Annotated in this window: 50 protein-coding genes, 1 pseudogene and 1 riboswitch; of the genes and pseudogenes, 39 read left to right on the top strand and 12 right to left on the bottom strand. The window is 74.5% G+C overall.

The annotated features are described in order from the left end of the window. The 20 genes and pseudogenes from FB00_RS22425 to FB00_RS16480 form a co-directional block, all read left to right on the top strand. Positions 1-305, top strand: a pseudogene (locus tag FB00_RS22425) (hypothetical protein); the annotation flags it as partial. Next, entirely contained in the window at positions 302-1,750 is a 1,449-nt protein-coding gene (locus tag FB00_RS16570) for a UDP-N-acetylmuramoyl-tripeptide--D-alanyl-D-alanine ligase (RefSeq protein ID WP_047234007.1), read from the top strand. The pseudogene FB00_RS22425 and the gene FB00_RS16570, both read left to right, overlap by 4 nt. Beyond that, a complete protein-coding gene (gene mraY, locus FB00_RS16565) occupies positions 1,747-2,829 on the top strand; it encodes a phospho-N-acetylmuramoyl-pentapeptide-transferase (protein WP_047234006.1) in 1,083 nt (360 codons plus the stop codon). The genes FB00_RS16570 and mraY overlap by 4 nt, the downstream gene beginning before the upstream one ends. Beyond that, positions 2,829-4,277: a UDP-N-acetylmuramoyl-L-alanine--D-glutamate ligase gene (gene murD / locus FB00_RS16560; RefSeq protein WP_047234005.1), complete on the top strand. Its 1,449-nt coding sequence runs from the start codon at positions 2,829-2,831 to the stop codon at positions 4,275-4,277. Before mraY ends, murD begins: the two co-directional genes overlap by 1 nt. Positions 4,278-4,289: 12 nt before the next feature. Continuing rightward, complete coding sequence (gene ftsW / locus FB00_RS16555; protein WP_082141423.1) at positions 4,290-5,645, top strand: putative lipid II flippase FtsW; 1,356 nt, start codon at positions 4,290-4,292, stop codon at positions 5,643-5,645. A 104-nt stretch (positions 5,646-5,749) separates the two neighbouring features. Continuing rightward, complete coding sequence (gene murG, locus FB00_RS16550) at positions 5,750-6,901, top strand: undecaprenyldiphospho-muramoylpentapeptide beta-N-acetylglucosaminyltransferase (protein ID WP_231581906.1); 1,152 nt, start codon at positions 5,750-5,752, stop codon at positions 6,899-6,901. Next, positions 6,898-8,376 (top strand): UDP-N-acetylmuramate--L-alanine ligase, encoded by a 1,479-nt coding sequence (gene murC, locus FB00_RS16545; RefSeq protein ID WP_047234004.1) that lies wholly within the window; start codon positions 6,898-6,900, stop codon positions 8,374-8,376. The genes murG and murC overlap by 4 nt, the downstream gene beginning before the upstream one ends. A 329-nt stretch (positions 8,377-8,705) precedes the next feature. Continuing rightward, a complete protein-coding gene (locus tag FB00_RS16540) occupies positions 8,706-9,431 on the top strand; it encodes a cell division protein FtsQ/DivIB (protein WP_231581905.1) in 726 nt (241 codons plus the stop codon). A 161-nt stretch (positions 9,432-9,592) separates the two neighbouring features. Further along, positions 9,593-10,936: a cell division protein FtsZ gene (gene ftsZ / locus FB00_RS16535; RefSeq protein WP_047234002.1), complete on the top strand. Its 1,344-nt coding sequence runs from the start codon at positions 9,593-9,595 to the stop codon at positions 10,934-10,936. Positions 10,937-10,963: 27 nt separating this feature from the next. Continuing rightward, entirely contained in the window at positions 10,964-11,776 is an 813-nt protein-coding gene (pgeF, locus tag FB00_RS16530; protein WP_047234001.1) for a peptidoglycan editing factor PgeF, read from the top strand. A 140-nt stretch (positions 11,777-11,916) separates the two neighbouring features. Next, positions 11,917-12,402 carry a cell division protein SepF gene (locus tag FB00_RS16525; RefSeq protein ID WP_047234000.1) on the top strand — a complete coding sequence of 162 codons (486 nt, stop codon included), beginning with the start codon at positions 11,917-11,919 and terminating at the stop codon, positions 12,400-12,402. Positions 12,403-12,556: 154 nt separating this feature from the next. After that, positions 12,557-12,847, top strand: coding sequence for a YggT family protein (locus FB00_RS16520; protein WP_231581904.1), 291 nt, complete (start codon positions 12,557-12,559; stop codon positions 12,845-12,847). A 226-nt stretch (positions 12,848-13,073) separates the two neighbouring features. Then, complete coding sequence (locus FB00_RS16515; RefSeq protein ID WP_047233999.1) at positions 13,074-13,742, top strand: DivIVA domain-containing protein; 669 nt, start codon at positions 13,074-13,076, stop codon at positions 13,740-13,742. Positions 13,743-13,876: 134 nt separating this feature from the next. Beyond that, complete coding sequence (locus FB00_RS16510) at positions 13,877-14,338, top strand: TraR/DksA family transcriptional regulator (protein WP_047233998.1); 462 nt, start codon at positions 13,877-13,879, stop codon at positions 14,336-14,338. 69 nt (positions 14,339-14,407) lie between these two features. Further along, positions 14,408-15,082 carry a signal peptidase II gene (locus FB00_RS16505; protein WP_047233997.1) on the top strand — a complete coding sequence of 225 codons (675 nt, stop codon included), beginning with the start codon at positions 14,408-14,410 and terminating at the stop codon, positions 15,080-15,082. Further along, a complete protein-coding gene (locus FB00_RS16500; RefSeq protein ID WP_047233996.1) occupies positions 15,079-16,011 on the top strand; it encodes an RluA family pseudouridine synthase in 933 nt (310 codons plus the stop codon). The genes FB00_RS16505 and FB00_RS16500 overlap by 4 nt, the downstream gene beginning before the upstream one ends. Further along, positions 16,008-16,529, top strand: coding sequence for a GNAT family N-acetyltransferase (locus tag FB00_RS16495; protein ID WP_197088838.1), 522 nt, complete (start codon positions 16,008-16,010; stop codon positions 16,527-16,529). Before FB00_RS16500 ends, FB00_RS16495 begins: the two co-directional genes overlap by 4 nt. A 98-nt stretch (positions 16,530-16,627) precedes the next feature. Next, the gene (dnaE, locus tag FB00_RS16490) at positions 16,628-20,164 is read left to right on the top strand and encodes a DNA polymerase III subunit alpha (RefSeq protein ID WP_047233995.1); all 3,537 of its coding nucleotides are present in this window, start codon (positions 16,628-16,630) and stop codon (positions 20,162-20,164) included. 4 nt (positions 20,165-20,168) lie between these two features. Further along, positions 20,169-20,684, top strand: a complete 516-nt coding sequence (locus tag FB00_RS16485) for an NUDIX domain-containing protein (protein WP_047233994.1) — start codon at positions 20,169-20,171, stop codon at positions 20,682-20,684. An 85-nt stretch (positions 20,685-20,769) separates the two neighbouring features. Beyond that, the gene (locus tag FB00_RS16480) at positions 20,770-21,174 is read left to right on the top strand and encodes a pyridoxamine 5'-phosphate oxidase family protein (RefSeq protein ID WP_172820013.1); all 405 of its coding nucleotides are present in this window, start codon (positions 20,770-20,772) and stop codon (positions 21,172-21,174) included. A gap of 8 nt (positions 21,175-21,182) precedes the next feature. On the opposite strand, the gene FB00_RS16475 is transcribed toward FB00_RS16480, so the two are convergent. Further along, positions 21,183-21,419, bottom strand: a complete 237-nt coding sequence (locus FB00_RS16475; protein WP_047234019.1) for an RNA-binding S4 domain-containing protein — start codon at positions 21,417-21,419, stop codon at positions 21,183-21,185. 119 nt (positions 21,420-21,538) lie between these two features. Here FB00_RS16475 and hisD point away from each other — a divergent pair, with 119 nt between their 5' ends. Beyond that, complete coding sequence (gene hisD / locus FB00_RS16470) at positions 21,539-22,864, top strand: histidinol dehydrogenase (protein ID WP_047233992.1); 1,326 nt, start codon at positions 21,539-21,541, stop codon at positions 22,862-22,864. 26 nt (positions 22,865-22,890) lie between these two features. Further along, entirely contained in the window at positions 22,891-23,340 is a 450-nt protein-coding gene (locus FB00_RS16465) for a GNAT family N-acetyltransferase (protein ID WP_047234018.1), read from the top strand. A gap of 16 nt (positions 23,341-23,356) precedes the next feature. Here the strand turns inward: FB00_RS16465 and FB00_RS16460 are convergent, their stop codons facing one another. The 3 genes from FB00_RS16460 to FB00_RS16450 all read right to left on the bottom strand — a co-directional run bounded on the left by FB00_RS16460 (position 23,357) and on the right by FB00_RS16450 (position 27,530). Next, the gene (locus FB00_RS16460) at positions 23,357-25,606 is read right to left on the bottom strand and encodes a RecQ family ATP-dependent DNA helicase (RefSeq protein WP_047234017.1); all 2,250 of its coding nucleotides are present in this window, start codon (positions 25,604-25,606) and stop codon (positions 23,357-23,359) included. Positions 25,607-25,949: 343 nt separating this feature from the next. Beyond that, on the bottom strand, positions 25,950-26,981 hold the full coding sequence (gene adhP / locus FB00_RS16455; RefSeq protein ID WP_197088836.1) for an alcohol dehydrogenase AdhP: 1,032 nt from the start codon (positions 26,979-26,981) through the stop codon (positions 25,950-25,952). Between the two features lie 117 nt (positions 26,982-27,098). Beyond that, complete coding sequence (locus tag FB00_RS16450; RefSeq protein WP_047233991.1) at positions 27,099-27,530, bottom strand: hypothetical protein; 432 nt, start codon at positions 27,528-27,530, stop codon at positions 27,099-27,101. A 148-nt stretch (positions 27,531-27,678) separates the two neighbouring features. Between FB00_RS16450 and FB00_RS16445 the strand changes: the two genes are divergently transcribed. The 7 genes from FB00_RS16445 (at position 27,679) to FB00_RS16415 (ending at position 32,859) form a co-directional block, all read left to right on the top strand. Beyond that, positions 27,679-28,251, top strand: a complete 573-nt coding sequence (locus FB00_RS16445; protein WP_082141421.1) for a Rieske (2Fe-2S) protein — start codon at positions 27,679-27,681, stop codon at positions 28,249-28,251. Between the two features lie 102 nt (positions 28,252-28,353). Then, positions 28,354-29,517, top strand: coding sequence for a histidinol-phosphate transaminase (locus FB00_RS16440; RefSeq protein WP_047233990.1), 1,164 nt, complete (start codon positions 28,354-28,356; stop codon positions 29,515-29,517). Then, complete coding sequence (gene hisB / locus FB00_RS16435; protein WP_047233989.1) at positions 29,514-30,113, top strand: imidazoleglycerol-phosphate dehydratase HisB; 600 nt, start codon at positions 29,514-29,516, stop codon at positions 30,111-30,113. Before FB00_RS16440 ends, hisB begins: the two co-directional genes overlap by 4 nt. Beyond that, a complete protein-coding gene (locus FB00_RS16430; RefSeq protein ID WP_047233988.1) occupies positions 30,110-30,622 on the top strand; it encodes a hypothetical protein in 513 nt (170 codons plus the stop codon). Before hisB ends, FB00_RS16430 begins: the two co-directional genes overlap by 4 nt. Then, positions 30,619-31,296: an imidazole glycerol phosphate synthase subunit HisH gene (hisH, locus tag FB00_RS16425; RefSeq protein ID WP_047233987.1), complete on the top strand. Its 678-nt coding sequence runs from the start codon at positions 30,619-30,621 to the stop codon at positions 31,294-31,296. Before FB00_RS16430 ends, hisH begins: the two co-directional genes overlap by 4 nt. A gap of 94 nt (positions 31,297-31,390) precedes the next feature. Beyond that, the gene (gene priA / locus FB00_RS16420) at positions 31,391-32,122 is read left to right on the top strand and encodes a bifunctional 1-(5-phosphoribosyl)-5-((5-phosphoribosylamino)methylideneamino)imidazole-4-carboxamide isomerase/phosphoribosylanthranilate isomerase PriA (RefSeq protein ID WP_082141424.1); all 732 of its coding nucleotides are present in this window, start codon (positions 31,391-31,393) and stop codon (positions 32,120-32,122) included. Further along, positions 32,119-32,859, top strand: coding sequence for an SseB family protein (locus FB00_RS16415; protein ID WP_047233985.1), 741 nt, complete (start codon positions 32,119-32,121; stop codon positions 32,857-32,859). Before priA ends, FB00_RS16415 begins: the two co-directional genes overlap by 4 nt. A 25-nt stretch (positions 32,860-32,884) precedes the next feature. Here the strand turns inward: FB00_RS16415 and FB00_RS16410 are convergent, their stop codons facing one another. The 6 genes from FB00_RS16410 to FB00_RS16385 all read right to left on the bottom strand — a co-directional run bounded on the left by FB00_RS16410 (position 32,885) and on the right by FB00_RS16385 (position 37,719). Beyond that, positions 32,885-33,412 (bottom strand): hypothetical protein, encoded by a 528-nt coding sequence (locus FB00_RS16410; protein ID WP_047233984.1) that lies wholly within the window; start codon positions 33,410-33,412, stop codon positions 32,885-32,887. Positions 33,413-33,503: 91 nt separating this feature from the next. After that, positions 33,504-34,292, bottom strand: coding sequence for a S1C family serine protease (locus FB00_RS16405; protein ID WP_082141420.1), 789 nt, complete (start codon positions 34,290-34,292; stop codon positions 33,504-33,506). Then, positions 34,289-34,768 (bottom strand): hypothetical protein, encoded by a 480-nt coding sequence (locus FB00_RS16400; RefSeq protein WP_231581903.1) that lies wholly within the window; start codon positions 34,766-34,768, stop codon positions 34,289-34,291. The genes FB00_RS16405 and FB00_RS16400 overlap by 4 nt, the downstream gene beginning before the upstream one ends. Positions 34,769-35,124: 356 nt before the next feature. Next, entirely contained in the window at positions 35,125-35,487 is a 363-nt protein-coding gene (locus FB00_RS16395; RefSeq protein WP_047234013.1) for a DUF1844 domain-containing protein, read from the bottom strand. A gap of 138 nt (positions 35,488-35,625) precedes the next feature. Further along, entirely contained in the window at positions 35,626-37,140 is a 1,515-nt protein-coding gene (locus tag FB00_RS16390; protein WP_047233982.1) for a catalase, read from the bottom strand. 114 nt (positions 37,141-37,254) lie between these two features. After that, complete coding sequence (locus tag FB00_RS16385) at positions 37,255-37,719, bottom strand: Fur family transcriptional regulator (protein ID WP_082141419.1); 465 nt, start codon at positions 37,717-37,719, stop codon at positions 37,255-37,257. A gap of 377 nt (positions 37,720-38,096) precedes the next feature. On the opposite strand from FB00_RS16385, the gene infC reads away from it, so the two are divergent. The 9 genes from infC (at position 38,097) to FB00_RS16340 (ending at position 47,394) form a co-directional block, all read left to right on the top strand. Continuing rightward, positions 38,097-39,110, top strand: coding sequence for a translation initiation factor IF-3 (gene infC, locus FB00_RS16380; RefSeq protein WP_082141418.1), 1,014 nt, complete (start codon positions 38,097-38,099; stop codon positions 39,108-39,110). Positions 39,111-39,219: 109 nt separating this feature from the next. Then, the gene (gene rpmI / locus FB00_RS16375) at positions 39,220-39,414 is read left to right on the top strand and encodes a 50S ribosomal protein L35 (protein ID WP_047233980.1); all 195 of its coding nucleotides are present in this window, start codon (positions 39,220-39,222) and stop codon (positions 39,412-39,414) included. Positions 39,415-39,481: 67 nt separating this feature from the next. After that, entirely contained in the window at positions 39,482-39,868 is a 387-nt protein-coding gene (rplT, locus tag FB00_RS16370) for a 50S ribosomal protein L20 (protein ID WP_024840664.1), read from the top strand. Positions 39,869-39,924: 56 nt separating this feature from the next. After that, positions 39,925-40,821 (top strand): TrmH family RNA methyltransferase, encoded by an 897-nt coding sequence (locus FB00_RS16365; RefSeq protein WP_047234011.1) that lies wholly within the window; start codon positions 39,925-39,927, stop codon positions 40,819-40,821. Then, a complete protein-coding gene (gene thpR, locus FB00_RS16360; protein WP_047234010.1) occupies positions 40,818-41,480 on the top strand; it encodes an RNA 2',3'-cyclic phosphodiesterase in 663 nt (220 codons plus the stop codon). Before FB00_RS16365 ends, thpR begins: the two co-directional genes overlap by 4 nt. Before the next feature lie 358 nt (positions 41,481-41,838). After that, complete coding sequence (pheS, locus tag FB00_RS16355) at positions 41,839-42,966, top strand: phenylalanine--tRNA ligase subunit alpha (protein WP_047233979.1); 1,128 nt, start codon at positions 41,839-41,841, stop codon at positions 42,964-42,966. Then, complete coding sequence (gene pheT, locus FB00_RS16350) at positions 42,966-45,587, top strand: phenylalanine--tRNA ligase subunit beta (RefSeq protein ID WP_047233978.1); 2,622 nt, start codon at positions 42,966-42,968, stop codon at positions 45,585-45,587. The genes pheS and pheT overlap by 1 nt, the downstream gene beginning before the upstream one ends. Next, entirely contained in the window at positions 45,584-46,462 is an 879-nt protein-coding gene (locus tag FB00_RS16345; protein WP_047233977.1) for an SDR family oxidoreductase, read from the top strand. Before pheT ends, FB00_RS16345 begins: the two co-directional genes overlap by 4 nt. A 257-nt stretch (positions 46,463-46,719) precedes the next feature. Then, on the top strand, positions 46,720-47,394 hold the full coding sequence (locus tag FB00_RS16340; protein WP_047233976.1) for a YceI family protein: 675 nt from the start codon (positions 46,720-46,722) through the stop codon (positions 47,392-47,394). An 11-nt stretch (positions 47,395-47,405) separates the two neighbouring features. On the opposite strand, the gene FB00_RS16335 is transcribed toward FB00_RS16340, so the two are convergent. Then, positions 47,406-47,663 (bottom strand): hypothetical protein, encoded by a 258-nt coding sequence (locus FB00_RS16335; protein WP_156186431.1) that lies wholly within the window; start codon positions 47,661-47,663, stop codon positions 47,406-47,408. A 54-nt stretch (positions 47,664-47,717) separates the two neighbouring features. Beyond that, a riboswitch (TPP riboswitch) is annotated at positions 47,718-47,809 on the top strand. On the opposite strand from FB00_RS16335, the gene thiD reads away from it, so the two are divergent. Beyond that, positions 47,802-48,734, top strand: a complete 933-nt coding sequence (gene thiD / locus FB00_RS16330; protein ID WP_082141417.1) for a bifunctional hydroxymethylpyrimidine kinase/phosphomethylpyrimidine kinase — start codon at positions 47,802-47,804, stop codon at positions 48,732-48,734. Its footprint overlaps the riboswitch before it by 8 nt. Positions 48,735-48,768: 34 nt before the next feature. Here thiD and FB00_RS16325 read toward each other — a convergent pair whose 3' ends face one another. Continuing rightward, on the bottom strand, positions 48,769-49,050 hold the full coding sequence (locus FB00_RS16325) for a hypothetical protein (RefSeq protein WP_047233974.1): 282 nt from the start codon (positions 49,048-49,050) through the stop codon (positions 48,769-48,771). Positions 49,051-49,138: the final 88 nt, after the last annotated feature.

The raw sequence follows: 49,138 nt of genomic DNA, 5'->3' as shown, positions 1-49,138 counted from the left end.
CGATCCGCGCCGAGGTGCTGCCGGGCGCGCACGCCGCGCGCGAGGCGGCGGCGGCCGCGCCCGAGCCGCGCGACGTCGTCGTGCTCGAGGTGGCGCCGCGCGCCCGGGCGATCCGTGAGGCGATCGCCGCCGCCGGCCCCGACGACACGGTGCTCGTCGCAGGCCGTGGCCACGAGGTGTGGCAGGAGATCGCCGGCGTCGACCACCCCCTGGACGACCGCGTCGAGGCACGGGCCGCGCTCGAGGAGCGCCCCGCGACCACGCCGCCTGACGACACCCCCGACCTGAAGGAGCACCACGCATGATCGAGCTCACTGCGGCGCAGGTGGCCGCAGCGACCGGCGGACGGTTGTCCGCCGACCCGGAGGTGCGGGTCGGGGGGCCCGTCGTCGTCGACTCGCGCCGGGTCGCGCCGGGATCGCTCTTCGTCGCGCTGCCCGGCGAGCACGTCGACGGGCACGACTTCGCCGCCGGGGCCGTCGCCGCCGGTGCGACCCTGGTCCTCGCCGCGCGCGAGCTCGACGTGCCGTGCGTCGTCGTCGACGACGTGCAGACCGCGCTCGGCGAGCTCGCCCGGCACGTGCTCGCGACGCTGCGCGAGCGCGGCGACGTGCGCGTGGTCGCCGTGACCGGCTCCGTGGGCAAGACGACGACCAAGGACCTGCTGGGTCAGCTGCTGCGGCCCGAGGGCGAGACGGTCGTGCCGCGCGGTTCGTTCAACAACGAGATCGGGCTCCCGCTCACCGTGCTCGAGGCGGACGAGTCCACGCGGTTCCTGGTGCTCGAGATGGGCGCGAGCGGCGTCGGTCATCTCACCTACCTGACGCGCATCGCGCCCCCCGACGTCTCGGTCGTGCTCGTCGTGGGCAGCGCCCACCTCGGGGAGTTCGGCGGGATCGAGGCCGTGGCGCGCGCCAAGTCCGAGCTCGTCACGGGGCTCGCGCCGGGCGGGGTCGCGGTGCTCAACGCCGACGACCTCCGGGTCGCCGCGATGGCCGAGCTCGCACCGGGCGAGGTCGTCACGTTCGGCACCATCCCCGCCGCCGACGTGCGCGCCGAGGACCTCGGGATCGACCGCACCGGCCGGGCGTCCTTCACGCTGCGCGTGCGTCCGGGAGCTGCCGGGGACGCGCAGCCGGCCGAGGAGACGCACGCGCGCGCGACCCTCGGCCTCGTGGGCGAGCACCACGTGACGAACGCCCTCGCGGCCGCGACGGCGGCGCTGCGCCTCGGCGTCGCGCTGCCCGACGTCGCCGCGCGGCTCTCCGACGCCCGCGCGCTGAGCCCGCACCGGATGCAGGTCACCGAGCGGCCGGACGGCATCACGGTGATCGACGACTCGTACAACGCCAACCCCGACTCCATGCGGGCGGCGCTCAAGGCGCTCGCCGTGATGGCGGGGCGCGACCGGCGCTCGGTCGCCGTGCTCGGCGAGATGCTCGAGCTCGGCGAGGACTCGCGCGTCGCTCACGACGACCTCGGTCGGCTCGTGGTCCGATTGAACGTCAAGCTGCTCGTCGTGGTCGGCGAGGGTGCCGGCGGGATCCACGACGGCGCGACCCAGGAGGGGTCGTGGGGCGACGAGACCCGGTTCGTCCCCGACGTGGAGGCGGCGTCCGCGCTGCTGCGCGACGAGCTGCGGGAAGGGGACGTCGTGCTCGTGAAGGCCTCGAACGGGTCCGGGCTGTGGCGGCTCGGCGACGAGCTGGCCGCGGCCGGTGGCGAATCGTCCGGAGGTGACCGCGCATGATCGCGATCATCGTCGCGGCGGGCGTCTCCCTGCTCGTCGCCCTCTTCGGGACGCCGCTGTTCATCCGGTTCCTCGTCCACCGCAACTACGGGCAGTTCGTCCGCCAGGACGGCCCGACGGCGCACTTCACCAAGCGCGGGACGCCCACCATGGGCGGGGTCGTGATCATCGGGGCGACGCTGCTCGGCTGGGCGATGTCGTACGTCGTCTCGGGGCGGTTCCCGAGCGTGTCCTCCCTGCTCGTGCTGTTCCTCATGACCGGGCTCGGGATCGTCGGGTTCCTCGACGACTTCACGAAGATCCGCAAGCAACGCAGCCTCGGGCTCACGGCGCGCGCCAAGATCATCGGCCAGGGAGCCGTCGGCATCGCGTTCGCGGTGCTCGCGCTCCAGTTCCCCAACGAGCACGGTCGGACGCCCGCGTCCACGCGCATCTCGTTCCTGCGCGACACGAACCTCGACCTCGCGTTCGCGGGTGCGACGGTCGGTCTGATCCTGTTCGTGATCTGGGCGAACTTCCTCATCACGGCGTGGTCGAACGCGGTGAACCTCACCGACGGCCTCGACGGGCTCGCGACGGGCGTCTCGCTCATCGTGTTCGGCTCGTACGTCCTCGTGGGGATCTGGCAGCTCAACCAGACGTGCCAGCGGCTCGCCTCGGCAGGCCCGAGCTGTTACGAGACGCGAGACCCGCAGGACCTCGCGATCGTGGCCGCGGCGATCGTCGGCGCGTGCTTCGGCTTCCTGTGGTGGAACGCGAGCCCGGCGAAGATCTTCATGGGCGACACCGGCTCGCTCGCCCTCGGCGGCGCTCTCGCCGGCCTGTCGATCCTCACGCGCACCGAGTTCCTCGCGCTCATCATCGGCGGCCTGTTCGTCATCATCGTGCTCTCCGACGTCATCCAGATCGGCTTCTTCAAGATGACCGGGCGGCGCGTGTTCAAGATGGCCCCGCTGCACCACCACTTCGAGCTGTCGGGCTGGGGCGAGGTCACGATCGTCATCCGCTTCTGGCTCATCGCCGGGCTGTTCGCCGCGCTCGGCATCGGCATCTTCTACGCCGAGTGGGTGGTCGGCTAGTGGCACGCGACCGTCACGACCTCGCGGTCCCGCTCGACGCGGCGCGCGTGGTCGTCGCCGGACTCGGTGTCTCGGGCCGGGCGGCCGCGGCCGCCCTCGCGCCCCGGGCCGCCGCCGTCGTCACGCTCGACGACCGCGCCGAGGACGCGGACCTGCGCCACGCGGACGACGTCGACCTCGCGGCGACCGACCTCGTCGTCGTCTCGCCCGGCTGGCCGCCGTCCCACCCGCTGCTCGTCGCGGCGGGGGAGCGGGGCGTGCCGGTGTGGAGCGAGGTCGAGCTCGCGTGGCGGCTGCGCGTCGACGGCCCGTCCGGGCGTCCGGCGCCCTGGCTCGCCGTGACCGGGACGAACGGCAAGACCACGACCGTCGAGATGCTCGAGACGATCCTGCGGACCGCGGGCCTGCGCGCCGCGGCGGTCGGGAACGTCGGGACGCCGGTCGTGGAGGCGGCGCTCGACCCGACGCTCGACGTGCTCGCCGTCGAGCTCTCGAGCTTCCAGCTCCACTTCACGCACACGGCGTCGCCCGAGGCGGGTGCGGTGCTCAACGTCGCGCCGGACCACCTCGACTGGCACGGCGGCCTCGACGCGTACGCGGCGGACAAGGGCCGGGTCTTCGAGGACGCGCAGGTCGCGTGCGTCTACAACGCCGCGGACCCGCGCACGGAGGCTCTCGTGCGCGAGGCCGACGTGGTGGAGGGCGCGCGCGCCGTCGGCTTCACGCTCGGCGCCCCCGCCCGTGGCCAGCTCGGCGTCATCGAGGACGTGCTCGTGGACCGCGCGTTCCACGCGCCCGCGGACGCGCCCGACCGGCACACGCACGCCGCCGAGCTCGCGACGCTGGGCGACCTCGCCCACCTGGCCGGTGCCGACGGCGTCGTGCCCGCGCACGTGGTGGCCAACGCCCTCGCCGCGGCCGCCCTGGCGCGTGCGCACGGCGTGCCCGCCATGGCCGTGCGCGACGGGCTGCGCGCCTTCCGGACGGGCTCGCACCGCATCGAGCAGGTCGCGTCGGTCGACGGCGTCGCCTACGTCGACGACTCCAAGGCGACGAACGCGCATGCCGCGTCCGCGTCGCTCGCGTCGTTCGCGCCGGGCACGGTCGTGTGGGTCGCGGGCGGTCTCGCCAAGGGCGCGTCGTTCGACGAGCTCGTCGCCGCGCGCGCCGACCGGCTGCGTGCCGTGGTGCTCATCGGGGTCGACGCGGAGCCGTTCGCGGGCGCGCTCGCCCGACACGCGCCCGATATCCCGGTGGTCCGGGTCGATCCTGGCGACACTGGGACCGTGATGCCCCGCGCCGTCGACTCCGCCCGCCGCCTCGCGCAGGCCGGCGACACGGTGCTGCTCGCCCCGGCCGGTGCGTCGATGGACCAGTTCCGCTCGTACGCCGCGCGCGGCGACGCGTTCGCCGACGCGGCGCGCGCGCTGCGCCCCGACCACGGGTAGGCCGGTCCGGCCATGACACAGACCGCGAACGGACGAGGGGCACCGTCGGCGCGCACGACCCCTCGCACGGGCGCGGGCCGCAGCACGACGCGAGGCCGGACGACGGCGGCGACGGGCCGCGAGGCGCGCGCGCGCACGACCGCCGCCCCCGCCGAGCGGCCCTGGCTCGGACAGTGGAACAGCACCGTGACGAGCTACTACCTCCTCGTCGGGGCGACCGCGCTGCTGACGATCATCGGGCTCGTCATGGTGTTCTCCAGCTCCGCCGTCACGGAGATCGCCGCGGGCAAGTCCCCGTTCAACGCGTTCGCCAAGCAGGCCCAGTTCGTCCTCATCGGGCTGCCCGTACTCCTGATCGCCACGCGGATCCCGGTCGCGTGGTACAGGCGCCTCGCCTGGCCCGCGCTGGTCGCCGCCGTGGCGCTGCAGCTCCTCATCTTCACGCCGCTCGCGAAGAACGTGAACGGCAACACGAACTGGATCGACCTGGGTGCCTTCGACGTGCAGCCGTCGGAGGTCGCCAAGCTCGCGCTCGCGCTGTGGCTCGGCGCGGTGCTCGGGCGCAAGCAGCGGCTGCTCGGACAGTGGCGCCACGTGCTCGTCCCTGCCGTGCCGGTCGCCGTGCTGGTGATCGGGCTCGTCCTGGCGGGACACGACCTGGGCACGGCCCTCGTGCTCATGGCGCTCGTCGCCGGAGCGTTCTTCGTCTCGGGCGCCGACGGCCGACTGCTCGCGCTCGGTGCCGGCATCGCCGCGTTCGTCGTGGGCTACGTCTTCATCCTCAACCAGTCCGGCGGCGACCGGCTGGGGCGCATCATGGCCACCTACCGCGAGTGCACGGACACGCTCGGCGAGTGCTACCAGTCCCTGCACGGGCAGTGGGCGCTGGGCACCGGCGGCCTCACGGGCGTCGGTCTCGGGGCGAGCCGCGAGAAGTGGAGCTACCTGCCCGAGGCGCACAACGACTTCATCTTCGCCGTGATCGGCGAGGAGCTGGGGCTCCTCGGCACGCTCCTCGTCCTCGGCCTGTTCGTGATCGTCGGCGTGGCGACGAGCCGGATCGTCCGGCGGCACCCGGACCCGTTCGTGAAGATCACGACCGCCGCGATCGCGTGCTGGATCGTCGGGCAGGCGTTCATCAACATCGGCGTCGTGATCGGTCTGCTCCCCGTGATCGGCGTCCCGCTACCGCTCGTCTCCGCGGGCGGCTCCGCGCTCATCATGACCATGGCCGCGCTCGGCGTGCTCATCTCCTTCGCTCGTACGGAGCCCGGGGCGGCCGAGGCGCTGGCGGCGCGGGGGAGCGTCGTGCGGCGCTCGCTCGCGGTCGTCGGCCGGGCGGCGCGGCCCCGGCGCCGCGCGCGATGACCCCCGGCTGCGGGGGGACCGGGCGACGCCCGGCCACGCGCGGCCGACAGCTTCAGACCACAGCCAGGACGCGGCACCCGCCGCAGGGAAGGACGACGAGGTACGTGACGACGATCGGTTCGGTGGTGCTCGCAGGCGGCGGGACGGCGGGGCACGTGAACCCGCTCCTGGCGGTGGCGGACGAGCTGCGGGCGCGTGAGCCCGGCGTGGTGGTGACCGCGCTCGGGGTCGCGGGCGGGCTGGAGGACGACCTCGTGCCCGCGCGCGGCTACCCGCTGCGGCACGTGCCGCGCGTCCCGCTCCCTCGGCGTCCGAGCGCCGAGTGGGTGAACCTCCCGGGGCGGCTCAAGTCGGCGGTGGACGCGGCGGGCGCCGTGATCGACGAGACGGACGCACGCGTCGTCGTGGGCTTCGGCGGCTACGTCTCGACCCCCGCCTACCTCGCCGCGCGCCGTCGTGACGTCCCGGTGGTGATCCACGAGCAGAACGCGCGCCCCGGGCTCGCCAACCGGCTCGGTGCCCGGTGGGCCGCGCGCGTCGGCGTGACGTTCGAGGGCACGCCGCTCAAGGGCGGCGTGGTGACCGGCCTGCCGCTGCGCCGCGAGATCCAGGACCTCGTGGCCGCCCGCGCGGCCGACGTGATGGCCGTGCGTGCGGACGCCGCGGCGCGGCTCGGGCTCGACCCGGGCCGGCGCACGCTCGTCGTCACGGGCGGGTCGCTCGGTGCGCAGAGCCTCAACGAGGCGGTCTCCGGGGCGGCCGACGCGCTCCTCGGCACGGGTGCGCAGGTGCTCCACCTGACGGGCAAGGGGAAGGACGCCGCCGTCCGCGACGCGGCCGCGGCCGCCGTCGCGGTCCGACCCGGTGCGCGGTACGACGTGCGCGAGTACCTCGCCGAGATGCAGCTCGCGCTCGCCGTCGCGGACCTGGTCGTGTGCCGTGCGGGCGCCGGGACCGTGGGCGAGCTCGCCGCGCTGGGGATCCCCGCCGTGTACGTCCCGCTGCCGATCGGCAACGGCGAGCAGCGGCTCAACGCGGGCCCGGTGGTCGCCGCGGGCGGCGGCCTGCTCGTCGACGACGCGCAGCTCGACGCGGCCTGGGTCGCGCGCGAGGTCCCGGCGCTGCTCGGCGACCCGGGGCGCCTCGACGCGATGGCGCGCGCGGCGGCGGGTGCGGGGGTGCGCGACGGCGCGGCGCGCGTCGCCGACCTCGTCGCCGAGGCGGTCGCCGCCGGCCGGACCGGGGCACGCTCGTGACGAACCACGGCGCAGCCGTCCCGGTCCCGCTCGAGGAGCTCGGCACCGTCCACCTCGTCGGGGTCGGCGGCGCCGGCATGTCCGTGGTCGCGCGGCTCCTGGTCGCGCACGGCGTCCGGGTGCAGGGCTCGGACGCGCGCGAGAGCGAGACGCTCGCCGCGCTCCGGGCCGACGGCGTGCGGGTCTGGGCGGGCCACGACGCCGCCCACGTCGCGGGCGCCGACACCGTGGTGGTCTCGAGCGCGGTCCGCGAGTCGAACCCGGAGCTCTCCGCCGCGCGTGCCGCGGGGCTGCGCGTGCTGCACCGCTCGCAGGCGCTCGCGTCGCTCATGGTGCGCGGCCGCTCGGTCGCGGTCGCCGGCGCGCACGGCAAGACGACGACGTCCGCGATGATCGCGACGGTCCTGCGCGGTGCGGGCCTCGACCCGTCGTTCGCGATCGGCGGCACGGTGCTCACGGCGGACGGTCCCGTCGCCGGGGGGCACCTCGGGTCGGACGTCCTCGTGGCCGAGGCGGACGAGTCCGACGGCTCGTTCCTCAACTACGCGCCCGACGTCGCCGTCGTGACGAACGTCGAGCCGGACCACCTCGACCACTACGGATCGCGCGCGGCCTTCGAGCAGGCGTTCGTCGACTTCGCGGCGCGGATCGTCCCGGGCGGGACGCTCGTCGCGTGCGCCGACGACCGGGGGGCCCGGGAGCTCGCGGTCGCCCACGCCGAGGGCGGGGGCGCGGTCGTCACCTACGGCACGTCCACCGACGCGGACGTGCGCGTGTCGGACGTGCGCCCGACGACCGACGACGGGCGTGCGGGCGTGCGGGCGTCGCTGAGGGGGGCCGTCGGCACGTCGGCGCTCGACGGGCTGGAGCTCCGGCTGCGCGTGCCCGGCCACCACAACGTGCTCAACGCCACGGCTGCGGTCGCGACGGCGGTCGTGCTCGGCGTGGACGCGTCGGCGGCGGTCGCCGCGGCGCACGGCTTCCTCGGCACCGGCCGCCGGTTCGAGGCGCGCGGGGAGGCCGGCGGGGTGCGCGTCGTCGACGACTACGCGCACCACCCGACGGAGGTCGCGGCGCTGCTGGCCGCCGCGCGACCCGTCGCCGCGGGCGGCCGGGTGCTCGTGCTCTTCCAGCCGCACCTGTACTCGCGCACCGCGACGTTCGCGCGTGAGTTCGCCGAGGCGCTGGGCGCCGCGGACGAGGTCGTGGTCACGGGTGTCTACGCGGCGCGGGAGGACCCCGACCCGGAGGTGGGCGCGCACACGATCACCGACCTGATGGACGCCCGCGACGTCGTGGTGGCGGCCGTGGAGGACCGGGTCGAGGCCGCGCACCGCGTCGCGGACGCCGCGCGGCCGGGCGACCTCGTGCTCACGGTCGGCGCCGGCGACGTGACGGAGCTGGGGACGGTCGTCCTCGCGCGGATCGCCGAGCGGCCCGTGGGCGGCGGGGCCTCCGGAGGGGGCGAGGCCTGATGCGCCCGCCGCCCCGGCCCCGACCCGCCGCACCCCGACCGGACCGGTCGGTCGCGGGGGAGCGCGCCGCGCGGCCGCCGGCCCCGGGCGCGTCGCGGTCCCGGACGTCGACGCCGGCTCCCCGGGCCCCGGCCGAGGAGACGCCCACGCGACCGGTCCGGCGGGTGGCCCCGTCCGGGCGCGAGCTCGTGCCGTCGTCCGCCGAGCGTCCCGGAGCGAGCCGGACGACGGGCCCGCGGAGCGGCGGTGGGCGCGGGAGCGGCGGCGCCCGGACGCCGACCGCGCCGCGCGGGACACCGGCGGCCCCGGTCGGCGTGGTGTCGCACGGGATGACCGAGCGCCTGGCCGAGCGCGACGCGATGCGTCGGCACCGGGTGCGCACCCGCGTGCTGGGGTGGACGACGGGCGTCCTCGTCGTGGCCGCGCTCGTGTGGGTCGCGTTCTTCTCCTCGGTGCTCGGGCTCGACCCGGAGGACGTGACGATCTCGGGCGAGGGCACGGTGATCGACCCGGCGCAGGTCGAGAGCGTCGTCGCGGAGTCCGCCGGCGTGCCGCTGCCGCGGCTCGACACGGTCGCGCTGCGCGAGCGGGTCCTGGCCCTCAACGGCGTCCGCGACGTCGAGATCCGCCGTGCCTGGCCCACCGGGCTGAGCGTCCTGCTCGAGTCGCGCGAGCCCGTGGTCGCCGTCCCGGTGGACGGCGGGTTCGCGCTCCTCGACGCCGACGGCGTCCAGGTCCGGACCGACCCCGCGGTCCCCGAGGGCCTGCCCGAGATCGAGGCCCCGCTCGACGAGCGCGGGGCGAAGGCGCTCGACGCGGCGCTCGTGCTCCTCAACGCGCTGCCGGCGGATCTCCATGCGCAGGTCGCCGAGGTCTCGGCCCCGACGCGCGACGCGGTCCGGATGACGCTCCGGGACGGCGTCGTGGTGGAGTGGGGGAGCTCGGAGGAGGCGGCGCTCAAGGTGCGCGTCCTCCAGACGCTGCGGGCGGTCCCGGAGAACGCGGGCGTGACGCTGTACGACGTCTCGGCGCCGACGATGCCGGTGACGCGGTGAGCAGCACGGAAGCGCCGTGGACGGCGATACCCGACACGCGCGAGGCGGTCGTTGATGATGGGCACGTCGACACCTACGGTCGACCCATGAACGACCTGACATAACTATAACCCTCTAGTTGAGGGTGAAGGTTCAGGGCTGACCGATCGAGAGGCATTGACGTGGCAACTCCGCAGAACTACCTAGCAGTGATCAAGGTGGTCGGCATCGGCGGTGGGGGCGTGAACGCCGTCAACCGGATGATCGAGGTCGGCCTCAAGGGCGTCGAGTTCATCGCCATCAACACGGACGCGCAGGCGCTCCTCATGTCGGACGCCGACGTCAAGCTCGACGTCGGCCGCGAGCTGACGCGTGGGCTGGGCGCCGGCGCGGACCCCGAGGTCGGGAAGAAGGCCGCGGAGGACCACGCCGAGGAGATCGAGGACGTGCTGCGCGGCGCGGACATGGTCTTCGTCACCGCGGGCGAGGGCGGTGGCACCGGCACGGGCGGCGCGCCCGTCGTCGCGCGGATCGCGCGCTCGCTCGGCGCGCTCACCGTCGGTGTCGTGACCCGGCCGTTCACCTTCGAGGGGCGCCGCCGCTCCGTCCAGGCGGACCAGGGCATCGAGAACCTGCGCAACGAGGTCGACACCCTCATCGTCATCCCCAACGACCGCCTCCTGTCGATGTCCGACCGCAACGTCAGCGCGCTCCAGGCGTTCCACCAGGCCGACCAGGTGCTGCTCTCCGGTGTGCAGGGCATCACGGACCTCATCACGACGCCGGGCCTCATCAACCTCGACTTCGCCGACGTGAAGTCGGTGATGCAGGGTGCCGGCAGCGCCCTCATGGGCATCGGCAACGCGCGGGGTGACGACCGCGCCGTCCAGGCGGCCGAGATGGCGATCTCGTCGCCCCTGCTGGAGGCCAGCATCGACGGCGCCCACGGCGTGCTCCTGTCGATCCAGGGCGGCTCCGACCTCGGGCTCTTCGAGATCAACGAGGCGGCGCGCCTGGTCCACGAGGCCGCCCACACGGAGGCGAACATCATCTTCGGCGCCGTGATCGACGACGCCCTCGGCGACGAGGTGCGCGTCACCGTCATCGCCGCGGGCTTCGACGGCGGGGCGCCGCAGGTCCGCGGCGACGCCCGCGCGCTCGGCCAGGTGGCCGGGGCGCAGCGCCCGGCGACGAGCGCGATCCCGGTCGTCCCGGCGGCGCGCCCGGTGCCGCCGGCACCGGCGCCGACGACGGGCGCGCACACGCTGCCCCGCCCGGTGGTGCCGATCCAGCCGGAGGCCGACGACGTGCCCGTCACGCTCGACGGGGGCTCGGGCCCGGTGCCGGTCCAGCCGACGCCCGCCCCGACGTTCACGGTGGTCGGCTCGGGCGACGCGGCGAACCAGAACGCCGACGCGGTGCCGGGCGGCCAGAACGCGGGCGTCGAGGTGCCGCCGCGGATCTTCGACGAGGAGCCCGCGCGCCGCAAGGTCGAGGAGCTCGACGTCCCCGACTTCCTCAAGTGACCCGGTGCTGACCCAGGACCGGTCCCGATGAGCACCCGACCCGCGTCCGACGGGAGGGGTGGTGTCCTCGACGCCGCCCCTCCCGTCGTGCTCGAGGTGGATCTCGGTCCCGGCGTGCGCGCCGGTTTCACGACCCGCACGGGTGGCGTCTCACCGGAACCGTGGGACTCGCTCAACCTCGGCCTCAACGTGACCGACGACGCGACGCGCGTCCGGAGCAACCGTGCGCGCGCGTCCGCGTGGCTCGGGGCTCCGGTCGCCTTCTCCTCCCAGGTGCACGGCACGCACGTCGTGCGGCTCGGCTCCCCGCCCCGGGACGCGGACGGTGCGCCCGTCGACTCGGTGGGCGAGGCCGACGCGATCGTCGCGACCGCACCGGGCGTGGGGCTCGGCGTGCTCGTGGCCGACTGCGTGCCGGTGCTCCTCGCGGACGCCGACGCGGGTGTCGTCGGGGTCGCGCACGCCGGACGGCGCGGGCTCGCGCACGGCGTCGTCCCGGCGGTCCTCGAGGCGCTGCGCGCGGCAGGCGCCCGGACCGGTAACGTCCGGGCCGTCGTCGGGCCGAGCGCGTGCGGCCGGTGCTACGAGGTCCCCGCGACGATGCGCGACGACGTCGCGCTCGCGCGGCCGGCCACGCGGTCCACGACCTCGTGGGGCACCCCCGCGCTCGACCTGCCGGCGGGCGTGGTCGCCGACCTCGTCGCCGCGGGGGTCGAGGACGTCGTGCACGTCGACGTGTGCACGATCGAGGACGACCGCTTCTTCTCGCACCGACGCGCCGCGCGCGGAGGGACGACGACCGGTCGTTTCGCCGGGCTGGTGGCGCTCTCCGCCGCGTGACCGCCCCGGTCTCGACCTCCGGGTGAGGTTGAGGACCCCGGGCGTGTCGTCCCCGGATCGTCCGACGCCCTCGGTTAGCGTGAACGCACCGGTCCGACGGCCGGTGGACCGACGGATCGATCGAGGACGGAGCAAGGCCCATGGCGGGAGCGCTGCGCAAGACCATGCTGTATCTGGGCCTCGCTGATGATCGCGGCGAGGACGAGCAGGACGAGTACGTCGACGAGCTCGACGAGACGGGGGCGGACGTGTCGCACGACTACCAGGCCCAGGTGACGCCGCTGCACCGCGCGCTCGGACCGCGCGAGGTGCCGCAGACGAGCATGTCGGCCGCCGAGCTGCGCAGGATCACGACGGTGCACCCGCGCTCCTACAACGACGCGCGCGTGATCGGGGAGGCGTTCCGCGGTGGCACGCCCGTGATCATGAACCTGTCGGACATGGACGACGCGGACGCGAAGCGCCTGGTCGACTTCTCCGCGGGCCTGATCTTCGGGCTCCACGGCGCCATCGAGCGCGTCACCAACAAGGTGTTCCTGCTCTCGCCCGAGCACGTGGAGATCACCGGCGAGGAGCAGGCCGCCGCGCCGGCTCCGGGGCGCGCCGGGTTCTACAACCAGAGCTGACGACGTGCGGGGCGCGCCGCGCCCGCCGAGCACGCGCCCCGCGCACGGCAGAGAGGGACGGACGTGGCGACACGTCCGTCCCTTTTCTGCTGCGCGCGCGGGAGGTGCGTGTCCCGCGCCCGGACGCGGGACGTACGTCTGGCACAGTTGACCCGTGATCTGGGACCTCATCACAGGGATCGTCGGATTCCTGCTCTGGCTCTACCTGCTGCTGCTCATCGGTCGCCTCGTGTTCGACTGGGTGCAGTTCTTCGCGCGCGACTGGCGGCCACGAGGCGTCATGCTCGTGGTCGCCGAGGTGATCTACTCGGCGACCGACCCGCCCCTGCGTGCGCTGCGCCGTCTCATCCCGCCGCTCTCGCTGGGGCAGGTGCGCCTCGACCTGGCGTTCATCATCCTCTTCTTCGCGGTGACGATCGCCGCGCAGATCGTGTCGTCGCTCTGAGACGCACGTCACGCGCCCCGTGCGCGTGCCCCGCCGGCCGTGGTGCGCTACGTCCGGTTCGCCCCGACCGCGACCGGCCCGACGCCGGACCGTCACGTCATCCACACGGGCGCGCGGCGCGCGAACGCACGGCCGCTCCCGGCCCCCACGGGCAATCTCCGCTACTTTGGACTCTGGTGATCGCGAGGTCGCCCGGACCGACACGCAAACGCTATGAGGTGAACCGATGGCACTGCTCACTGCAGAGGACATCCTGAACAAGAAGTTCTCGGCGACGAAGTTCCGCGAGGGCTACGACGTCGAAGAGGTCGACGACTTCTTGGACGAGGTGGTGAGGACCCTCAACTCCGTGCAGGAGGAGAACGAGGACCTCAAGTCGAAGCTCGCTGCCGCGGAGCGTCGTATCGCCGAGCTCAGCCGGGCCGACGCGTCCAGCGCTGCGGTGCAGCCCGCCGTCGTCGAGGCGCCCAAGGCGCCCGAGCCGGAGCCCGCTCCGGTCGCACCGATCTCGCAGGCCGTCGTCGCGAAGAACGGCGCCGAGCCCGAGTCGGCGACCGGCATGCTCCAGCTCGCCCAGAAGCTGCACGACGACTACGTGCGCTCGGGCCAGGAGGAGGGCGACCGGCTCATCGCGGAGGCGAAGGAGGAGGGCACGCGCATCGTGCGCGAGGCCGAGGAGACCTCCCACCGCACGCTGTCGCAGCTCGAGCAGGAGCGCTCGCTCCTCGAGCGCAAGATCGACGAGCTGCGCATCTTCGAGCGCGACTACCGCACGCGCCTCAAGAGCTACCTCCAGAACCTGCTGGGCGACCTGGACAACCGGGGCAGCGCCCTCCCGCCGCGCAGCAACGTCGGCGGGGCGAGCCGCACGAGCGACCTCGCTCCCGGCATCTAGCACCTGCGTCGACCGTCCGGCAGCGGCCGGTACGCCTCGCACCTGCGTCTTTCCGCCTCGGCGGACCGGCGTGGTGTGTTGTGCGTACCGGCCGCTGCGTCTACTCTCGCGTGACTCGAACTTGGAGGGGCGACATGACCAAGCTCACCACCGCGGCCCGAACGGCCGTGCGCGACCGATTCCCGAACCTCGCGAAGGACGTCAAGTCCTTCCCCGTGCGCGACGGGGAGGAGCCCTGGACCCTGCGGGAGGTCGAGGAGCTCGCCGCCGAGCTCCTCTCCGAGAAGGAGCGCCTGGAGGGTGAGCTCGCGTCCGCGGACGAGGAGCTCTCGAACCTCCTGCGGCACTCCGGCGACGGGGCGGGCGACGACCAGGCCGACTCCGGCTCGAGCGCCCTGGAGCGGGAGCAGGAGCTGACCCTGGTCAACAACGTGCGCGACCTCCTCGCGCAGACGTCGCACGCCCTGGACCGCATCGCGGCGGGCACGTACGCGACCTGCGAGGAGACGGGGCTGCCGATCGGCAAGGCGCGCCTCCAGGCGTTCCCGCGGGCCAACCTCTCCGTCGAGGCGAAGCAGCGCGCCGAGCGCCGCTGAGGTCCGTCCTCCCGTCGGTCGGGCAGGGGGCGCGCCGAGGCGGGGGCCGACGTGGCAGACTTGCCGCCGATGTCCACCTCCGCGCGCCCCGAGCCCACCGAACCCGCTGACGCCGTCGCGGGCACCGAGTCCGGTACCGACACCAGCACAGCACGCCGCGGTCCGCGGCGCGTGCTGGTGGTCTGGACCGTCGTCTTCGCCGCCCTCGTCCTGGTGCTCGACCAGCTCACCAAGTGGTGGGCCGAGTCCAGCCTGACGCTCGGCGACGACACGATCCCCCTCCTGGGCTCTCTCCTGGGACTCCGGCTCATCTACAACCCCGGTGCGGCGCTCTCCATCGCGACGGGGATGACCTGGCTCCTGACGATCGTCGTCGTCGCCGTGGTGGTCGTCATCGTGCGCATGGTGAGCCGGATCGGCTCGCGCGCGTGGGCGGTCGCGCTCGGTCTGCTGCTCGGCGGCGCGCTCGGGAACCTCGTCGACCGGTTCTTCCGTGAGCCCGGCTTCGCCCGCGGGCACGTCGTGGACTTCATCGCCTACGCGAACTGGTTCGTGGGCAACGTCGCGGACATCGCGATCGTCGCCGCCGCGGTGATGATCGCGGTGCTCTCGGTGCTCGGGATCGGGCTCGACGGGAGCCGCCACGGGGACGACGAAGCGGGCGACGAGGTGGGCGACGAGGCCGAGCCGATCACCGAGCCCGGCCCGACGACGGTGCGCGCGGACCGCGAGGAGGAGCGGTGAGCCTCCGCTCGCTGCCGGTGCCGGACGGCCTCGCGGGCGAGCGGGTCGACGCCGGCCTGTCCCGCCTCCTCGGCCTCTCCCGCACGCGCGCGGCGGAGCTCGCCGCGGACGGCGCCGTCCGCCTCGACGGTCGGGAGGTCGGCAAGTCCGACCGGCTCGTCCCGGGGGCGTGGCTCGAGGTCGACCTGCCCGACGCCGCACCGGCGGCGGTCGAGGTCGTCGCCGAGCCCGTGCCGGGCATGGGGATCGTCTACGACGACGACGACGTCGTGGTCGTCGACAAGCCGGTCGGCGTCGCGGCGCATCCCTCGCCGGGCTGGACCGGCCCGACCGTGGTCGGTGCGCTCGCGGCAGCCGGGTACCGGATCTCCACCTCGGGCGCGGCCGAGCGCCAGGGCATCGTGCACCGCCTCGACGTCGGGACCTCGGGCCTCATGGTCGTCGCGAAGAGCGAGGTCGCGTACACGGCGCTCAAGCGCGCCTTCAAGGAGCGCACGGTCGAGAAGGTCTACCACGCTCTGGTCCAGGGGCACCCGGAGCCGACGACGGGGACCATCGACGCGCCCATCGGGCGCCACCCGAGCGCCGACTGGAAGTTCGCGGTGACCGCGGAGGGCAAGCCCTCGGTGACGCACTACGAGGTCCTCGAGATGCTGCCCGCGGCCTCGCTCGTCGAGGTGCACCTCGAGACGGGGCGCACGCACCAGATCCGCGTGCACTTCTCCGCGCTGCGCCATCCGTGCGTGGGCGACCTCACCTACGGCGCCGACCCCGTGCTGGCCTCGCGCGTCGCGCTGACCCGCCAGTGGCTCCATGCCGTGCGCCTCGGGTTCGAGCACCCGACGACGGGGCAGTGGCTCGAGCTGACGAGCGAGTACTCGGAGGATCTCGCGCACGCGCTCGAGGTCCTGCGCGGGGCGTACGCGTGAGCGACGACGTCCCCGGTGCGGGCACGGGCCGGCTCGTCGTCGAGCGCGTCGTCGACGACGGCGGGCTGGCCGCCGCGCACGCGCTGCGGCTCGCCGTGTTCGTCGACGAGCAGGGCGTGCCGGTCGAGGAGGAGATCGACGACCTCGACACCGCGGCGACGACGACGCACGTCCTCGTGCGCGACCGCGAGCGAGACGGTGCGGTCGTCGGCACGGGCCGCTTGCTCACGGACCCGGCGCACCCGGGCGAGGTCCACATCGGACGGGTCGCGGTGTCCGCGTCCGCGCGCGGCACGGGCGCGGGTGCCGCGGTGATGCGCGCCCTGGAGGAGATCGCGCTCGCCGAGCACGCGGTCCCGGGACCGGACGGACGCCGCGCCGTGCGCGTGCTCCTCTCCGCCCAGGTCCAGGCGATCGGCTTCTACGAGCGGCTCGGCTACGCCGTGTCCGGTCCTGTCTACCTCGACGCGGGCATCGACCACCGCGACGCCGTCAAGACCCTGACGACCGACGTCTGACCGTTCTCGGCGGGGCGCCTCGGGCCGTCCGCGTGACGTGCCGCACGACCCGGCGCGACCTCGCCGGAGTGTCGGTGGGGCACGCCTAAGATCGGTGCATGCCGACCGCCACAGAGGACTTCGTCCACCTCCACGTCCACACCGAGTACTCGATGCTCGACGGCGCGGCGCGGATCGGGGACCTGTTCGACGAGGTCGAGCGGCTGGGCCAGAAGGCGATCGCGACGACGGACCACGGGTACGTGTTCGGGGCGTTCGAGTTCTGGTCGCGCGCGCAGGCGAAGGGCATCAAGCCGATCATCGGTGTCGAGGCGTACATCACGCCGGGGACGAGCCGGTTCGACCAGACGCGCGTGCGGTTCGGCCAGCAGGGGCAGGAGTCCGACGACGTCTCGGCGCGCGGTGCGTACACGCACATGACGCTCCTCGCCAAGGACAACGAGGGCTTGCACAACCTGTTCCGGGCGTCCTCGCTGGCGTCGCTGGACGGGCAGATGGGCAAGTGGCCCCGCATGGACCGGGACCTGCTCCAGACCTACGGCAAGGGCCTCATCGCGACGAGCGGCTGCCCGTCGGGGGAGATCCAGACGCGCCTGCGGCTGGGCCAGTGGGACGAGGCGGTCCGGACGGCGGGCGAGCTGCAGGACGTCTTCGGACGTGAGAACTTCTACGTCGAGCTCATGGACCACGGTCTCGACATCGAGACCCGGGTCACGCAGGACCTGCTGCGCCTCGCGGAGACGATCGGCGCGCGGCTCGTCGCGACGAACGACCTGCACTACGTGCGCGAGGAGGACGCGTCGAGCCAGGAGGCGCTGCTCGCGATCAACTCCGGCTCGACGCTCGACGACCCGGACCGGTTCAAGTTCGACGGGACCGGCTACTACGTGAAGTCCGCGGCGGAGATGCGCCGCGTGTTCGCGGAGCTGCCCGAGGCCTGCGACAACACGCTGCTCATCGCCGAGCAGTGCGAGGTGTCGTTCGACACGAAGGCGAACTACATGCCGCGGTTCCCCGTCCCGGAGGGCGAGGACGAGACGAGCTGGTTCGTCAAGGAGATCGAGCGCGGGCTGCACCGCAGGTACCCGAACGGGATCCCGGACGCGTCACGCAAGCAGGCGCAGTACGAGACCGAGGTCATCATCCAGATGGGCTTCCCGGGGTACTTCCTCGTGGTCGCCGACTTCATCAACTGGGCCAAGGAGCAGGGCATCCGCGTCGGGCCGGGTCGTGGCTCGGCGGCCGGGTCGATGGCGTCCTACCTCATGGGGATCACCGAGCTCGACCCGCTCGAGCACGGCCTGATCTTCGAGCGGTTCCTCAACCCCGAGCGCGTGTCGATGCCCGACGTCGACGTCGACTTCGACGAGCGTCGGCGTGGGGAGGTCATCCGGTACGTCACGGAGAAGTACGGGGACGACCGCGTCGCCCAGATCGTCACCTACGGCACGATCAAGGCCAAGCAGGCCCTCAAGGACTCGGCGCGCCTTCTGGGCTTCCCCTTCGCCATGGGGGAGAAGCTCACCAAGGCGATGCCGCCCGCCGTCATGGGCAAGGACATCCCGCTGTCGGGGATCTTCGACCCGAAGCACGAGCGCTACCCCGAGGCCGCGGAGTTCCGCCAGCTCCACGACACCGACCCCGAGGCGCAGCGCGTCGTCGAGCTCGCGCGCGGCATCGAGGGTCTGAAGCGGCAGTGGGGCGTGCACGCCGCCGGCGTCATCATGTCGAGCGACCCGCTCATCGACATCATCCCGATCATGCGCCGCCCGCAGGACGGCGCGGTCATCACGCAGTTCGACTACCCGACGTCCGAGGGCCTCGGGCTCATCAAGATGGACTTCCTCGGGCTGCGCAACCTGACGATCCTCGACGACGCGCTCGAGAACATCGAGATGAACGGCAAGGACCCGATCGAGATCGAGTCGCTCACGCTCGACGACAAGGCGTCCTACGACCTCCTGGCGCGCGGAGACACGCTGGGCGTGTTCCAGCTCGACGGCGGGCCGATGCGCGCGCTGCTGCGCCAGATGAAGCCGGACAAGTTCGACGACCTCTCGGCCGTCATCGCGCTGTACCGCCCGGGCCCCATGGGCATGAACTCGCACACGAACTACGCGCTGCGCAAGAACGGCCTCCAGAAGATCGAGCCGATCCACCCGGAGCTCGAGCAGCCGCTCGCGGAGATCCTCGACGAGACGTACGGGCTCATCGTCTACCAGGAGCAGGTGCAGCGCGCCGCGCAGATCCTCGCCGGGTACTCGCTCGGCCAGGCCGACCTGCTGCGGCGCGCGATGGGCAAGAAGAAGAAGGAGATCCTCGACAAGGAGTTCGTGCCCTTCCAGGCCGGCTGCCGCGAGCGCGGGTACTCCGACGGCGCGATCCAGGCGGTGTGGGACACGCTGGTCCCGTTCGCGGGCTACGCGTTCAACAAGGCGCACTCGGCGGGGTACGGCCTCGTCGCGTACTGGACGGCGTTCCTCAAGGCGAACTACCCGACCGAATACATGGCGGCGCTCCTGCAGAGCGTGCGGGACGACAAGGACAAGCTCGCCCTGTACCTCAACGAGTGCCGCCGTATGCACATCACGGTGCTCCCGCCCGACGTGAACGACTCGGCGGCGAAGTTCACGGCCGTCGGCAACGACATCCGCTTCGGCCTCACGGGCGTGCGGAACGTCGGGACGAACGTCGTCGACGCGATCATCCGGACGCGCGAGGAGAAGGGCGCGTTCACGTCGTTCACCGACTTCCTCGACAAGGTGCCGGCGGTCGTCTGCAACAAGCGCACCATCGAGTCGCTCATCAAGGCGGGCGCGTTCGACTCGCTCGGTCATCCCCGGCGCGCGCTGCTCGTCGTGCACGAGCAGGCCGTCGACTCGGTCATCAGCGTCAAGCGCAAGGAGGCCGAGGGGCAGTTCGACCTGTTCGCCGACTTCGGCGGCGACGCCGAGGACGGCATGTCGTTCTCCGTCGACGTGCCCGACCTCCCGGACTGGGACAAGAAGCAGCGGCTCGCGTTCGAGCGCGAGATGCTCGGCCTGTACGTCTCGGACCACCCGCTCTCGGGGCTCGAGCACGTGCTCACGCGTGCGGCCGACACGGGCATCGCGAACCTGCTCGCGGACGAGGGCCGCCCGGACGGGTCGACGGTCGTGATCGCGGGTCTGGTGACGTCGCTCCAGCGCAAGATGAGCAAGAACGGCAACCCGTGGGCGGCGGTGACCATCGAGGACCTCGAGGGCGCCGTGGAGGTCATGTTCTTCGGCGAGACGTACCTCGCCTACTCCACGATCCTCGCCGAGGACCAGGTGGTCGTGCTGCGCGGACGCGTGCGCCGTCGGGACGACACGATGCAGCTCCAGGCCATGGAGGTGTCGCTGCCCGACATCACCGTGGGCGCGGAGTCGCCGCTCGCCGTGAAGGTGTCGCACACGCGCTGCGTCGAGCCGATCATCCTCCGCCTGCGGGAGGTGCTCGCGACCCACCCCGGGTCGGCGGAGGTCCACGTCCAGGTGCTCGAGCCCGGCAAGACGACCGTCGTCCGCGCGGGCGACGGGCTGCGCGTCGAGAAGTCGCCGGCGCTGTTCGGCGACCTCAAGGCGCTGCTCGGACCGTCCTGCCTGGTCGGCTGACGCGATGACGGAGGAGGCCGTCGACGGCGCCGCCCGCGCGTCGTGGGACGACGGCTCGGCGTCGCACCGGTTCCGGGTCGTGCCCGCGGCGTACGTCCTGCTGCGCCGGGGCGACGAGGTGCTGCTGCAGCTCCGGCAGGGCACCGGCTACCGGGACGGGTACTGGGCGGCCGCCGCAGCCGGGCACGTCGAGCCGGGGGAGTCGGTCGTGGCGGCCGCGGCGCGCGAGGCGCGCGAGGAGCTCGGCCTCGAGATCGCGCCGACGGACCTGCGGCCCCTCACCGTGCTGCACCGCGGTGTGCCCGGAGGACCGGCGCTCGAGCAGCGCGCCGACTTCTTCTTCACGGCCGAGGCCTGGGACGGCGACGCGGTGCTCCAGGAGCGGGACAAGGCGGCCGACCTGCGCTGGTTCACGCTCGACGACCTGCCCGACCCGGTCGTCCCGCACGAGCTGCACGTCCTGCGGGCGCTGCGTGCGGGCGCGGTGCCGCCGATCATGACCTTCGGGTTCGACGCCTGACACCGGCGACCGGCCGCCCACGCACGGGGCGTCCGGCGACCGGGCGCCTGCCGCGCCCGGCGACGGAACCCGTAGGCTCGACGCCGTGATGCGCCTCAACCCCGAACAGCTCGTCTTCGTCACCGAGCGCCACCTGGCGACCCTCACCACGCTGCGCGCCGACGGCACGCCGCACGTCGTCCCCGTGGCCTTCACGTGGGACCAGGACGCGGGCGTGCTGCGCATCACGACGAACCGTGCCTCGGTCAAGGCCCGCAACGCGCGCCTCCCGGGGGCGGACGGCGGGGCACCCCGGGCCGCGGTGTGCCAGGTCGAGGGCGGCCGGTGGATCACTCTCGAGGGCACGATCGAGGTCGTCGAGGACGCGGACGAGGTCGCGGACGCCGTCGCGCGGTACGGCCGCCGCTACCGGGCGCTCTCGCCGAACCCCGAGCGTGTCGTGCTCCGGCTCACGCCGGACAAGGTCATGGCCTCGACCTACATGGCCTGACGGTCCGCTCAGGCGACGGTCGCGCTCTCGGTCCCCTGGGGATGGTCGACCGAGACGATGTCGCCGCGGTGCAGCTGGCGGCCACGGCGCGTGTCGACCTCGCCGTTGACGCGGACCTCGCCCTCCGTGACGAGCTCGCGCGCCTCGGCGCCGGACTCGGCGAGGCCGGCGAGCTTGAGGAACTGCCCGAGGCGGATGACGTCGTCGGAGATCTCGACCGGGCGGGCGTCGTGAGGGGCGTTCATGCCGCCCATTCTCCCCGCCCGCGCGGGGTGGGCGCGACGCGGCGTGCCGCGGCCCGCGCGGCGCGACCGGTGGGCGAAACGCCTCGTCGCGGGGTCGCGCGGGCTCCTAGACTCGACCCATGATCACCCGCATCGATCTTCGAGGACGTTCCCTGTCCGCCCGCGAGCTCGTCGAGACCCTGCCGCGCGCAGAGCTCGGCGTCGAGGACGCGGCGCATCGGGTCGCCCCGATCGTCGAGGCGGTCCGCGCGCGCGGCGCGGACGCGCTGCGCGAGTACGCCGAGCGGTTCGACGGCGTGCGGCCCGAGCACCTGCGCGTCCCCGGCGACGCGCTCGCCGACGCCCTCGCGCGGCTCGACCCGGACGTCCGCGCGGGCTTGGAGGAGGCGATCCGTCGGGTCCGGCTCGTGCACGCCGCCCAGCGCCCGCAGGACTTCACGGTCGAGATCGGGCCCGGTGCGCAGGTCCGCCAGCGCTGGGTGCCGGTGCGCCGCGTGGGGCTCTACGCGCCCGGCGGGCTCGCGGTCTACCCGTCGTCCGTGGTGATGAACGTCGTCGCGGCCCAGGAGGCCGGCGTCCGCAGCCTCGCGGTCGCGTCGCCGCCCCAGAAGGAGAACGGCGGCCTGCCGCACCCGACGATCCTCGCGGCGTGCGCGCTGCTCGGGGTCGACGAGGTCTACGCGGTGGGTGGCGCTCAGGCCGTGGCGATGTTCGCGTACGGCGCGGCGGGCAGCGAGCCGCAGGACGGGGACGTGCTCTGCGAGCCGGTCGACGTCGTGACCGGACCGGGGAACGTCTACGTCGCTGCCGCGAAGCGGCTCGTCCGCGGCGTCGTCGGGATCGACGCCGAGGCCGGGCCGACGGAGATCGCGATCCTCGCGGACGGTACCGCCGACCCGGGTCACGTGGCGGCCGACCTCATCAGCCAGGCCGAGCACGACCCGCTCGCGGCGGCCGTCCTCGTCACGCCGTCCGTCGAGCTCGCCGCCGCGGTCGAGGCCCGCCTCGCGGACCTCGTGACGGCCACGAAGCACGCCGCGCGCGTCGCGCAGTCCCTCGCCGGTCCGCAGTCCGCGATCGTGCTCGTGGACGACCTCGAGCAGGGTCTCCAGGTGGTCGACGCCTACGGCGCGGAGCACCTCGAGATCCAGGCGGACGGCGCCGCGGCGCTCGCCGAGCGCGTCACGAGCGCGGGCGCCATCTTCGTCGGCCCGTGGTCGCCCGTCTCGCTCGGCGACTACATGGCCGGCTCGAACCACGTGCTCCCGACCGGCGGCTGCGCGCACTTCTCGAGCGGTCTCGGGGTGCACAGCTACGTCAAGGCGGTCCAGGTCATCGAGTACGACCGTGACGCCCTGGAGGAGCTGGCGGACCGGATCGTCGCCGTCGCGAACGACGAGGACCTCCCGGCTCACGGCGAGGCGGTGCGGGCGCGGTTCCTGTGACGGGCGCGCGCGGAGACCGTGCGCCGGTGCGGCGTGCGGTCCCGCGCGACGCCGACGACCTCGTCGCCCTGCGCGTCCACCTCATGCGCGCGATGGGGGAGGCGGATGCGGAGGACGGGGTCTGGCAGCACCGGGCCAGGGAGTGGTTCGCCCGGATGCTCGGCTCGGACGACGTCGTGGCCTTCGTCGTCGGCGGACCGGGCCGGGTCGAGGCGTGCGCGCTCGTGGAGCTGCACCGGTCGGTGCCGTCCGCGCGGAACCCGCACGGCACGACGGCGCACCTGTCGAACGTCTGCACGGTGCCCGGCGCGCGGGGGCAGGGCTTCGCGCGCGCGTGCGTCGTCGCGGCCCTCGACTGGGCGCGCGCGAGCGGCGCCGACTCGGTCTCCCTGCACGCCACGGCCGACGGCGAGTCGCTGTACCGCGCGCTGGGCTTCGTCGACACGACCTACACGGAGCTGCGTCTGCGGTGGTGACCCGGCTCCCGCCGCCTCAGCGCACGCCGAGGACGAACGGGTGCACGGCCGCCGCGCCCGCCTGGCGCAGCAGGCGCGCCGCGACCGTGAGCGTCCAGCCCGACTCGGTGTAGTCGTCGACGAGGAGCACGCGCCGTCCGGCCAGCCCGGCCCGGGCGGCGTCCGACAGCTCGAGCTGCAGGCGGCCGGCGACGCCCGCGAGGCGCGTCGCGGAGTTCACGTCGTGCCGGCCTGGCTCCTCGCGTCCCGGGACGGGACCGACGGCGCCGATCAGGGGCTTGCCGAGGTAGCTCGAGAGCCCGTTCGCGAGGTGGAAGGTGAGGCGCGGGCGGGTCGCGGAACGCACCGCGACGACGCCGTCGACGAGCAACCGCCGCTCCGGCGCGCTCGCCGTGCCGTCGTCGCCGGCGTCCGTCGCGGGCTCGCTCTGCGCGCCGGCCTCGTACAGCTCCGGCCACTCGTCGAGCACCCGTGCTGCCGCGCGCCGGAGCGCGACGGGTGTGTCGCCGTCGGGCGTCGCGGGGGCGAAGAGCTCGCGCAGCGGGGCGGACCAGCCGAGCCCGTCGAGCCGCGCGACGGCACGCCCGGTCTCCGCGAGCTCGTCGGCGCCGAGACGACCGCGCAGCTCGAGCCCCAGGCGGTCCATGCCGCTCGGCCACTGGCGGCGCGCGACCACCTCGACCCCGGGCCGGTCCATGTCCGCGCGCGCGGCGGCGACGGCCTCGGCGTCGGGCAGCGCCGGCAGCGTCACCCCGCCGCACGTGTCGCAGCGCCCGCACCGCCACCCGTCCTCGAGCTCCGGGTCGTCGAGCGCGGCACGCAGGAACACCATGCGGCACCCGTCCGTGGCCTCGTAGTCGAGCATCGCCTGCTGCTCGGCCGTGCGCGTCGCGTCGACGCGCTCGTAGCGCTCCGCGTCGTACGTCCACGGCTCGCCGGTGGCCTCCCAGCCGCCCTTGACGCGCCGGACGGCGCCGTCGACGTCGAGCACCTTGAGCATGCCCTCGAGGCGCGACCGCTTGAGGTCGACCTGCGTCTCGAGCTGCGCGACGGACTGCGTGCCGCCCGCACCCAGCGCGTCGAGCGTCGTGCGGACCTGCGCCTGCGGCGGGAACGCGGTCGACGCGAACCACTCCCAGATGCGCCGGTCCTCCTCGCCGGGCAGCAGCACGACGACGGCGGAGTCGACGCCGCGGCCCGCGCGCCCGACCTGCTGGTAGTAGGCGATGGGGGAGCTCGGTGCGCCGAGGTGCACGACGAACGCGAGGTCGGGCTTGTCGAAGCCCATCCCGAGCGCCGAGGTCGCCACCAGCGCCTTGACGCGGTTCTCCTTGAGGTCCTCCTCGAGCCGCTCGCGCTCGGCCGGGTCGGTCTGGCCCGTGTACGACGCGACGGCGAGGCCGGCGGCGCGGAGCTGGCTCGCGACCTGCTCGGCCGCGGAGACGGTGAGGCAGTAGACGATGCCCGAGCCGTCGACGTCCTGGAGCGCCTCGACGAGCCAGGCGACGCGCGTGGGCTGGTCGGGCAGGCGCAGGACGGCGAGGTGGAGCGACTCGCGGTCGAGCCCGCCGCGCAGGACGAGCACGTCCTCGTGGCCGGCGTCGCCGGCGGTGCCGCCGGCGGCGTGCGCCGCGGTCACGCCGAGCTGCTCGGCGACGTCCGCGGTCACGCGCGCGTTCGCCGTCGCGGTCGTCGCGAGCACGGGGATGCCGGGCGGCAGGTCGGCGAGCAGCGTGCGGATGCGCCGGTAGTCGGGACGGAAGTCGTGGCCCCAGTCCGAGATGCAGTGCGCCTCGTCGATGACGACGAGTCCCGCGTCGGCCGCGAGCCGGGGGAGCACCTCGTCGCGGAAGCCCGGGTTGTTCAGGCGCTCTGGCGAGCAGAGCAGCACGTCGACCTCGCCGGCCGCGATCGCCCGGTGGACGTCGTCCCACTCCGTGACGTTGGCCGAGTTGATGGTCACGGCCTTGATGCCCGCCCGGGCCGCGGCCGAGATCTGGTCGCGCATGAGCGCGAGCAGCGGGGAGACGATGACGGTCGGCCCGGCGCCGCGGTCGCGCAGCAGACGCGTGGCCACGAAGTACACCGCGGACTTGCCCCACCCGGTGCGCTGCACGACGAGCGCGCGGCGCCGGAACGCCACGAGCGCCTCGATCGCGCGCCACTGGTCCTCGCGCAGCACCGCGTCGTCGCGCCCGACGAGCGCGCGCAGCGCGGTCTCGGCGTCCTCGCGCAACGACTGCCCGTCGAGCAGGCCGCGCAGCATCGCGAGCTTGGCCCGCTTGGCGGCCTCCCCGCCGTCGGGCGCCGCGGCGAGGGCACCTCCGTCGACCGGGGCCGCTGCGCGCGGCCCGGCGACCGCGGGCTGCTCCGTCTCCGGCGCGGGCCCCGACGGCGCGGCCCCGGCCCACGGGTCGCCGAACGGGTCGGCAGGCTCGTCGAGCGGCGGCGCGTCGGCCGGGTCGAAGGGCAGGTCGGCGTACGGGTCGGTGGGGCTCACCCGCACGATCGTAGGCGCACCCGCCGACCCTCGGGTCGTCGTGCACAGGCCACGGCCCGCGAACCTCGGGGACGGGGTCGCGGGCCGCGAGAGACGAGGGCGCAGGGCGTCAGGAGCGCATGTCCATGACCACACGCCCGTCGATCCGGCCCTCCTCCATCTCGGAGAAGATCGCGTTGATGTCGGCGAGCGGGCGCACCGTGTACGTCGGGCTGATCTTCCCGCGGGCGAAGAAGTCGAGCGCCTCCGCCATGTCCTTGCGCGTCCCGACGATCGACCCGCGCACGGTCAGCCCGAAGAGCACGGTCGTGAAGATGTCGAGCGGGAACTTCTCCGGCGGGAGCCCGACGAGCGAGACCGTGCCACCGCGGCGCAGCGCGCCCACGGCCTGGGGGAACGCGTGCGCGTTGACGGCGGTGACGAGCGCGCCGTGGACTCCGCCGCCCGTCTGCTCCTGGATCTCGGCCGCGGCGTCGGGTGACGTGGCCGCGTTGACCGTGACCTCCGCGCCGTGCTTGCGCGCGAGCGCGAGCTTCTCGTCGTCGACGTCCACCGCGGCGACGCGGCGGCCCATCGCGACCGCGTACTGCACCGCGATGTGCCCGAGGCCGCCGATCCCGGAGACCAGCACCCACTCGCCGGGCTGCGTGTCCGTGACCTTGAGCCCCTTGTAGACGGTGACGCCGGCGCACAGGATCGGTCCGACGGCGGAGAGGTCGACCCCGTCCGGGACGACCGGGCAGTAGCGCGAGTCGACGAGCATGTACTGGCCGAACGAACCGTCGACCGAGTAGCCGCCGTTCTTCTGGTGCGGGCACAGGGTCTCCCAGCCTGTCTCGCAGTACTCGCACTCGCCGCACGCGCTCCACAGCCACGCGTTGCCGACCGTGTCGCCGACCTGGACGCGCGTCACCTGGTCGCCGACCGCGACCACCGTGCCGACGCCCTCGTGGCCGGGCACGAACGGGGGCGCGGGCTTGACCGGCCAGTCGCCGTGGGCGGCGTGCAGGTCCGTGTGGCACACGCCGGTGTAGTCGACCTTGACCAGGGCCTCGTGGGCCCCCGGCGACGGGACCTCGATCTCGTCGACGACCAGGGGCTCGGTGAACGAGCGGACGACGGCGGCACGCATGGTGGGCATGGCGATCACCTCGGTTCTCGGGGAGAGTGGCGGCCGGACCGTGCCGGCGGTCCTGCCTCGTCCTCGACGCTACGCGCGCGGGGGCCGGGCGTCGCGGCGGACGGCGCGACGAACGACTCACGACCGTGCAGCTCGTGACCTTCGCCTCTCCACGACGAGGGCGAGCGTCCCGGCGACCACGACGACGCACTCGCTCACCGCGGCGAGGACCTGCTGCGTCCCGCCGACGGTCTCGTTCACGCCGAAGAAGCCGACGGTCGTCGAGAGGTAGAACGCGGCGAGGGTCAGCGCCCCGAAGCCGACCGCGCCGAGCAGCGGCAGCCAGTGCCGCCACACGAGGACGAGGAGGCCGAGGACGAGCCCCGCGACCGCGTTGAGCGCGAAGAGCGGGCCGACGACGTCGATGTCGCGGTACCCCTCGACGAACAGGACCAGGTGCACGTCGGCGGAGAGCAGGAGGCCCGCGGCGGTCAGCCCGCGCAGGACCCACGCACCGAGTGCTCGACCCTCGCGCACGGGTGGTGCCGGCGGCCCCGCGGTCACGGACATCGGCGTCTCCTCCGCTCGGGTGCGGTCGGGGGGCGTGCCCCCGCACCCCGGTGCTTCAATGGAACCGCCGACGGCGACGTCTCGCGCGCCGGACGGCCAGGGTGGGCCGAGGGCACGCCCGTCCACGCACCGCGCAAGGAGGCCGGACATGGACGCACCGCACCCCGCCGTCCCCCCGGGCGACGCGATCGCCACGCGCGACGACGTCCTCGGCGCCACCGCCGATGCCGCGCGTACCCGGCGGCCCGGCCCGGTCCTGCACGTCCCGCGCGGAGCGACGCCGACGCGACGGGTCGTCCTCGCCGGGTCGGGAGCGGGCGCGGCGCTCGCGCTGCTCGCGGCGTGCGGTGGCGGTGGTCCCTCGGGGACGCAGGACGGCGGGACGAGCGGCGGCGAGGGCTCCGGGGCCGGCGGGCCCGACGTCGGTCCCGGGCAGGCGCTCGCGAGCGTCGACGACGTCCCGGTCGGCGGGGCGCTCGCGGTCACCGTGGACGGCGCCCCGCTGCTGGTCACGCAGCCCGCGGAGGGGACGTTCGCGGCCTTCAGCGCGATCTGCACCCACCAGGGGTGCACGGTCGCGCCCGGGGACGGAGAGCTCCTCTGCCCGTGCCACGCCTCCCGCTACGACCTCGCGACCGGCGCCGTGCTCGGCGGGCCCGCGCCGTCGCCCCTGCCCGAGGTGCCCGTGACGGTCGACGGCGGCGAGGTCACCTCGGCCTGACGCGGCGGCCGGCCCGCACGGTCCGAGTGCGGCGGCAGGAGCCGCTGCCCGCGTGCCGGACGTCACGGACGTCGGTGCGCGTGCGGTTCGTAGACTGTCCGGGTGACCCCACCCTCCGTCGCGGGACGGCCCTTGCTCCCGCTGCGCCCCGAGCTCGCCGGCGTCGAGCCGTACGGCGCGCCGCAGCTCGACGTCCCGGTCCTGCTCAACGTCAACGAGAACCCGCACGCGCCGAGCGAGGCCGTCGTCGCGACGATCACGCAGGCGGTGCACGACGCCGCCGCGGGCCTCAACCGCTACCCCGACCGCGACTTCCTCGGGCTGCGCGCCGACCTCGCGGCGTACCTCGGCACGGAGTCGGGCGTCGCGCTGGAGGCGGACCAGCTCTGGGCCGCCAACGGGTCGAACGAGATCATGCTCCACGTGCTCCAGGCGTTCGGCGGCCCGGGACGCACCGCCGTCTCCTTCGCCCCGACGTACTCGATGTACCCGGAGTACGCGCGCGACACCCACACCGCGTGGGTCGTCGGGCGCCGCGCCGAGGACTTCACGCTCGACCCCGAGCACGCGCGCGAGGTGGTCGCGCACGAGCAGCCCTCCGTCGTCCTGCTCGCGAGCCCCAACAACCCGACCGGCACCGCGCTGCCCGCCGCGACCGTCGAGGCGGTCTGCGAGGCGGCGCTCGCGGTGCGCGTCCCGCTGCCCGACGGGCAGGAGGCGCCGGCCGTCGTCGTCGTCGACGAGGCGTACGGCGAGTTCCGCCGCACCGGGACGCCGTCGGCGCTCGAGCTGCTCGACCGGTACCCGAACCTCGCGGTGACGCGCACGATGTCCAAGGCGTTCGCGCTCGCGGGCGCCCGGGTGGGCTATCTCGCGGCGTCGCGAGAGCTCGTCGACGCGCTGCGCGTCGTCCGGCTCCCGTACCACCTGTCGGCCGTGACCCAGGCGGTCGCGCGCGCGGCCCTCGCGCACTCCGGAGAGCTGCTCGCGCAGGTCTCGGAGCTGCGCGAGCGTCGCGACGAGACCGTCGCGTGGCTGCGCTCGCTCCGGCACCCGGACGGCCGCCCGCTGGACGTCGCCGACTCGGACGCCAACTTCGTCCTGTTCGGCACGTTCGAGGACCGGCACGCGGTCTGGTCGGCGATGTTGGAGCGGGGCGTGCTCATCCGGGAGACTGGTCCCGACGGCTGGCTGCGGGTGTCGATCGGCACCGGCGAGGAGATGCGGGCCTTCCGACAGGCCCTCGTGGAGGTGGCAGGACTGTGAAGCGCACCGCGCGCATCGAGCGCGCGACGTCCGAGTCGAGCGTGCTCGTCGAGCTCGACCTCGACGGCACGGGACGGACGGAGATCTCGACGACCGTCCCGTTCTACGACCACATGCTCACGGCGCTGGGCAAGCACTCGCTCATCGACCTCAAGGTCGTCGCGACGGGCGACACGCACATCGACGCGCACCACACGGTCGAGGACGTCGCGATCACGATCGGCGAGGCGCTGCGCGTCGCGCTCGGCGACAAGGCGGGCATCGGGCGCTTCGGCGACGCGACGGTCCCGCTCGACGAGGCGCTCGCGCTCGCGGTCGTCGACGTGTCCGGGCGCCCCTACCTCGTGCACTCGGGCGAGCCGGAGGGCCAGGAGTACCACCTCATCGGCGGGCACTTCACGGGCTCCCTGACACGCCACGTGCTCGAGTCGATCGCGCACCACGCGGGCATCTGCATCCACGTGCGCGTCCTCGCGGGTCGCGACCCGCACCACATCGTCGAGGCGCAGTTCAAGGCGCTCGCCCGAGCTCTGCGCGCCGCGGTGGCTCCCGACCCGCGCGTCGAGGGCGTCCCGTCCACGAAGGGGGCCCTGTGAGCACGCACGACGACGGCTCGCTCGACGGCGTCGAGATCCCGGACGACCTCTCGTCCCTGACCGGCCCGGCGCGGCCCGACCTCGTCGCGCTCATCACGCAGATCGCCGGGGCCGAGCCGCTCGCCGCCGCGTGCTCGCTCGCGCAGGTCGAGGCGGACGTCGTGCCGACCGACGTGGGCGCCGTCGCGGTCCTGCGCGACACGGCCGGTGACGCCCCCGCGCACGCCGCCGCCGCGCTGACCACCCTGGTCAAGGGCGTCCCGCTCGTGCTCGTCGTGCGCAGCGGCGAGCAGCTCACCATGACGCGCTGGGCCGACGGCGCCGTGGGCGACCAGCTCGCCCCGGGCCTCGTGCTCGGCGGCGCGCCGGAGGCGCTCGAGGACCTGCTCACCGGCACGACGACGGTCGCCGACCAGGACGGCGTCGTCGCGAGCTCGTCGATCTCCCGCTGGAAGGCGATGCGCCTGCTCACGTCGGCGGCGCGGCGCGCACGGAAGGACGGCGCATGACCGAGCCGGCGACCCGCGAGACGTCGGGCGTGCGGCGCCCGTCCGTCGTCGTGCTCGACTACGGGTTCGGCAACGTCCGCTCGGCCGTGCGCGCGCTCGAGCGCGTCGGTGCGGACGTCGAGCTCACCGCCGACCGCGCGCGCGCCCAGGACGCGGACGGCCTCGTCGTCCCGGGCGTCGGCGCGTTCGCGGCGGTCATGGCAGGCCTGCGCGGCGTCCGCGGCGACGAGCTCGTCGGCCGCCGCCTCGCCGGCGGTCGGCCCGTGCTCGGCATCTGCGTGGGCATGCAGGTCATGTTCGAGCAGGGCGACGAGCACGGGACCCTGACCGACGGGCTGGGGGAGTGGGCCGGCCTCGTCGACCGGCTCGAGGCGGACGTCGTGCCGCACATGGGCTGGGACACGGTCGACGCCCCCGAGGGCAGCGTCCTGTTCCGCGGCGTCGAGGACGAGCGCTTCTACTTCGTCCACTCCTACGCGGCCCGGTCGTTCACGACGGGTCAGGACCTGCCCGCGGACTCGCCGATCCGGCGTCCGCTCGTCACGTGGTCCGACCACGGCGGCCGGTTCGTCGCGGCCGTGGAGAACGGGCCGCTCTCCGCCACGCAGTTCCACCCCGAGAAGTCCGGCGACGCGGGCGCGACCCTGCTCGAGAACTGGGTCCGCTCGCTCTGACCTCCCGCGCACCGGGCGCACACCGCCCGGGCGCCCCACCGGGCGCGCAGCGACGCGCCTCCTGCCCCGAGCACCGACACCGATGGAGAACCCCGTGACCGACCGCCTCGTGCTGCTGCCCGCCGTCGACGTCGCCGACGGCCAGGCCGTCCGCCTCGTCCAGGGCGAGGCCGGCTCCGAGACCTCGTACGGCGACCCGCTCGCCGCCGCGCTCGACTGGCAGTCGGGCGGTGCGGAGTGGATCCACCTCGTGGACCTCGACGCCGCGTTCGGACGCGGCTCCAACGCGGAGCTGCTCGCCGACGTCGTCGCGCGTCTCGACGTCCAGGTCGAGCTCTCCGGCGGGATCCGCGACGACGCGTCGCTCGAGCGCGCGCTCGCCACCGGTGCGCGCCGCGTCAACCTCGGCACCGCGGCGCTCGAGAACCCCGAGTGGACGGCGAAGGTCATCGCGGAGCACGGCGACGCGATCGCGGTCGGCCTCGACGTGCGCGGCACCACGCTCGCCGCGCGCGGGTGGACGCAGGAGGGCGGCGACCTGTGGGAGGTCCTCGACCGCCTCGAGGCCGCCGGGTGCGCGCGCTACGTCGTCACGGACGTGACCAAGGACGGCACGCTGCGCGGGCCGAACCTCGACCTCCTGCGCGACGTCGCCGCGCGCACGGACGCACCCGTCGTCGCGTCGGGCGGCATCTCGAGCCTCGCCGACCTCGAGGCGCTGCGCTCGCTCGTCCCGGCGGGCGTCGAGGGCGCGATCGTGGGCAAGGCGCTCTACGCGGGCGCGTTCACGCTGCCCCAGGCGCTCGACGTCGCGGGCCGGCCGTGACGGTGGGTCCGGACTCCCCGGGGAAGGCGCTCCCGCCGTCGTCCGGGTTCGCGGGCGACGACGGGTCGGCCGACCCGGCGCTGGCCGCGCTGCTCGACGCGTACGCCGGGGGATCGGCGTCGCTCGCCGACGTCGTCGCGCGGCTCGCTGACACGCGCGTCCTCGTGCCGATCCTCGCCGAGCTCGAGAGCGCGGGAGAGGGCGAGCACGGGCACACGGTCGACAAGGAGGCCTCGGCCGGGGTCGTCGCGATCGAGGCACCGGACGGGCGTCGCGCGCTCCCGGTGTTCACGTCCGTCGCGGCGATGGCGGCGTGGCGCGCGAGCGCGCGGCCCGTCCCCGTGGACGCCCGGCGGGCGGCGCTGTCCGCCGTCAGCGAGGACTGGTCGCTGCTCGTCGTCGACCCGGGCGGACCGGTGACGGCGCTCGTGCCGCGCCCGGCCGTGTGGGCGCTCGCCCAGGGCAAGGACTGGTCGCCCGCGGTCGTCGACGGGACCGTCGTCCCCGAGGTGGTCACCGCGGTCCAGGGCGCCCTCGCCGGGATCCCGCACGTCGCGCGGGCGTGGGCGGAGCCGGGACGGCGCGCCGAGGTCGCCGTCGTGCTGCGCATCGACGCGGGGCTCGACAGGGCGGGGCTCGACGCCGTGCTCGGTCAGGTCAACGCCGCGCTCGCGACGGACGCCGTCGTGTCGGAGCGGGTCGACGGGCTCGAGCTGCGGGTCGGTCGCGCCGACTGACCAGTCCCGTCGCGTGCCGGGTCGCTCAGCGACGGCGCAGGCGGCTCAAGCCCCACGCGAGCGCGGCCGAGAACGCGACGACCGCGCCGAGGGCCTGCCCGCCGAGGATCACGCGGTTGAGGTCCAGCGCCGGCTGCCAGCGCACGCCCTGGTCGTCGACGACGTAGACGCCCTTGGCGACGACGCGGACGCCGAAGCCGCCACCGCCACCCGAGCCCTCGCCGCCCGCCTCGCCGCCGGCGTTGCCCGACCCGGGGTCGGACGAACCGCTCGCGTCGGGCGTCGTCGACGCCGGTTCGGCCTCCGGAGCGGGGGCGGCGGCCGCCCCGACGCGGCGCCGCCAGTCGGCGGCCCCCTTGCCGGAGAGCTCTCCCGCGCCGGAGCCCCAGCCCGAGCCGGTGCCGCCCCAGACGGTCGCGACGGGGATGACGAGCGTGCCGTCACGCTCGTAGGACTCTCCGAAGACGCGACGCACCGTGAGCGTGTCGCGCGCTGCGTGGGTGATGTGCGCCGGGTCGACGGGGGGCGTGTCCGAGCTCGCGTGTGTGCTCATGGCAGGAAGGGTAGACCCGGGGTCAAGGGTGCGCGCGGGGGCGCCTCGACGGGTCGCGCCGACGACCCACGACCTGCCGCGACAGGACCGGTCAGGCGTCGCACTCCGGGAGGGCGGTGAACGCCGACTCGTCGCCGAGCATCGTCTGGAGCGTGCTCACCGGGACGAGCAGCGACTTGTCGGTCGACGTCTTGGCGTAGACGACGCCGATCACCTCGCCGGCGTCGTTGAGCGCGGCGGAGCCGGAGCTCCCCGGCTCGACCGGCGCGTCGGTGACCAGCACCTCGCCGAGGTTCTCGTGCAGCGGGTCCGTCGTCGTCCCGATGACGGAGCCCTGCGTCACCGTGAGCCGGCCGCCCTCGGGGTAGCCCACGACCGTCACGGGGTCGCCCGGCGCCGGGTCGGCCGCCGCGAGGGTCGGGGCCGACGGGAGGTCCTCCGACGTCCGGACGATCGCGAGGTCCGCGAGGCCGGCGACGCTCGCGGTCTGGGCCGCGATGTCGCGGCCGTCGTAGGTGAGGAGCTGCAACGAGCGCGACGAGTCGACGACGTGCTTGTTGGTGATGAGCGTGCGCGAGTCCACGGCGAACCCCGAGCCGGTCGACAGCCCGTCGCAGCGCACGTTGCGGATGCGCACGGCCATGCGCCGGACGGCGTCGAAGCCGTCGGGCGAGAGGTTCTCGGACCCCGCGGGGTCGTCGGGGGCGACAAGCGACGGCACGACCGAGTCGGGCACGGGCTCCGGGAGCTCCGGCAGGACGCCGCACGCTGCGAGCGGGCCGGCGAGCAGGGTCACGGAGACGAGCGACCCGACGACGCGCCGGCCGACGAGGCGCCCGGAGTCGCCCCTGGTGCCCGGCCAGGGTCGGCGCCGGGTCATCCGGCGAGCTCCTGCTGGAGCTGCGTGTTGGCGTCCGTGGCCTCCTGGCACAGCAGGTCGACCTGGTCGGCGAACCGCTCCAGGTCGGCGGGGTCGTACGCGTCACGGTTGTTGAGGTAGCCGATGAGCTGTGTCTGCGCCGTCGTGCACTGGCCGAGCGCGGCCGCGACCTTGCCCGCCGCCTCGGAGACCCGGCTCTGGTAGTCGAGGTACTGCTGGGACGCCTCGTTCTCGTCGCCGAGCTGCGCCTTCTCGTTGGCGAGGTCGCTGATGCGGTCCTGCGCGGCGGTGAGCTGGGTGCGCGCCGAGTCGAGCTCCGCGTTCGCGCCGTCGAGCTCGGTCTGGAGCCGGGCGACGTCCTCGCCCAGCCCGCGGGCCTCGCCCTCCCAGTCCGCGCTCGACTCCTGCCAGCGCGTCGTGGTGACCCACAGGTAGGCGCCGACCCCCAGGGCCGCCGCGAGGAGGAGGGAGAGCACCGCGATCGCCACCACGGCGCCGCGGCGGCGACGCGGCGGCGCCGTCGTCCTCCCGGCGGCGGACGGTGCCCCGTCCGGTCCGGGTGCGGCGGTGCCCGGTGCGCCCACGCTCCGGGGGGCGGTGGGGCCCGCGCCGACGGTGCCGGGCGACGCGCCCGAGGCTGCGTGCGAGGCCGGCCCCAGGGGCGCCGCGGAGGCCGGGGCGAACGACGGCGGTCCACCGGCCGACGAGGGAGCGCCCGGGACCGCGGGCGGCGTCGTCCCCCGCGGGCCGTTCTCCGGCCTGGTCGGCGACGGCGGCGGACCCGGAGGCGGCTCGGAGGACCCGCCGTGCGGCCGAGGCACCGGGGGAGTGCTCAACTCACGGCGCCCGTGTACTTCTCGCCCGGGCCCTCGCCGGGGGCGTCGGGGTAGACCGACGCCTCGCGGAACGCGAGCTGGAGCGAGCGCAGCCCGTCGCGGAGCGACCGGGCGTGCTGGTTGCCGATGTCGGGAGCGCTCGCCGTGACGAGCGCGGCGAGCGCGTTGATGAGCTTGCGCGCCTCGTCGAGGTCCAGGTGACCCTGCTCCTGCGCGTCCTCGGCCAGGCCGCACTTGACGGCTGCGGCGCTCATGAGGTGGACGGCCGCGGACGTGATGACCTCCACGGCGGCGACGTCGGCGATGTCGCGCACGGCGTCGGCGGAGGGGTCGGGCACGGCAGCGTTCTCGGTACTCATGGCGACCATCTTTCCATCCGGCGGCGGCGGAGCACGCCCCCCGTGCGGGACGTGCCGCGACGACGCCGGCCGCCGCCCCGCAGGGGACGACGGCCGGCGTGACGGCGTGGCGGCTCGGGACCGCCACGGACCCGGGGCTCAGACGCGCACCGGCTCCGCCGCGGTGCCGGGCTGGCCGCCCTCGACAGGCGCGCCCGTGGCGGCGAGCGCGACGCGCAGCGCGCCGCCGAGGCCGGCGTCGACGTTCGTCCAGTACGCGATCGCCCGCTCGCGGATCTCGTCGCTGCGCACGGCGCCGACGTGCCCGGTGATCGTCGCGAGGAAGCGGTCGCGCGCTGCGTCGTCGAAGACCTCGCGGTAGAGGGTGCCCGCCTGGCCGAAGTCGTCGTCCTCCGGGTGCAGCGTCGCGGCGGAGCGCGTCAGCTCGCCGTCGGCCTCCCAGCCGGCAGACTCCGCGGCGCGGGCCGGGTCGGCGTGCGCACCGCCCTGGCTGTTGGGCGCGTAGACCGGCGTGGTCGCCGAGGAGAAGGAGTAGCGCATGGCGCCGTCCTTGGCGTACGAGTGGCCGCCCTCGCTCGCCGCGTGCGGCGCGTTGACCGGGAGCTGCGCGTGGTTGGTGCCCACGCGGTACCGGTGCGCGTCGGCGTAGGAGAAGATGCGCGCGAGCAGCATCTTGTCGGGGCTCGTCGCGATGCCGGGGACGAAGTTGCTCGGCGCGAACGTGGCCTGCTCGATCTGGGCGAAGTAGTTCTCCGGGTTCCGGTTGAGCTCCATCACCCCGACCTCGACCAGCGGGTAGTCGGCGTGCGGCCACACCTTGGTCAGGTCGAACGGGTTGAACCGGTAGGCCTTCGCGTCCTCGTAGGGCATGACCTGGACCGAGAGCGTCCAGCGCGGGAACTCGCCCGCCTCGATGTGCTCGTACAGGTCGCGGATGTGGTGGTCCGAGTCCGACCCCGCGAGCTGCGACGCCTCGTCGGCGGAGAGGTTGTCGATGCCCTGCTGGGTCTTGAAGTGGTACTTGACCCAGAAGCGCTCGCCGGCCGCGTTGATCCACTGGTAGGTGTGCGAGCCGAACCCGTCCATGTGGCGCCAGCTCGACGGCAGGCCGCGGTCGCCCATGAGCCACGTGACCTGGTGCGCCGACTCGGGGGACAGGGTCCAGAAGTCCCACTGCATGTCGTTGTCACGCAGGTTCGAGCCGGGCAGGCGCTTCTGCGAGCGGATGAAGTCGGGGAACTTGATGCCGTCGCGCAGGAAGAACACGGGCGTGTTGTTGCCGACGAGGTCGTAGTTGCCCTCGGTCGTGTAGAACTTCAGCGCGAAGCCGCGCGGGTCGCGCCACGTGTCGGGGGAGCCCTGCTCGCCCGCGACGGAGGAGAATCGCGCGAGCATCTCGGTGGTCGTGCCGGGCTGGAAGAGCGCGGCGCGCGTGAAGGCGCTGACGTCGTTCGTCACGGTGAAGGTCCCGAAGGCTCCGCCGCCCTTGGCGTGGACGACGCGCTCGGGGACGCGCTCGCGGTTGAACTGGGCGAGCTTCTCGACGAGGTAGTGGTCGTGCAGGACGATCGGCCCGTCGGCGCCGACGGTCTGGGCGTGGGCGTCCGAGGCGACGGGTGCGCCGGCGTTCGTGGTGGTGAAGGGGGCGGTCATGGGTCTCCTTCCGTGGGCCGCGGTCGCGGCCCGATGGGCTTTCTCATACCGGGATCTTCGTGAGGAAACGGGCGCGTTCGGGATGCGCGAGGTACGGGAGCGGGGTGGGGGTGATCAGTCCGCGCAGTCGGGGCAGAGGCCCCAGAAGGTCACCTCGGCGGTGTCGATCTGGAACCCCGACGTGCTGGAGGGGGTCAGGCAGGGCGCGTGGCCGACCGTGCAGTCCACGTCGGCGACGGCGCCGCAGCCCCGGCACACCACGTGGTGGTGGTTGTCGCCGAGGCGGCGCTCGTAGCGCGCCGGGTGGCCCGCGGGCTCGATCCGGCGGACCAGCCCCTTGTCGGTGAGCGTGTGCAGGACGTCGTAGACCGCCTGGACCGAGACGGAGCCGAGCGACGCGCGAGCGGCCCGCAGGACGTCGTCGGCGTCGGCGTGCTGCTGGAGCTCGACCGCGTCGAGCACGGCGAGCCGGGCCGCGGTGACGCGCAGGCCGTGGTCGCGCAGCTCGCCCTCGTGGCGGGCGCGTCGTGGCCCGTCGTCGAGGCTCGTCCCCACGCCGGGCGTCGCTCCTGTCGTCATGGCACCACTCTAACCACGTAAACTGGAAGAATTCCAATGATGGAGGCGATCCGGAGTTCGGCTCTCGGCCGGGTACGAGGACCCGCCCTGCACCTGCTATCCTTGATGGCTGACCGACTCGTGCGCGTCTCCTCGTCCGGATTCCGGGCGACGGGAGGGGTGCGAGTGCGCAAGTGGATCTCATCCCACCCGGGTCTCGACCGCCGACGAACGTCGCGACAGAGGCCGGGTCCTGGTCCGGGACGCACCCTTCGGGGACGTCCCGACGTGGTCGTCGCCCGGTGCGACGTCCCGACCTGATGGCCTCCGCCCTGCGCTCAGGGACGGAGGCCTTCTTCGTCCCGGGTGGTCTACCGACGACTTCCTAGGAGCATCACATCAGCGAGCCTCGCATCAACGATCGGATCCGCGTCCCCGAGGTCCGACTCATCGGTCCCGGCGGGGAGCAGGTCGGCGTCGTCCGCACCGAGGTTGCCCTGAGCCTTGCCCAGGACGCGGACCTCGACCTCGTCGAGGTCGCCCCGGACGCCCGACCCCCCGTCGCCAAGCTCATGGACTTCGGCAAGTTCAAGTACGAGTCCGACATGAAGGCGCGTGAGGCGCGGCGCAACCAGGCGAACACGGTCCTCAAGGAGATCCGCTTCCGCCTGAAGATCGACCCGCACGACTACGGCACCAAGAAGGGCCACGTCGAGCGCTTCCTCGCCGCCGGCGACAAGGTCAAGGTCATGATCATGTTCCGCGGCCGCGAGCAGTCCCGCCCCGAGATGGGCGTGCGTCTGCTCCAGCGCCTCGCGGACGACGTCGCGGAGCTCGGCTTCGTGGAGTCGATGCCGAAGCAGGACGGCCGCAACATGACCATGGTGCTCGGCCCGGTGAAGAAGAAGGCCGACGCCAAGAGCGAGCAGCGCAAGCGGGCGCAGGAGGCCGAGCCCCGGCTGACGAAGTCCGCCCAGCGCGCCGCGGCACGCACGGTCGACGGCCCCGAGGACCAGGACGTCGACGCGCCCGAGGCCACCGAGGCCCCGGCCGTCGAGGCCACCCCGGCCCCTGTCGAGGCCGCCGCGCCGGTCGAGGCGCCCGTCGAGGCTCCGGTCGAGGAGGCGCCCGCGCCGAAGGCTGCTCCGGCACCCAAGGCCGCGCCTGCGCCCACGGCTGCCGCCCCGCGCTCGGCGCCCGCGCCGCGTCCGGCCACGGCACCGCGTCCCGCTGCCCGACCGGCTGCGGACTCGAAGCCCGCCGCGCCGCGCCCGGCCACTCCTCGTCCGGCACCGGCGGCTCCGTCCGCGCCGGCGTCCGGCGCCAAGCCGGCGGCCCCCAAGCCTGCCGCGCCCAAGCCGAGCGCCCCGCGCCCGGCGCCCAAGCCGGCACCGCGAGGCAAGGCCGGCTGACGGCCGGCAGCACAGACCGACCCTGCTCGGGGTCCGGGCCCACCGGCCAGGACCCGAACACGTCGGCCGCCGCGAGGCGGCTGACCGGACACAAGGAGAGACGGCAGTCATGCCGAAGAACAAGACGCACTCGGGTGCCAAGAAGCGCTTCCGCATCACGGGTACCGGCAAGGTCATGCGCGAGCAGGCCAACGCTCGACACCTGCTCGAGCACAAGGCCACCAAGCGCAAGCGCCGCCTCGCCCAGGACCAGGTGGTCTCGCCCGCCGACGTCAAGACCATCAAGAAGCTGCTCGGCAAGTGACCCGGCAGGTGGCGGGACTCGCCACCGACCGGCTCACCCCTGAGCCCCGAACTGCAAGGAGCATCACGTGGCACGCGTGAAGCGGGCGGTCAACGCCCAGAAGAAGCGCCGTACGACCCTCGAGCGCGCCAGCGGCTACCGCGGCCAGCGCTCGCGCCTCTACCGCAAGGCGAAGGAGCAGGTCACCCACTCCCTCGTCTACTCGTACCGCGACCGCAAGGCGCGCAAGGGCGACTTCCGCAAGCTGTGGATCCAGCGCATCAACGCGGCGTCCCGCGCGCAGGGTCTGACGTACAACCGCCTCATCCAGGGCCTCAAGGCCGCGGGTGTCGAGGTCGACCGTCGCCTGCTCGCCGAGCTCGCGGTCAACGACGTGGCAGCGTTCAACGCGCTCGTCCAGGTCGCCAAGGACGCGCTCCCCGAGGACGTCAACGCGCCGAAGGCCGCAGCCTGACCAGCGCCCCTCGCGCCACGGACGCCCGGACGGCGCACGACCTGCTCGACCCCACGCTGACGAACCCTCGCAGCGACCGGGTCAAGGCGGTCCGTGCGCTGGCCGGGCGTCCGGCGCGTTCCCGGCACGGACAGCTCCTCGTCGAGGGGCCGCAGGGCGTGCGCGAGGCCGTGCGGCACGCCCCCGAGCGCGTCCGCGACGTGTACGTGACGCCCACGGCCGGCGGGCGGCACCCCGAGATCGTCGACGACGCCCGCGCCGCGGGTCTGCACGTCCACGTCGCGACGGCCGAGGTGCTCACCGCGATGAGCCCCGACGCGCAGGGCGTGCTCGCGGTGGTCCGCGCACAGGAGCCCACGGTCGAGGACGTCGTCGCCACGCTCACCGGTCCCGGCCGCGAGCGGCCCGCCCTCGTCGCGGTGCTGGCGACGGTGCGCGACCCGGGGAACGCCGGGACCGTGATCCGGGCCGCCGACGCGGCGGGCGCGGACGCGGTCGTGCTCGCGGGCGAGAGCGTGGACGTGCACAACCCCAAGGTCGTGCGCTCCACCGCGGGCTCGTTGTTCCACCTGCCCGTCGTCACGGGCGTGAGCCTCGCGGACGCGGTGGCCGCGCTGCGCGCCGCTGGGCTCGCCGTGCTCGCCGCCGACGGCGCGGGTGACCTGGACCTGGACGACCTGCTCGACGTGGCCGGTCCGGCGGGCGAGGGGGCGCTCGACGGCGAGCAGCGCCGCGTCGACCTCGCGGCCCCGACCGCCTGGGTCTTCGGGAACGAGGCCTGGGGCCTGCCCGAGCAGGACCGGGCGCTCGCCGACGCGGTCGTGCGCGTCCCGATCCGCGGGCTTGCCGAGTCGCTCAACCTCGCCACCGCCGCGACGGTGTGCCTCTACGCCTCCAGCCGGGCCCACCGACCGGCCCGGCGACCGGCCGGGGCGCCGGGGACCGGCGCGTGAGCCTGTTCGCCGCGCTCCGCCCGAGCGCCGCCGCGGTCGACCATCTCGCGCTCGCGCTCTCGGGCGCGCACGCCCAGGAGGCGCGCCGGCCCGACGGCGCACCGCTCGTGCGGTGGACCCCGCCGGAGCTGTGGCACGTGACCGTCTCGTTCTTCGGGGACGTGCCGGACGGGGCGCTGCCCGACCTCGCCGCCGCGCTCGTGCCGGTCGCGCGCGAGAACCCACCGCCGTCTCTCCGCCTGCGCGGTGCCGGCGTCTTCGACCGGCGCGTGCTGTGGGTCGGCGTCGGGGGCGTGGACGCGGACGAGCTCCGTGACCTCAGCGCGGCCGTCGCCGAGGCGGCCGGGGACGCCGGCGTCCGCGTGGACCGCCGGCCGCGGCAGCGTGCCCACCTCACCGTGGCACGCGCCGCCGCCGGGGCCCGGCAGGCGCGACGTCGCGCGCGCTCCGTCGGACGCCGTCCGGGGGGAGGCGTCGCCGACGTCACCGCCGGCGACCCGCTCGCTGGTCCGGCCGCGGCGCTGTCCGTCTACGCGGGCCCCGACTGGGCCGCGCACGAGCTCCTGCTGCTCGAGTCCACGTCCGGCGACACGTCGGGCCGGCGGGTGTACCGCACGGTCGAGACCTTCCCGCTGGCCGGGACGGCCGCGCGCGGCTGACGACCGCGTCGTCGGGAGGACGTCGCGAGCCACTGCGAGAGCGACTCCCGCGCGGGCACCGGCCCGGCACCCCCACGACGGCTGTGCGAGGATGGCGGCCATGAGCATGCACGGTGGTCGTCGATTTCCCGGGCCCGTCACGGGCCCGCGCGACTGACGCGTGCACACCTCCCGCCCGAGGCGGGACGGACCGGGCCGGGACGGGCGCCCTAGAATGACCGCGACGCGCGCACGAGCGCGCGCCCGCGCGCGCCCCGTGCGTCGCGCCCCGCGAGGCGGCACCCGTCCAGGCCACCCTTGAGTTTCTGACCTGGTCGTCGCCCGCTCCCGCAGTCCCGCCCTCGCCAGGAAGGCACGCATGTCCAGCCCTGACGCCGACGTCGTCACCCCCGTCACGGGGGACGGCGGCCCGGACACCCCGACCGCTCCCTCCCCGCTCGACGCCGACGCGCTCCAGCGCGCGCTCGACGCCGCCCTCGCCGCGATCGCCGGGGCCGGCGACCTCGACGCGCTCAAGCTCGTGCGCACCGAGCACACGGGGGACCGCAGCGCCCTCGCGCTCGCGAACCGCCAGATCGGCTCGCTCGCGCCCGCCGACAAGAAGACCGCCGGCAAGCTCCTCGGTCCGCTCCGCGGCCGCGTGAACCAGGCGCTCGCCGCGCGCCAGGCCGAGCTCGAGGCCGAGCGCGACGAGCGCGTGCTCGTCGAGGAGGCCGTGGACGTCACGCTCCCGGTCGACCGCGTGCCGTCGGGTGCGCGGCACCCGCTGGAGACGCTCCAGGAGCGCGTGGCCGACTTCTTCGTCGGCCTCGGCTGGGAGATCGCCGAGGGACCCGAGGTCGAGGCGGAGTGGTTCAACTTCGACGCGCTGAACTTCGGCGTCGACCACCCGGCGCGGCAGATGCAGGACACGTTCTACGTGGCAGGGGCCGACGGCTCCACCGATGGCGCCGCGGCGCCGTCGAACCTCGTGCTGCGCACCCACACGTCGCCCGTCCAGGCGCGCTCGCTGCTCGAGCGCGGCGTGCCCCTGTACGTCGCGTGCCCGGGCAAGACGTTCCGTACGGACGCGCTCGACGCGACCCACACGCCCGTCTTCCACCAGGTCGAGGGCCTGGCGATCGACAAGGGGCTGACCATGGCGAACCTGCTCGGGACGCTCGACGCGTTCGCGCGCGCCATGTTCGGCCCCGAGGCGCGCACGCGCCTGCGCCCGAGCTACTTCCCGTTCACCGAGCCGAGCGCCGAGATGGACCTGTGGTTCCCGCAGAAGAAGGGCGGGCCCGGCTGGATCGAGTGGGGCGGCTGCGGCATGGTCAACCCGAACGTGCTGCGGTCCGTCGGGGTCGACCCCGACGTGTACTCGGGCTTCGCGTTCGGCATGGGCATCGAGCGCACGCTCATGCTGCGCCACGGGATCGCGGACATGCACGACATGGTGGAGGGCGACGCGCGCTTCTCCGCCCAGTTCGGAACGGAGATCTGATGCCCTACGTCGCCATCGACTGGCTGGGCGACCACGTCGAGCTGCCCGCTGGGCTCACCGCCGAGCGGCTCGCCGCCGACCTCGTCCGGGTCGGCCTCGAGGAGGAGGCGATCCACGGCGCGGCCGTGACGGGTCCCCTCGTCGTCGGGCGCGTCCTGGAGATGACGCCCGAGCCGCAGAAGAACGGCAAGACGATCAACTGGTGCCTGGTCGACGTCGGCGCGGAGCACAACGTCGCCGAGATCCACGGCGTCGACCCTGCCGACCTGCCGGTGGGCGGGGCGCGCGGCATCGTGTGCGGCGCGCACAACTTTGCGCCGGGCGACCTCGTCGTCGTCGCGCTGCCGGGCTCCGTCCTGCCCGGACCGTTCGCCATCGCGAGCCGCAAGACCTACGGGCACGTGTCCGACGGCATGATCTGTTCCCAGCGTGAGCTCGGGCTCGGCGAGGACCACGACGGCATCATCGTGCTGCCGCGGCTCGGGTACGCGGCCGAGGGCCTGACCCCCGGGCAGGACGCGATCGCGCTGCTCGGGCTCGGCGACGAGGTGCTCGAGATCAACGTGACGCCCGACCGCGGGTACGCGTTCTCCTACCGCGGCGTCGCGCGCGAGTTCTCGCACTCGACGGGCGCGCGCTTCACCGACCCCGGTCTGCCGGGCTCGCTGCCGACCCCGCCGCCCGCCGCGACGCCCGACGGGTTCCCCGTCGAGGTGGACGACGCGGCGCCGGTCCACGGCGTCGTCGGGTGCGACCGGTTCGTCACGCGCGTCGTGCGCGGGATCGACCCCGCGGCGCAGACGCCCGCGTGGATGCAGCGCCGCCTCACGGCGTCGGGCATGCGGCCGATCTCGCTCGCGGTCGACGTCACGAACTACGTCATGCTCGACCTGGGCCAGCCCCTGCACGCGTACGACCTGGAGCAGGTCGCGGCGCCGATCGTCGTGCGTCGCGCGGCGGCGGGGGAGCGCCTGGTGACGCTCGACGACGTCGACCGGGCGCTCGACCCCGAGGACCTGCTCATCACTGACAGCCCCGACGGCGTGCGCGCCTCCCGCGTGCTCGGCCTCGCGGGCGTCATGGGCGGCGCCTCCTCCGAGGTCGGTCCGACGACGACGGCCGTGCTCGTCGAGGCCGCGCACTTCGACCCGGTGACGGTCGCGCGTACCTCGCGCCGCCACAAGCTGTCGAGCGAGGCCGCCAAGCGGTTCGAGCGCGGGGTCGACCCGCTGCTGCCCGCGGTCGCGGCGCAGCGCGTCGTCGACCTGCTCGTCGAGCTCGGCGGCGGCACCGCGGACCCGGCCGTGAGCGATCTCGACCGCGTCGTCGCCCCCACCGCGATCCGGCTCCCTGTCGGCGAGGCCGAGCGTCTCGTCGGCGTGCCGTACACGCTGGAGCAGGTCGTCGGGACGCTCGGGGCCATCGGGTGCACGGTCGAGGCGGACGACGTGGACGCCACCGGCGTGCTCGTGGTGACCCCGCCGTCGTGGCGACCCGACCTCACGGAGCCCGCCGAGCTCGTGGAGGAGGTAGCGCGTCTCGTCGGTTACGACGAGATCCCGTCCCTCCTGCCCGCCGCTCCCGGCGGCCGGGGGCTCACGCGCGAGCAGCGCGTGCGCCGCTCGGTCGCGCGGGCGCTCGCGGAGGACGGCTTCGTCGAGACGCTCAGCTACCCGTTCGTCGGGGACGCGGAGCTCGACGCGCTGCGTCTGCCCGTGGACGATGCCCGCCGTCGTGCGCTGCGCCTGCTCAACCCGCTCGCCGACGACCGCCCGCTGATGCGCACGGACCTGCTGAGCACCCTGCTGGAGACCACGCGCCGCAACGTGGGGCGGGGGCTGGGCGACGTCGCGCTCTTCGAGATCGGCCTCGTCACGCACCCGCGGCCCGACGCGCCTGCCGCGCCCGCGCTGCCGGGCGGGGTCCGGCCGAGCGACGAGGAGCTCGCGGCGATCGACGCCGCGCTGCCGTCGCAGCCGCGCCACGTGGCCGGCGTCCTCGTCGGGCGCCGCGAGCGTGCCGGCTGGTGGGGTCCGGGCCGCGCGGCGGACTGGACCGACGCGCTCGCCGCGGCGCGACGCGTCGCGGAACGCGCGGGCCTCCGGGGGGATGCCGACGTGACCGTGGTCGCGGACACCGCGCGGGCACCGTTCCACCCGGGGCGCTGCGCGCGCCTCGAGCTCGCGGACGGGACGGTCGTCGGGCACGCGGGCGAGCTGCACCCCAAGGTGGTCGAGAACCTGGGCCTCCCTGCGCGTGCGGTGGCGTTCGAGGTCGACCTCACCGCGCTCGTGGAGCGCTCGTCCGACGCGCCGGTGCAGGCGACGCCCGTCTCGGGCTTCCCCGCGGCCAAGGAGGACCTCGCGTTCGTGGTGGACGCCGACGTGACCGCGCAGGCGCTGCGCGACGCGATCGTCGACGGCGCCGGCGACCTGCTCGAGGAGGTCGCGCTGTTCGACGTCTTCACCGGCGAGCAGGTCGGCGCCGGGCGCAAGTCGCTCGCGTTCTCGCTGCGGCTGCGCGCCGCGGACCGCACGCTCACCGCCGACGACGTCGCGCGCGTCCGCGAGGGAGCCGTGTCGGTGGCGCGCGAGCGCGTCGGCGCGGAGCTGCGGGCGTGAGCGCGGAGGGCACGGTCGCCGTCGTTCCCGCGCGGACGGCGCTCGTGACCGGCGCGTCGCGCGGCATAGGCCGCGCGATCGCGGTCGGACTCGCCGCGGCCGGCCTCGACGTCGCGCTCCTCGCGCGCGACGCCGACCGGCTCGCGGGCGTGGCCGACGAGATCCGCGCCCTGACCGTGAGCGGTGCGGGGCGCGCGGTCGTGGTCACGGCGGACGTCACGGACGCCGCGGCGGTCGCGGCGGCCGTCGGCGACGCGCAGGACGCGCTCGGGAGCGTCGACCTGCTCGTCAACAACGCGGGGCGTGTCGACGCCGAGGTGCCGCTCTGGGAGGCGGACCCCGACGAGTGGTGGGCGATCGTCGAGACCAACGTGCGCGGGCCGTTCCTCCTCGCGCGCGCCGTCGTCCCGGGGATGCTCGCGCGCGGCGGGGGCCGCGTCGTCGACCTCAACAGCGGCGCGGGCTCGCACGACATGGACGGCGCGAGCGCGTACAACGCGAGCAAGACGGCGCTCCTGCGGCTGGGGGCGAACCTCCACCGGTCCGGCCACGCGCGCGGGCTGCGCACGTTCGAGGTCTCGCCCGGCGTGGTGCAGACCGACATGACCGCGTCGATGGCCATGCACGAGGGCCGCACCGAGTGGACCCCGGTCGAGCGAACGGTCGAGATGGTCGTCGCGATCGCCCGGGGCGAGCTCGACGCCTTCTCGGGCGCGTTCGTCCGCGTGACGCACGACTCGCCGGAGTCGCTGCGCGCCGCGGCGGACGAGGCCGCGCGCCGCGGGGACTCGCTGCCGGGCCCCGACGCGCGCCGGCTGCGCGTGACGCGCTGGGGCGCGGACGACCCGATGCCGGGAGAGCTCCCGGCTCGCTGACGTCGCGGCGACTGCGGTGTCGCCACCCGCCGCACCGCAGACCCGCCGCGATCCAGACCGCAGCGCCGCCCGACCCTCCGGTCGGGCGGCGCTCGCGCGTTCGGGGTGGTTCTCCGACGGTCGCGGACGGCGGAGGGAGGGAGATCACCCGGTACGTAGTTGAATCTTCATCCACTCATCGGGGATGCTGTCCTGGACACCTGACCAGTACCGGGCGGACACCGACGTCGCGGCTCGACGACGCCTGGGAGCGACGGATGACGACGGCACGCCCTGTCCGGCAGTGGAACGGCCTCACCGTTCCCGAGGCCGGCACCTACGCCCTCGACGAGGCGCACAAGCGCATCGGGTTCACCGGGATGCACATGATGGTGTCGCCCGTCCGGGGAGAGTTCACCCGGGCGCGCGCGACGATCCTGGTGGGCGAGGACCCGACCGCGTCGGCCGTGTCGGCGACCATCGAGACGGCGAGCCTCACGACCCACCACGAGGAGCGCGACGCGCACCTCCGCAGCCCCGACTTCCTCGACGTCGACGCCTACCCGACGATCGAGTTCCGCAGCACCTCGATCGACCGGCAGGGCGAGCAGCAGGACCAGATCCTCGCGTGGGCGCGGCTGCGGAACCGCTCGCCCGAGCGCGCCGAGCTCGCGCAGGAGCGTGTGCAGCCCCGGGCCGCGCAGGCGGGGCGGTTCCTCGTCAGCGGACTGCTCACCGTCCGCGGCGTCACCCACCGGACGGTGCTGTCCATGCAGTACGGGGGCGCGCGACGCGACCCGTACGGCCGGGACATCTTCGGGTTCCACGCCGCGGGCGAGATCGACCGCGAGAGCTTCGGCCTCGTCTGGAACGTGCTCCTCGAGACCGGCGGCTTCCTCGTGGGCAAGAAGATCGGCCTCGAGATCGCGGGCGAGGCGATCCACCAGGGCTGACGTCCCGCCCGTCAGGGTGCGTCGCGCACGACCGCCGCACGGGCGACCCAGACGTGCCACACGCCGCGCACGGGGTGGGCGTGCTCGAACGCGACACGGTCGCCGTCCTCGTGCGTCAGGACGCCGGCGAGCACGACGCGGCGCCCACGGCGGTCGACGGTCGTCCAGCGGGCGGGGACCGGAGGGCGCAGCGGCGTCGCGGAGGAGCCCGGCACGGGGCGGCGGGAAGGTCGGTCGTGCGGCATGCCCAGGAGGACGCTGTCTCGCACGCGTTCTCGCGCGCGAGACCGGGTGAAACCCTCCGGCGCCCAGGACGTAGCATGGCGAGCGACACGGGGTGCCTGCGAGGGCTGAGATGAGACCCGTCGAACCTGCTCTGGCTCGTACCAGCGAAGGGATGTCCGGCGATGACGCTCGCCCTGCCCCAGCACGACCCCGCCCGCTCGCCCGGTCCCGACCGCGGACCCGGTACCCGACCCTCGCGTCCGCGCGTCCTGTCGGTCGCGGGCACCGACCCGACCGGGGGCGCGGGCATCCAGGCGGACCTCAAGTCCTTCGCCGCGCACGGCGCCTACGGCATGGCCGTCACGACGGCGCTCGTCGCGCAGAACACGCACGGCGTGCGGTCCGTGCACGTCCCCGGACCCGCGTTCCTGCGCGAGCAGCTCGACGCGGTGTCCGACGACGTCGAGATCGACGCCGTGAAGATCGGCATGGTCGCGGACGAGGCGAACGCGCGCGAGATCGGGGCGTGGCTCGACGCCCTCGCCGCGGCCCGGTCCGACGCGGCGGTCCCGCGGCCCTGGGTCGTGCTCGACCCCGTGATGGTCGCGACGTCGGGGCACCGCCTGCTCGACCCGGGCGCGGAGCAGGCCGTGCGCGACCTCGCGGCCCGGGCCGACGTCGTGACGCCCAACCTGCCCGAGCTCGCCGTCCTCGCGGGACGCGACGTCGCGACGACGTGGGACGACGCGCTGGCCCAGGCCGGGTCGTATGCGACGGCGTGCGGCACCGTCGTGCTGCTCAAGGGCGGCCACCTCACCGGCGCGACGTCGCCGGACGCCCTGGTCGTGCCGGCGGGTCCGTCGTCGGACGGGGTGCCGACCGTCACGACGTTCGACGCGGAGCGCGTGGACACGCCCCATACGCACGGAACCGGGTGCTCGCTCTCCGCGGCGCTCGCTGCCCTGCGGCCCCGGCGCGAGAGCTGGGAGGACGCGGCGCGCGAGGCCAAGGAGTGGCTCACCGGCGCGCTGCGCGGCGGCGCGGCGCTGCGCGTCGGCACGGGCCGCGGCCCGGTCGACCACCTGCACGCCTCGTCGCCTGTCGTGCCGCGCTGACGCTCGGACCGCGCGCGAGCAGCGGTCACGTCGGTCAGGCGCGCGTCACGTCCTCCTCGGCCGTCGCGTAGACGCACTCGTAGCCCGGCGGGACCCAGCGCCACCGCGCGTCGACGTCACGGATCGCGACGCCGTCGGGGCGGTCGGCGACGCACGCGTCCGCCTGCTGGCGCAGCCCGACCGTCACCCAGTACACGGCGAGCGCCGCGGCGAGCAGGACGGCGAGGACCGTCACGGCGCGGCGCAGGGCGGGGGAGGGGCCGCCGTCGGACCCGTCCTCCTCGCCCGGCCGCGCGGGGACCCAGTCCCAGTTCACGCCGCTCCCGCGACCGTGCCGGGCGAGGTGCCCGCGGCGTCGTCGGGGACGAGCAGGACCTTGCCCGTGGTCGCGCGGCCCTCCAGCG

It is taken from the genome of Cellulosimicrobium funkei (assembly GCF_001019615.1).
Classification (GTDB): domain Bacteria; phylum Actinomycetota; class Actinomycetes; order Actinomycetales; family Cellulomonadaceae; genus Cellulosimicrobium; species Cellulosimicrobium cellulans_E.
The sequence above is the reverse complement of the archived record's forward strand: the minus strand, read 5'-3'. Positions and strand labels throughout refer to the sequence as shown.

Bases quoted from the DNA above. Each gene is read 5' to 3' on its own strand.
- FB00_RS16570 (WP_047234007.1), top strand. From the start codon at position 302: ATGATCGAGCTCACTGCGGCGCAGGTGGCCGCAGCGACCGGCGGACGG.
- mraY (WP_047234006.1), top strand. From the start codon at position 1,747: ATGATCGCGATCATCGTCGCGGCGGGCGTCTCCCTGCTCGTCGCCCTC.
- ftsW (WP_082141423.1), top strand. From the start codon at position 4,290: ATGACACAGACCGCGAACGGACGAGGGGCACCGTCGGCGCGCACGACC.
- FB00_RS16540 (WP_231581905.1), top strand. From the start codon at position 8,706: ATGACCGAGCGCCTGGCCGAGCGCGACGCGATGCGTCGGCACCGGGTG.
- pgeF (WP_047234001.1), top strand. From the start codon at position 10,964: ATGAGCACCCGACCCGCGTCCGACGGGAGGGGTGGTGTCCTCGACGCC.
- FB00_RS16525 (WP_047234000.1), top strand. From the start codon at position 11,917: ATGGCGGGAGCGCTGCGCAAGACCATGCTGTATCTGGGCCTCGCTGAT.
- FB00_RS16515 (WP_047233999.1), top strand. From the start codon at position 13,074: ATGGCACTGCTCACTGCAGAGGACATCCTGAACAAGAAGTTCTCGGCG.
- FB00_RS16510 (WP_047233998.1), top strand. From the start codon at position 13,877: ATGACCAAGCTCACCACCGCGGCCCGAACGGCCGTGCGCGACCGATTC.
- FB00_RS16505 (WP_047233997.1), top strand. From the start codon at position 14,408: ATGTCCACCTCCGCGCGCCCCGAGCCCACCGAACCCGCTGACGCCGTC.
- dnaE (WP_047233995.1), top strand. From the start codon at position 16,628: ATGCCGACCGCCACAGAGGACTTCGTCCACCTCCACGTCCACACCGAG.
- FB00_RS16485 (WP_047233994.1), top strand. From the start codon at position 20,169: ATGACGGAGGAGGCCGTCGACGGCGCCGCCCGCGCGTCGTGGGACGAC.
- FB00_RS16475 (WP_047234019.1), bottom strand. From the start codon at position 21,419: ATGAACGCCCCTCACGACGCCCGCCCGGTCGAGATCTCCGACGACGTC.
- hisD (WP_047233992.1), top strand. From the start codon at position 21,539: ATGATCACCCGCATCGATCTTCGAGGACGTTCCCTGTCCGCCCGCGAG.
- FB00_RS16460 (WP_047234017.1), bottom strand. From the start codon at position 25,606: ATGCTGCGCGGCCTGCTCGACGGGCAGTCGTTGCGCGAGGACGCCGAG.
- adhP (WP_197088836.1), bottom strand. From the start codon at position 26,981: ATGCCCACCATGCGTGCCGCCGTCGTCCGCTCGTTCACCGAGCCCCTG.
- FB00_RS16450 (WP_047233991.1), bottom strand. From the start codon at position 27,530: ATGTCCGTGACCGCGGGGCCGCCGGCACCACCCGTGCGCGAGGGTCGA.
- FB00_RS16445 (WP_082141421.1), top strand. From the start codon at position 27,679: ATGGACGCACCGCACCCCGCCGTCCCCCCGGGCGACGCGATCGCCACG.
- hisH (WP_047233987.1), top strand. From the start codon at position 30,619: ATGACCGAGCCGGCGACCCGCGAGACGTCGGGCGTGCGGCGCCCGTCC.
- FB00_RS16410 (WP_047233984.1), bottom strand. From the start codon at position 33,412: ATGAGCACACACGCGAGCTCGGACACGCCCCCCGTCGACCCGGCGCAC.
- FB00_RS16405 (WP_082141420.1), bottom strand. From the start codon at position 34,292: ATGACCCGGCGCCGACCCTGGCCGGGCACCAGGGGCGACTCCGGGCGC.
- FB00_RS16395 (WP_047234013.1), bottom strand. From the start codon at position 35,487: ATGAGTACCGAGAACGCTGCCGTGCCCGACCCCTCCGCCGACGCCGTG.
- FB00_RS16390 (WP_047233982.1), bottom strand. From the start codon at position 37,140: ATGACCGCCCCCTTCACCACCACGAACGCCGGCGCACCCGTCGCCTCG.
- FB00_RS16385 (WP_082141419.1), bottom strand. From the start codon at position 37,719: ATGACGACAGGAGCGACGCCCGGCGTGGGGACGAGCCTCGACGACGGG.
- rpmI (WP_047233980.1), top strand. From the start codon at position 39,220: ATGCCGAAGAACAAGACGCACTCGGGTGCCAAGAAGCGCTTCCGCATC.
- pheS (WP_047233979.1), top strand. From the start codon at position 41,839: ATGTCCAGCCCTGACGCCGACGTCGTCACCCCCGTCACGGGGGACGGC.
- pheT (WP_047233978.1), top strand. From the start codon at position 42,966: ATGCCCTACGTCGCCATCGACTGGCTGGGCGACCACGTCGAGCTGCCC.
- FB00_RS16340 (WP_047233976.1), top strand. From the start codon at position 46,720: ATGACGACGGCACGCCCTGTCCGGCAGTGGAACGGCCTCACCGTTCCC.
- thiD (WP_082141417.1), top strand. From the start codon at position 47,802: ATGACGCTCGCCCTGCCCCAGCACGACCCCGCCCGCTCGCCCGGTCCC.